66 protein-coding genes, 2 tRNA genes and 1 pseudogene (1 of these 69 running past the window's edge) are annotated in these 53035 nt (G+C 67.2%); 40 read left to right on the top strand and 29 right to left on the bottom strand.

What is annotated here, in order from left to right:
- Positions 1–229: 229 nt before the first annotated feature.
- The 4 genes from cpt to QSK36_RS11925 all read right to left on the bottom strand — a co-directional run bounded on the left by cpt (position 230) and on the right by QSK36_RS11925 (position 2812).
- Positions 230–766 carry a chloramphenicol phosphotransferase CPT gene (gene cpt, locus QSK36_RS11940; protein WP_285782432.1) on the bottom strand — a complete coding sequence of 179 codons (537 nt, stop codon included), beginning with the start codon at positions 764–766 and terminating at the stop codon, positions 230–232.
- 98 nt (positions 767–864) lie between these two features.
- On the bottom strand, positions 865–1323 hold the full coding sequence (locus QSK36_RS11935; protein ID WP_285782431.1) for a nuclear transport factor 2 family protein: 459 nt from the start codon (positions 1321–1323) through the stop codon (positions 865–867).
- Between the two features lie 296 nt (positions 1324–1619).
- Entirely contained in the window at positions 1620–2267 is a 648-nt protein-coding gene (locus tag QSK36_RS11930) for a hypothetical protein (protein WP_285782430.1), read from the bottom strand.
- Positions 2264–2812: an RNA polymerase sigma factor gene (locus QSK36_RS11925; protein ID WP_285782429.1), complete on the bottom strand. Its 549-nt coding sequence runs from the start codon at positions 2810–2812 to the stop codon at positions 2264–2266. Before QSK36_RS11925 ends, QSK36_RS11930 begins: the two co-directional genes overlap by 4 nt.
- 364 nt (positions 2813–3176) lie before the next feature.
- On the opposite strand from QSK36_RS11925, the gene QSK36_RS11920 reads away from it, so the two are divergent.
- Entirely contained in the window at positions 3177–4214 is a 1038-nt protein-coding gene (locus QSK36_RS11920; protein WP_285782725.1) for an NBR1-Ig-like domain-containing protein, read from the top strand.
- Positions 4215–4274: 60 nt separating this feature from the next.
- Here the strand turns inward: QSK36_RS11920 and QSK36_RS11915 are convergent, their stop codons facing one another.
- From QSK36_RS11915 to QSK36_RS11900, 4 genes are all read right to left on the bottom strand, one after another.
- A complete protein-coding gene (locus QSK36_RS11915; protein ID WP_285782428.1) occupies positions 4275–5225 on the bottom strand; it encodes a peptidase inhibitor family I36 protein in 951 nt (316 codons plus the stop codon).
- Between the two features lie 34 nt (positions 5226–5259).
- Positions 5260–6156, bottom strand: a complete 897-nt coding sequence (locus QSK36_RS11910; protein ID WP_183537841.1) for a peptidase inhibitor family I36 protein — start codon at positions 6154–6156, stop codon at positions 5260–5262.
- A gap of 46 nt (positions 6157–6202) precedes the next feature.
- Positions 6203–7048, bottom strand: coding sequence for a peptidoglycan-binding domain-containing protein (locus QSK36_RS11905; RefSeq protein WP_285782427.1), 846 nt, complete (start codon positions 7046–7048; stop codon positions 6203–6205).
- Between the two features lie 398 nt (positions 7049–7446).
- Positions 7447–7806 carry an SRPBCC family protein gene (locus QSK36_RS11900; protein WP_285782426.1) on the bottom strand — a complete coding sequence of 120 codons (360 nt, stop codon included), beginning with the start codon at positions 7804–7806 and terminating at the stop codon, positions 7447–7449.
- Positions 7807–7920: 114 nt separating this feature from the next.
- Here QSK36_RS11900 and QSK36_RS11895 point away from each other — a divergent pair, with 114 nt between their 5' ends.
- Entirely contained in the window at positions 7921–8568 is a 648-nt protein-coding gene (locus tag QSK36_RS11895) for a class I SAM-dependent methyltransferase (RefSeq protein WP_183537844.1), read from the top strand.
- Positions 8569–9068: 500 nt separating this feature from the next.
- Here the strand turns inward: QSK36_RS11895 and QSK36_RS43455 are convergent, their stop codons facing one another.
- Positions 9069–9398, bottom strand: coding sequence for a CPCC family cysteine-rich protein (locus QSK36_RS43455; protein WP_352240124.1), 330 nt, complete (start codon positions 9396–9398; stop codon positions 9069–9071).
- On the opposite strand from QSK36_RS43455, the gene QSK36_RS11890 reads away from it, so the two are divergent.
- Positions 9397–9891, top strand: coding sequence for a DinB family protein (locus QSK36_RS11890; RefSeq protein ID WP_285782425.1), 495 nt, complete (start codon positions 9397–9399; stop codon positions 9889–9891). The genes QSK36_RS43455 and QSK36_RS11890 overlap by 2 nt on opposite strands.
- A gap of 686 nt (positions 9892–10577) precedes the next feature.
- On the opposite strand, the gene QSK36_RS11885 is transcribed toward QSK36_RS11890, so the two are convergent.
- The 4 genes from QSK36_RS11885 to QSK36_RS11870 form a co-directional block, all read right to left on the bottom strand.
- A complete protein-coding gene (locus QSK36_RS11885) occupies positions 10578–11060 on the bottom strand; it encodes a nuclear transport factor 2 family protein (protein ID WP_225898216.1) in 483 nt (160 codons plus the stop codon).
- Positions 11061–11167: 107 nt separating this feature from the next.
- On the bottom strand, positions 11168–11332 hold the full coding sequence (locus QSK36_RS11880; protein ID WP_183537847.1) for a hypothetical protein: 165 nt from the start codon (positions 11330–11332) through the stop codon (positions 11168–11170).
- A gap of 44 nt (positions 11333–11376) precedes the next feature.
- Positions 11377–11449, bottom strand: a tRNA-Arg gene (locus QSK36_RS11875).
- A 152-nt stretch (positions 11450–11601) separates the two neighbouring features.
- Positions 11602–12060, bottom strand: a complete 459-nt coding sequence (locus QSK36_RS11870) for a MaoC family dehydratase (RefSeq protein ID WP_285782424.1) — start codon at positions 12058–12060, stop codon at positions 11602–11604.
- 209 nt (positions 12061–12269) lie between these two features.
- On the opposite strand from QSK36_RS11870, the gene QSK36_RS11865 reads away from it, so the two are divergent.
- Positions 12270–12392, top strand: a complete 123-nt coding sequence (locus QSK36_RS11865) for a hypothetical protein (protein ID WP_259404819.1) — start codon at positions 12270–12272, stop codon at positions 12390–12392.
- A 53-nt stretch (positions 12393–12445) separates the two neighbouring features.
- Here QSK36_RS11865 and QSK36_RS11860 read toward each other — a convergent pair whose 3' ends face one another.
- Together QSK36_RS11860 and QSK36_RS11855 are read right to left on the bottom strand one after the other, a co-directional pair.
- A complete protein-coding gene (locus tag QSK36_RS11860; RefSeq protein ID WP_183537849.1) occupies positions 12446–12961 on the bottom strand; it encodes a DUF4142 domain-containing protein in 516 nt (171 codons plus the stop codon).
- A 110-nt stretch (positions 12962–13071) separates the two neighbouring features.
- Complete coding sequence (locus QSK36_RS11855; RefSeq protein ID WP_285782423.1) at positions 13072–13893, bottom strand: glycoside hydrolase family 16 protein; 822 nt, start codon at positions 13891–13893, stop codon at positions 13072–13074.
- A 153-nt stretch (positions 13894–14046) separates the two neighbouring features.
- On the opposite strand from QSK36_RS11855, the gene QSK36_RS11850 reads away from it, so the two are divergent.
- Genes QSK36_RS11850 through QSK36_RS11840 form a run of 3 tightly spaced genes read left to right on the top strand, consistent with a single transcriptional unit; the run spans position 14047 to position 15317 of the window.
- Positions 14047–14460: a ribonuclease domain-containing protein gene (locus tag QSK36_RS11850; RefSeq protein ID WP_285782422.1), complete on the top strand. Its 414-nt coding sequence runs from the start codon at positions 14047–14049 to the stop codon at positions 14458–14460.
- A gap of 8 nt (positions 14461–14468) precedes the next feature.
- Positions 14469–14837 (top strand): barstar family protein, encoded by a 369-nt coding sequence (locus QSK36_RS11845; protein ID WP_285782421.1) that lies wholly within the window; start codon positions 14469–14471, stop codon positions 14835–14837.
- 39 nt (positions 14838–14876) lie between these two features.
- Entirely contained in the window at positions 14877–15317 is a 441-nt protein-coding gene (locus tag QSK36_RS11840; protein WP_285782420.1) for a hypothetical protein, read from the top strand.
- Positions 15318–15328: 11 nt separating this feature from the next.
- On the opposite strand, the gene QSK36_RS11835 is transcribed toward QSK36_RS11840, so the two are convergent.
- Positions 15329–15958, bottom strand: coding sequence for a GNAT family N-acetyltransferase (locus QSK36_RS11835; protein ID WP_183537853.1), 630 nt, complete (start codon positions 15956–15958; stop codon positions 15329–15331).
- 127 nt (positions 15959–16085) lie between these two features.
- Positions 16086–16781 carry an SDR family NAD(P)-dependent oxidoreductase gene (locus QSK36_RS11830; RefSeq protein ID WP_285782419.1) on the bottom strand — a complete coding sequence of 232 codons (696 nt, stop codon included), beginning with the start codon at positions 16779–16781 and terminating at the stop codon, positions 16086–16088.
- A 113-nt stretch (positions 16782–16894) separates the two neighbouring features.
- Between QSK36_RS11830 and QSK36_RS11825 the strand changes: the two genes are divergently transcribed.
- Positions 16895–17752, top strand: coding sequence for a helix-turn-helix domain-containing protein (locus QSK36_RS11825; protein WP_285782418.1), 858 nt, complete (start codon positions 16895–16897; stop codon positions 17750–17752).
- A gap of 12 nt (positions 17753–17764) precedes the next feature.
- Here QSK36_RS11825 and QSK36_RS11820 read toward each other — a convergent pair whose 3' ends face one another.
- A complete protein-coding gene (locus tag QSK36_RS11820) occupies positions 17765–18406 on the bottom strand; it encodes a hypothetical protein (RefSeq protein WP_285782417.1) in 642 nt (213 codons plus the stop codon).
- Between the two features lie 233 nt (positions 18407–18639).
- Between QSK36_RS11820 and QSK36_RS11815 the strand changes: the two genes are divergently transcribed.
- Both QSK36_RS11815 and QSK36_RS11810 read left to right on the top strand, forming a co-directional pair.
- Positions 18640–20712 carry a sensor histidine kinase gene (locus QSK36_RS11815; protein WP_285782416.1) on the top strand — a complete coding sequence of 691 codons (2073 nt, stop codon included), beginning with the start codon at positions 18640–18642 and terminating at the stop codon, positions 20710–20712.
- Positions 20702–21358, top strand: a complete 657-nt coding sequence (locus QSK36_RS11810) for a response regulator (protein WP_139573753.1) — start codon at positions 20702–20704, stop codon at positions 21356–21358. Before QSK36_RS11815 ends, QSK36_RS11810 begins: the two co-directional genes overlap by 11 nt.
- Before the next feature lie 22 nt (positions 21359–21380).
- Here the strand turns inward: QSK36_RS11810 and QSK36_RS11805 are convergent, their stop codons facing one another.
- Positions 21381–22154 (bottom strand): SDR family NAD(P)-dependent oxidoreductase, encoded by a 774-nt coding sequence (locus QSK36_RS11805; protein WP_285782415.1) that lies wholly within the window; start codon positions 22152–22154, stop codon positions 21381–21383.
- A 419-nt stretch (positions 22155–22573) separates the two neighbouring features.
- The gene (locus QSK36_RS11800; RefSeq protein WP_285782414.1) at positions 22574–23275 is read right to left on the bottom strand and encodes a GntR family transcriptional regulator; all 702 of its coding nucleotides are present in this window, start codon (positions 23273–23275) and stop codon (positions 22574–22576) included.
- Between the two features lie 150 nt (positions 23276–23425).
- Here QSK36_RS11800 and QSK36_RS11795 point away from each other — a divergent pair, with 150 nt between their 5' ends.
- On the top strand, positions 23426–23959 hold the full coding sequence (locus QSK36_RS11795; RefSeq protein ID WP_285782413.1) for a YbhB/YbcL family Raf kinase inhibitor-like protein: 534 nt from the start codon (positions 23426–23428) through the stop codon (positions 23957–23959).
- Between the two features lie 62 nt (positions 23960–24021).
- On the opposite strand, the gene QSK36_RS11790 is transcribed toward QSK36_RS11795, so the two are convergent.
- The gene (locus tag QSK36_RS11790) at positions 24022–24645 is read right to left on the bottom strand and encodes a TetR/AcrR family transcriptional regulator (RefSeq protein WP_183537861.1); all 624 of its coding nucleotides are present in this window, start codon (positions 24643–24645) and stop codon (positions 24022–24024) included.
- 122 nt (positions 24646–24767) lie between these two features.
- On the opposite strand from QSK36_RS11790, the gene QSK36_RS11785 reads away from it, so the two are divergent.
- On the top strand, positions 24768–25163 hold the full coding sequence (locus QSK36_RS11785) for an ester cyclase (RefSeq protein WP_139573749.1): 396 nt from the start codon (positions 24768–24770) through the stop codon (positions 25161–25163).
- Between the two features lie 99 nt (positions 25164–25262).
- Here the strand turns inward: QSK36_RS11785 and QSK36_RS11780 are convergent, their stop codons facing one another.
- Positions 25263–25964: a hypothetical protein gene (locus tag QSK36_RS11780; protein WP_285782412.1), complete on the bottom strand. Its 702-nt coding sequence runs from the start codon at positions 25962–25964 to the stop codon at positions 25263–25265.
- 312 nt (positions 25965–26276) lie between these two features.
- On the opposite strand from QSK36_RS11780, the gene QSK36_RS11775 reads away from it, so the two are divergent.
- From QSK36_RS11775 to QSK36_RS11755, 5 genes and pseudogenes are all read left to right on the top strand, one after another.
- On the top strand, positions 26277–26744 hold the full coding sequence (locus tag QSK36_RS11775) for an ATP-binding protein (protein WP_285782411.1): 468 nt from the start codon (positions 26277–26279) through the stop codon (positions 26742–26744).
- Positions 26745–26896: 152 nt separating this feature from the next.
- A complete protein-coding gene (locus QSK36_RS11770; protein WP_285782410.1) occupies positions 26897–27397 on the top strand; it encodes a hypothetical protein in 501 nt (166 codons plus the stop codon).
- Complete coding sequence (locus tag QSK36_RS11765; RefSeq protein ID WP_285782409.1) at positions 27397–28221, top strand: protein phosphatase 2C domain-containing protein; 825 nt, start codon at positions 27397–27399, stop codon at positions 28219–28221. Before QSK36_RS11770 ends, QSK36_RS11765 begins: the two co-directional genes overlap by 1 nt.
- 24 nt (positions 28222–28245) lie before the next feature.
- Positions 28246–28713: a hypothetical protein gene (locus tag QSK36_RS11760; protein WP_285782408.1), complete on the top strand. Its 468-nt coding sequence runs from the start codon at positions 28246–28248 to the stop codon at positions 28711–28713.
- Between the two features lie 134 nt (positions 28714–28847).
- Positions 28848–29411, top strand: a pseudogene (locus tag QSK36_RS11755) (cell division protein FtsK); the annotation flags it as partial.
- A 29-nt stretch (positions 29412–29440) separates the two neighbouring features.
- Here QSK36_RS11755 and QSK36_RS11750 read toward each other — a convergent pair.
- Complete coding sequence (locus QSK36_RS11750) at positions 29441–29938, bottom strand: Imm21 family immunity protein (RefSeq protein WP_285782407.1); 498 nt, start codon at positions 29936–29938, stop codon at positions 29441–29443.
- Positions 29939–30030: 92 nt separating this feature from the next.
- On the opposite strand from QSK36_RS11750, the gene QSK36_RS11745 reads away from it, so the two are divergent.
- From QSK36_RS11745 to QSK36_RS11735, 3 genes are read left to right on the top strand one after another with little or no spacing between them, the layout of a single operon-like run.
- Complete coding sequence (locus QSK36_RS11745) at positions 30031–30186, top strand: hypothetical protein (protein ID WP_285782406.1); 156 nt, start codon at positions 30031–30033, stop codon at positions 30184–30186.
- Positions 30183–30506: a replication initiator gene (locus tag QSK36_RS43450; protein ID WP_352240114.1), complete on the top strand. Its 324-nt coding sequence runs from the start codon at positions 30183–30185 to the stop codon at positions 30504–30506. The genes QSK36_RS11745 and QSK36_RS43450 overlap by 4 nt, the downstream gene beginning before the upstream one ends.
- The gene (locus QSK36_RS11735; protein WP_285782405.1) at positions 30500–30670 is read left to right on the top strand and encodes a hypothetical protein; all 171 of its coding nucleotides are present in this window, start codon (positions 30500–30502) and stop codon (positions 30668–30670) included. The genes QSK36_RS43450 and QSK36_RS11735 overlap by 7 nt, the downstream gene beginning before the upstream one ends.
- Before the next feature lie 1049 nt (positions 30671–31719).
- On the opposite strand, the gene QSK36_RS11730 is transcribed toward QSK36_RS11735, so the two are convergent.
- Positions 31720–32259, bottom strand: a complete 540-nt coding sequence (locus tag QSK36_RS11730; RefSeq protein WP_285782404.1) for a restriction endonuclease — start codon at positions 32257–32259, stop codon at positions 31720–31722.
- Positions 32246–33181: a hypothetical protein gene (locus tag QSK36_RS11725; RefSeq protein WP_285782403.1), complete on the bottom strand. Its 936-nt coding sequence runs from the start codon at positions 33179–33181 to the stop codon at positions 32246–32248. Before QSK36_RS11725 ends, QSK36_RS11730 begins: the two co-directional genes overlap by 14 nt.
- A 423-nt stretch (positions 33182–33604) precedes the next feature.
- Between QSK36_RS11725 and QSK36_RS43445 the strand changes: the two genes are divergently transcribed.
- The 16 genes from QSK36_RS43445 to QSK36_RS11650 all read left to right on the top strand — a co-directional run bounded on the left by QSK36_RS43445 (position 33605) and on the right by QSK36_RS11650 (position 47238).
- Positions 33605–34738 carry an AAA family ATPase gene (locus QSK36_RS43445; protein WP_352240111.1) on the top strand — a complete coding sequence of 378 codons (1134 nt, stop codon included), beginning with the start codon at positions 33605–33607 and terminating at the stop codon, positions 34736–34738.
- Positions 34735–37086, top strand: a complete 2352-nt coding sequence (locus QSK36_RS43440; RefSeq protein WP_352240109.1) for a S8 family peptidase — start codon at positions 34735–34737, stop codon at positions 37084–37086. The genes QSK36_RS43445 and QSK36_RS43440 overlap by 4 nt, the downstream gene beginning before the upstream one ends.
- Positions 37087–37177: 91 nt before the next feature.
- A complete protein-coding gene (locus QSK36_RS11715; protein ID WP_285782401.1) occupies positions 37178–38020 on the top strand; it encodes a helix-turn-helix domain-containing protein in 843 nt (280 codons plus the stop codon).
- Positions 38021–38116: 96 nt separating this feature from the next.
- Positions 38117–38533 (top strand): ATP-binding protein, encoded by a 417-nt coding sequence (locus QSK36_RS11710; protein ID WP_285782400.1) that lies wholly within the window; start codon positions 38117–38119, stop codon positions 38531–38533.
- Entirely contained in the window at positions 38530–38805 is a 276-nt protein-coding gene (locus tag QSK36_RS11705; RefSeq protein ID WP_285782399.1) for a hypothetical protein, read from the top strand. The genes QSK36_RS11710 and QSK36_RS11705 overlap by 4 nt, the downstream gene beginning before the upstream one ends.
- Before the next feature lie 146 nt (positions 38806–38951).
- A complete protein-coding gene (locus QSK36_RS11700) occupies positions 38952–39791 on the top strand; it encodes a sigma factor-like helix-turn-helix DNA-binding protein (RefSeq protein ID WP_285782398.1) in 840 nt (279 codons plus the stop codon).
- A gap of 18 nt (positions 39792–39809) precedes the next feature.
- Positions 39810–40628: a protein phosphatase 2C domain-containing protein gene (locus QSK36_RS11695; protein ID WP_285782397.1), complete on the top strand. Its 819-nt coding sequence runs from the start codon at positions 39810–39812 to the stop codon at positions 40626–40628.
- Positions 40629–40730: 102 nt separating this feature from the next.
- The gene (locus QSK36_RS11690; RefSeq protein WP_285782396.1) at positions 40731–41198 is read left to right on the top strand and encodes a hypothetical protein; all 468 of its coding nucleotides are present in this window, start codon (positions 40731–40733) and stop codon (positions 41196–41198) included.
- A gap of 172 nt (positions 41199–41370) precedes the next feature.
- Positions 41371–41784 (top strand): plasmid replication, integration and excision activator, encoded by a 414-nt coding sequence (locus QSK36_RS11685; protein WP_285782395.1) that lies wholly within the window; start codon positions 41371–41373, stop codon positions 41782–41784.
- Positions 41784–42053: a hypothetical protein gene (locus QSK36_RS11680; protein WP_285782394.1), complete on the top strand. Its 270-nt coding sequence runs from the start codon at positions 41784–41786 to the stop codon at positions 42051–42053. Before QSK36_RS11685 ends, QSK36_RS11680 begins: the two co-directional genes overlap by 1 nt.
- Positions 42053–42382, top strand: coding sequence for a hypothetical protein (locus QSK36_RS11675; RefSeq protein ID WP_285782393.1), 330 nt, complete (start codon positions 42053–42055; stop codon positions 42380–42382). Before QSK36_RS11680 ends, QSK36_RS11675 begins: the two co-directional genes overlap by 1 nt.
- An 87-nt stretch (positions 42383–42469) precedes the next feature.
- Positions 42470–43897, top strand: a complete 1428-nt coding sequence (locus QSK36_RS11670; protein WP_285782392.1) for an FtsK/SpoIIIE domain-containing protein — start codon at positions 42470–42472, stop codon at positions 43895–43897.
- The gene (locus QSK36_RS11665; protein ID WP_285782391.1) at positions 43894–44049 is read left to right on the top strand and encodes a hypothetical protein; all 156 of its coding nucleotides are present in this window, start codon (positions 43894–43896) and stop codon (positions 44047–44049) included. Before QSK36_RS11670 ends, QSK36_RS11665 begins: the two co-directional genes overlap by 4 nt.
- An 89-nt stretch (positions 44050–44138) precedes the next feature.
- Complete coding sequence (locus tag QSK36_RS11660; RefSeq protein ID WP_285782724.1) at positions 44139–45713, top strand: replication initiator; 1575 nt, start codon at positions 44139–44141, stop codon at positions 45711–45713.
- Positions 45710–45889, top strand: a complete 180-nt coding sequence (locus tag QSK36_RS11655; protein WP_285782390.1) for a helix-turn-helix domain-containing protein — start codon at positions 45710–45712, stop codon at positions 45887–45889. The genes QSK36_RS11660 and QSK36_RS11655 overlap by 4 nt, the downstream gene beginning before the upstream one ends.
- Positions 45889–47238: a tyrosine-type recombinase/integrase gene (locus QSK36_RS11650; protein WP_285782389.1), complete on the top strand. Its 1350-nt coding sequence runs from the start codon at positions 45889–45891 to the stop codon at positions 47236–47238. Before QSK36_RS11655 ends, QSK36_RS11650 begins: the two co-directional genes overlap by 1 nt.
- A gap of 88 nt (positions 47239–47326) precedes the next feature.
- Here the strand turns inward: QSK36_RS11650 and QSK36_RS11645 are convergent.
- A tRNA-Ser gene (locus QSK36_RS11645) sits at positions 47327–47416 on the bottom strand.
- Positions 47417–47625: 209 nt separating this feature from the next.
- Positions 47626–48189 (bottom strand): YceI family protein, encoded by a 564-nt coding sequence (locus QSK36_RS11640; RefSeq protein ID WP_183537868.1) that lies wholly within the window; start codon positions 48187–48189, stop codon positions 47626–47628.
- Between the two features lie 98 nt (positions 48190–48287).
- Here QSK36_RS11640 and QSK36_RS11635 point away from each other — a divergent pair, with 98 nt between their 5' ends.
- A complete protein-coding gene (locus QSK36_RS11635; protein ID WP_183537869.1) occupies positions 48288–48785 on the top strand; it encodes a MarR family winged helix-turn-helix transcriptional regulator in 498 nt (165 codons plus the stop codon).
- A gap of 137 nt (positions 48786–48922) precedes the next feature.
- On the top strand, positions 48923–49948 hold the full coding sequence (locus QSK36_RS11630; RefSeq protein ID WP_183537870.1) for a thermonuclease family protein: 1026 nt from the start codon (positions 48923–48925) through the stop codon (positions 49946–49948).
- A 3-nt stretch (positions 49949–49951) separates the two neighbouring features.
- Here QSK36_RS11630 and QSK36_RS11625 read toward each other — a convergent pair whose 3' ends face one another.
- Complete coding sequence (locus QSK36_RS11625) at positions 49952–50452, bottom strand: SigE family RNA polymerase sigma factor (RefSeq protein WP_285782723.1); 501 nt, start codon at positions 50450–50452, stop codon at positions 49952–49954.
- 260 nt (positions 50453–50712) lie between these two features.
- Between QSK36_RS11625 and QSK36_RS11620 the strand changes: the two genes are divergently transcribed.
- Both QSK36_RS11620 and QSK36_RS11615 read left to right on the top strand, forming a co-directional pair.
- The gene (locus QSK36_RS11620; protein WP_285782388.1) at positions 50713–51708 is read left to right on the top strand and encodes a hypothetical protein; all 996 of its coding nucleotides are present in this window, start codon (positions 50713–50715) and stop codon (positions 51706–51708) included.
- 3 nt (positions 51709–51711) lie between these two features.
- Positions 51712–52542: a MauE/DoxX family redox-associated membrane protein gene (locus QSK36_RS11615; RefSeq protein ID WP_285782387.1), complete on the top strand. Its 831-nt coding sequence runs from the start codon at positions 51712–51714 to the stop codon at positions 52540–52542.
- A 105-nt stretch (positions 52543–52647) separates the two neighbouring features.
- Here QSK36_RS11615 and QSK36_RS11610 read toward each other — a convergent pair whose 3' ends face one another.
- Positions 52648–53035, bottom strand: partial view of an ATP-binding protein gene (locus QSK36_RS11610; protein WP_142567879.1) — the end only. The gene runs 794 nt beyond the window's last position; the window shows 388 of its 1182 coding nt (coding positions 795–1182); its start codon lies off the right edge, out of view; it ends in the stop codon at positions 52648–52650.

Genomic DNA, 53035 nt, shown 5'->3' with positions numbered 1-53035 from the left:
GACGATGACGAATGGCCTGGGCCGGCGCCAACAGGTTCTTGCACTGACGGAGGCGAGCCAGTGGTTGATGGATCCGGAGTCGACCATGAGGTGAGTTTGCGCCGGGTTCGGCGGCCAGGGCGACATGGAGACGTCCTGAGCGTCGATCGCCGTGCCTGGCGAGTCGCCGATCACTGCTCGCGACGATTGGCGACAACGGCCGTCTGCCGAACTGCCAGAAATGCCGGCGTCAGCGGCGTACCCGGGCGGCGATGGTCTGCGCGCACGCCAGGGACTCCGTGTGCGTGGTGTCCACCACGAGGTCGTAGACCACGCCCTCGTGAACCACCTCCGCCTGCAACGCCGCCATCCCCCTGACACGGTCGCCCCGCGCGATCTCTCGCCCTGCGGCGACCGCGCTGTCGCACCTCACACCGACCCAGAGCACCTCCAGCCCGGCGAGGACTTTCTGCCAGCGTTGCTGGGATGCCGCTCCGCCGAGGAACACGTCGTCCACGATGACCCGAGCGCCCGCGATGGCCATCGCGGCGATCCCCGTCGTCCACGCCGCATCCAGCGTCATGAACGCCGGCCCGACATCGACCCGACCGTCCGATGCGAAAGTGATCCCCGCATCCGATGCCCGCATGGAGGCAGGCATCGCATCGACCATGGTGTCGACCGAGAGGGCGAGCCACGGATCCGGCAGGACCGCCTGCAGGCACCGGGAGATCCCCGACTTGCCCGAGCTGGAGCCGCCGTTGAGGACAATCACCTGTGTCGCCACCGCGCCACCCTAGAGGGCGGCCCTGCACGTCTCAAACGGTTTTCGCGTGGCACATCCGTGCCGTCCCCGACGCCAGGCCGGACCGGCAGAGCGGCTTCTCATGGCGCGGACTCGGCGTGCACCTGGTCGAAGAGCTGGGTCAGACGCCCGAGCCCCGCCGCGGTCCGCAGCACGTCCGAGTAGTCGCGCAGGTGGACGATACGGTCGTCGCGGGCGCGCAGGACGAGCACGAATCGAGAGGTGAAAGGCCGCCCGGTCGCATGGTTGACAGCGTCCATCTCACCCTCACAGATGATCACTTCGGCGTCGGCCGTCTCGTGAACGCACACCTCGCGGACTCCGGTCAGCGGTGGATCGGAGACCGATCCCCATGCCGCCCTGAAGCCGGCGCGGATCTCCTCGCGCCCGTCGTACCGCTGCGACGGGCCGCGATGCGGCGCCCAGAACACGAACTCATATATCGCCTCATCGGCGAACAGATCGGCCAGCACGTCGGGCGAGAAGTCCAGCATCGCCTGCTGGAAGCGGTCGAGCAGGTCGCGTGGAGTCGCGGGCATCCCGCCCCCTTCATCGGCGCAGTTCTGGCTCAACAAACGTAGACCGAAGGGCAACCATGGTCAACAAGCGTAGAGCAAGCGCATGGCCGAGGCATTCAGAAGCCCTGGGGTCCTCAGGCTTTCATCGGCCACCGCTGCTGCTGTCGGCAGAGGTGCCGGCACGAGCCTCAGCGATTCGAAACCACATGGGCCCGTTCCCAGGTGATCCCTGGTCACGGGCCTTCTTCCAGGTGGCTCCCGGGAACCGGGGCAGGTGAGCTCGCCAGAGGCCGGCTCCCTACGAGAAGCTCCTCTTCTTAACTTCCCGCCATCTCTCTGGCCTGCGCCGCGTCGGACCCTCCCTCATCCACGAGCGTGCAAGGCCACACAGTGCTGCCGGGCTTCGCCAGATAGGTTCCCAGGCTCCAGCCCACTCCCGGGGCGTTGCCAAGCCTGAACTCCAAGACCAAGGTCTCTCCAGGCTGCATGAACTTCGGTGAGATCATGAACTTGTCCCTGGTGATGGGACGGGTGACATCCCTGGAACGCCAGTGCTCCGGCCGGTTGAACTCCTCAAGCTGCTCTGCGGTCATGTTCTTGGGGTTGGGCGGGACATAGCCATAGTCCGCACCGATGAATCGTCCGGGCGCGCACTTCTTATCCCGCGGGGTGTAGGTGACATCGGCCCTGATGCCCTGGGCGTTCAGCTCAGCCTGGAGACCTTCGGGGTCCTGCAGCTCCTTGACCGTCACGATGAGTGTGCCGTCAGGGTTCTTCACCACCGCGTAGGCGGCCGCTCCTCCCCCCAGTGTCAGGGGAACCGCGACAGCGGCCGCCGTTATCCCCGCCACCGCGAGGATGCGTGCGCGGGTCATGATCCCTCGCGGCCAACGGACAGGTTCCTGCGTCGCTCGCGTAGCCATCTCGGCCTTGAGCTCCATGAGCAGCCTCTCCTCGAAGTTCATCGGAGTCCTTCCAAGACGGCGGGAGGCATTACGCCGGGAGCCTGGCGTAATGATTGACGGGCACGGTGTAACCGGACCCTGGCGGCCCCCTGTCTGATCCCGAGAGCCGCTGCCGCCTCTCCTACGGTGAGCTGGTCGATGGCCACCAACTCCAGGACGGCCCGCTCACTCTCGGGCAGCACAGCCATGGCAGCGAGCGCCCGTCGCGCAGGACTCTCCGCGTCCAGGCGCTCTTCAAGACGCGACAGATCGTCGGCGTCGAGCAGCCTGCGGCCACTGATCCGCTCAGTCAGCCGGAACTCACGCGCAGAGCGCTGCCGTTCAGCGGAGAGCATGTTGCGTGCGATGCCGTACAGCCAACCGACCTCACTGCCCAAACTGGGACGGTAGGTATGCGCCGAGTCGAGCACTGCCATGAAGACCTCTGCAACCAGATCGGCGACCGTGTGAGGATCATCGACCCGCCGGGCCATGAACCGCGTGACGGCTTCGACGTGCCTTCTGTAGAACGCTTCGAAAGCCACGGGATCGGTGGAGATCTTCACCGATCCCTTTCGGCTGAGGCGCACCGGCCAGCTCCCCTTCGTGGTCCTCCCGCGTTACACCCCTACTTGAAAGAAGCGGGACGAAGCGTTACATGGGGCCATCGCCGAAGCCTGGTACGCCGGCCGCTCTCTTCTCTGGCGCTACAGGTCATCCCGGCACGGGGCAGCGGTGCCGCCCCGGACTCCGAACGGACGAGGCCCGGACGCCGACGGTCGATGAGGCGCGCGCGCTCCTCTTCGTGCGGCCGAGAGGACTCGAACCCCTGATCGCCGCGGCGAGGCGCGGCGCGGGAGGACGTATGCGAGATGCTCCATAAGCTTGAGCGGTTACCGTGGGCGCTGTTAGCTTCACCCGGTGGACGACATGCCTGCACGGGCGGAGGCGATCGAGGACTTCGCGGCGGCACTGCGAGAACTTCGCAAATCGGTCGGCAACCCACCTTTCCGAGAAATGTCTGGCCGGTCGGGGGCGATCTCACACACGACGTTGCACGAAGCCACGAAGGGCAACCGGCTCCCGAGTTGGGAGACCACCGTCGAGTTCGTCAAGGCGTGCGGCGCAGACCCGGCCGCGTACCGCGAACGCTGGGAGAGGGCGAACTTAGCGGTCAGATCGGCCAGCGCCGGAGATCCTTCGAGCCGCGCGGGCACCTTGGGGGCCCGTCCGCCCGATGGATTCGAAGCCTCCGCCACGGACGTCGCGGAAGGTCGTACCGTGCACAGCACCACCGGGTCGCAAGCCCCACGGTGGGCTGGTGAGACCCCGGCATCTCTGCCCACGCCACAGCACGGCGAGTTCGCGGGCGACGTCCGGCCCGGCCCCTCCGCACCAGGGGGCCGAGGGCGATTCCGGCCGACCCGCCCGGCTGCGGCCGCGCTCGCAGTGACGGCCGCCGGCGTGGCGACAGTCCTCATCGCGGTCGCCGTCGATCGTGGTTCCGGGAGCGACGGGCACGGCTTGAACCCGTCCGGGAGCCCATCGAAGACCGGGCTGTCGGCAGCCGACTGCCCGGTGCGCGCCACCAACCCGCCGTGGAGCCCGCCCGCGCACGAGGGTGATTCTGCGAAGTTCATCGGGGACATCACGCTGCCCGACTGCACGCGCGTCGGCCCCCGCCAGACCGTGACCAAGGTATGGCGGCTCAAGAACGCCGGAACCGTGGCGTGGAAGGGATATTCGTTGCATCGCCTCGACCTCCCGCAGCAACCTGATCAATGCCAGACCGTCTCCGACGTACCGATCAAGGACACGCGACCCGGAGAGATGGTCGACATCCGGACCGCCATCACCACGCCAAGCAAGCCGGGCTTGTGCTACGTGCGGTTCAAGATGATGGACGGTTCGGGACGGGTCGCCTTCCCCGGCGGCCGGCCGCTCAACTTCCAGGTCATCGTCGGCTGACAGCGATTCCCCGCCGTGTGTCACACGGCGGGGAACCAGGAGCGGACGGTCTCCGCGGGTTCAGGATGTGAGAACGATCCCCTTGTAGTAGTACTTGAGGATTCTGGAGTAGCTCCAGCCCGCCTCGGCCTTGTCGCGAGAGCCGTTCTGCGACATCCAGTCGCCGGTGACCCAGTGGCGGCAGGCCGTCGTCGTGGAACAGTACTGCGCCTTGAAGATCTTCCCATTGCGCGTCATCCGGATGCCCCACGTCGCGTCCACCGCGGCGTTCGTCGCTGCCGTCGCGGAGCCCGGCTTGTACATCTGGCTGGACGTGTGGTCGGTGACGTCGTAGCACTGGCCGCTCGGCGTCTTGCTCGCCGACCTCAGCGCCCAGTACCAGCCGAAGTTCTTGACCGCGATCGCCCCGGCCCTGAGAGACTCCCTCGGCCAGTGCGACCGCCACTCGTTGGGCAGGACGTTCTTGATGTAGGTCTTGAACTCCACCCGGTCCACGCGATTGAGGGATTCCCGATAGACGAGGATCGTCGTGGGCAGTCTGCTGTCCGTGCCGTCGGTCTTGCACCCGGTCGGCGGCGCGGAGCTCAGGAACCGGTGGGAGGCGTTCTGGTTCTTGAGGCCGGGCTTGAGGTTGCCCCTGGCACCCGGTCCGAAGTCCTGGTAGACGCTGCCGCCGTAGTTGCTGTTGAAGTAGACCCGGACGGTCTTGCCGCTGCGGTTCCAGACCGAGGCGGCGGCATTCTTGACGCACTTGCCCTTGCCGGCGCCGGGTCCCTTGAAATCGAAGCAGGAGGGCTGCCGGGTGCCGTAGTCACCGACGGACCCGGTGAAGTCCGAGACCGATCCCTGGTTGTTGCTGTTGAAGTAGTAACAGAACTCGCCGGCCTCGCACACGCCGTTACGGGTGGCCGCCGAGGCGGGCGAAGCGGCGGCGAGCACCGCCCCGCCGACCACCAGCGCGGCGGCCGCCGCTGCGGGCCGCGAGATCAGCCGTGCAGTTCGTGGAGACACAGTTGCCTTCCTCTCCGTCAGGGGCCGCTCTGCGCTAGCGGACGTTGTAGCCCTGGGAGTTCCAGAACGAGTTCGGGTTCGGGTTGCTCAGATTCGGGTCGCCGACGCTCTTGGCGGCGAGCGTCTGCCGTCCAGGACGCATCTCGACGTGGGTGTGCGCGGCCTTCTTGGACGACACCCCGTGCCACGCCTCGTTCGCGATGATCTGGCCGCGCGAGATCTGCTGGCCCACACGCAGCGAGGACAGCGGAGCGGAGTGCAGGTAGATGATCGTCTTGTTCAGCGAGGCGTTGTAGACGGCGATCGTGGAGAGCCCGGAGCCGCCGTTGCGCCCGTACACGACGTTGATGATCTGACCGCTCACCAGGGCGTGGACAGTCGAACCCACGCTGCGCTTGATGTCGATGCCCTCATGCCGGCCGGAGGTGTGGACGTAACCGTCGAAACCGCAGCTGATGTAGCCGCCGCCGGTCTGGTACAGCGCGTACGTCATGTTGACGCGCGCTGATGACGACGGGCCGAACTGGTGGGAGGCGTTCTGGTTCTTGAGGCCGGGCTTGAGGTTGCCCCTGGCACCGGGCGCGAAGTCCTGATAGACGCTGCCGCCGTAGTTGCTGTTGAAGTAGACCCGGACGGTCTTGCCGCTGCGGTTCCAGACCGAGGCGGCGGCATTCTTGACGCACTTGCCCTTGCCGGCGCCGGGTCCCTTGAAATCGAAGCAGGAGGGCTGCCGGGTGCCGTAGTCGCCGACCGATCCGGTGAAGTCGGAGAGCGATCCCTGGTTGTTGCTGTTGAAGTAGTAACAGAACTCGCCGGCCTCGCACACGCCGTTGCGGGTGGCCGCCGAGGCGGGCGAAGCGGTGGCGAGCACCGCCCCGCCGAGCACCATCGCGGCGGCGGCAGTGGTGAGGATCTTGTTGAGCGTTCCCATGGTGTTCTCCTTCGTGTCTGTGCAGCCTGGGTTTCGGATGGTCACGTCAGCGGCGTTGGTACTCCTCCCAGGTGCGGATGGTCACCTTCGGGCCGTCGTCCGGGCCACGGCCGGCGAGCCCGTTCAGACCGAGGTAGTAGTCACCGATCTGATGCTGGGCCTGGCTGGAGAGGTCGGTGTCGTTGATGGCGGCGGCGTGGATGTGCCACGGCCAGTCGGCTTGGTCGGGGCTACGCACCCATGCCGCGAAGCCGACACGTCGCAACGCACGGACGGCGGCGACGCGGGTGGCGGAATTCATCCCCTTGACCGAGATGTCGACGACGCCGCCGCCGTCGTGGGTGCCCGCGGACGTGGGGTCGCCGCCGCGGTTGTACGACCCCTGCAACAGCACGAGGTCGCGGCCGAGCAGCCGCTTCGCCTCGACCAGCATGCTCCGCGTGCGGGTGTCGATGACGGCGCCGCCGGCGGACACCCGAGCACCCGGCCCGATGATGTGGGTGACCGTGAAACGGCCGGCTCCAAGCCGGGTGAGCGACGCCTTGCCCGGAAGGCCGTTGGCGGCGAGGCCGGTGAGGCCGAGCGACCTCTGGAACTTCGCGAAGGCGACGACCGTTGTGGTGCCGAAATAACCGTCCACCCACTTCGCGTCGAGCAGGTGCCGGTCGCGCAGCGCCTGCTCGACGAGGAGCACACTGGCCTTGGCGCCCGGGGTCAGCGTGTCGTCAGGCCGCCGCGGGTCGATCTGGGCCGCCTTGACAGTGGCTTCCATGTTCACGCTCGGAAGGGCGCCGGCGTCGGCTGCCTGTGCCGCCGACATCCCGGACGCTCCGGTCAAGCAAGCGAGCAGGGCGGCCGCCCCGAGGGCGGCGGCGCATGGCGGCAGCTTCATCGTTTCTCCTGGTGTCGAACGCCGGCAGGTGATTCCTGCGGCGGATCCACGGTTTCGGATCGCTCGCGCTGTCCACAACGAGATCGTGTTGTCAGCCTGTCCGACGGGCTTCCCGTACAGGCGTACGCGCCGCCTGACAGGCAATCCCACGGCGAGCGAGACGCACAGCCTGACGATCACCAAGAACGTCTACGGGCACCTGCTGGAGGGCGAAAAGCGAGCGGCGACGGAGGCCATTTCGAGCGCTCTACTGGGCCGGCCGAAACGGGTGGCCCCGAGGTGGCTTCCACAAACGCGGAAGAGACCGCGTGAAGCCCGAAAACACTAAGGCCCGTCACCAGGTTTTCCCTGGTCACGGGCCTTCCAGGAGGTGCGCGTTGCGTGTCCGCCCAGCGCCCTCACTGCCCGAAAGAGAACCTGAGCAGGGCATTGATCAGGAAGTTGAGCCGGTGACGCAGACGGCCGACGACAGACTGTTCCGGAGCTTCTGTAGGTGTCAGCAGCGTCCAGCGCAGTGAGCACCCGCCATCCGCGGTCGGCCGGATGTCGAACCGGATCTCGTCATCGGGCCTTTCCGGCCACAACGACGACCAGACCACGAGTTCCGGCTCCACCGCCCGGAGAATGCGCGGCTCGACTTCATCGGGGTGCAGGTCCAGCCATTGCCTCCCGCCAGGTCGCCGAGGCTCGGTCAGACTCTGCCACACGATGTGGGGCGGCGGCGGCTGCCTGCGCTCTCGCGAACCCAACTCGATCATTTCCGCAGTCTAGAAGGCGGCCGTCGCGCGGTCGTCGGTCCACCAGTTCGGAAGATCTCGGTACGCGACCCTCCGACCTGCTGAGCTCCGGTGCCAGGAACTATTGTCGCGGGCATGGTCGAAAACGATGCCCTCAGTGCCACCCGCGAGGCTTACGACGCTGCCGCCTCCACCTACGCGCAGCTGTTCCGCGACTCGCTGCGTGACAGCCCCCTGGACCGCGCGATCTTGGGTCTCTTCGCCGAGGTCGTAAGTGCGAGTGGGGACGGTCAGGTCGCGGACCTGGGGTGTGGGCCTGGCTACGTCACCGCTTATCTAGACGAGCTGGGGCTGGCGGCGTTTGGGGTTGACGCCTCTCCTGCGATGATCGAGTTGGCTCGACAGGCCTATCCGGGCCTGCGGTTCGACGTGGGCTCGATGACCGCGTTGAACATCGCTGACGGCGTGCTGGGCGGCGTACTCTCACGTTGGTCCATCATTCACACTCCGCCGCAGGACCTCCCCGTCGTCCTGGCGGAGTTCCATCGTGTGCTGGCACCCGGCGGCCACCTTCTGGTCGGCTTTTCGGCAAGCGACGATCCGTCTCACCCGACGCAGGTCTTCGATCACGCAGTCGCGCCGGCCTATCGGTGGTGGCCTGATCACCTCGCCGCGATGCTGCGCAAGTCCGGGTTGCCCGAGGTGGCCCGGATGGTTCGCGAGCCCCAGCCCACCGACCGACGGCAGTTCCATGAGATTCAACTGCTCGCCCGCAAAGCCTAGGCAGGGGCTGTCCGGCCGAACGCATGACCGCATCCGACCTGCCGCACGGGGAGCCGTCCGACTCCAGGCATCGGCTCATGATCAGGGCTCACCACCCGTTCAAGCTCTGATTCGGTCGAACGGGGGGACTTCGAGGAACACGCTCGATGACTTGGGCTCCTGGTGGGCATCGAGCTGGGCGATCTTCTCCTCTGCCCCAGCGAGGCTGACCCGTAGCCCTTCGACCTCGGCGAGCCAGGCATCGCGTTCGGCGGGACCCCGCTCCACGTCGACCTAAACACTAGGGCCCGTCACCAGGTTTTCCCTGGTCACGGGCCTTCTAGGAAGTGCGCGGCCGAGAGGACTCGAACCCTTGACCTTCTGATCCATAGCAAGATCGGTGATGTCCACCGGCGTCCACAGTCGACACGAGCACCTGTTCAGAAGGGGTGTCCGGGCTCAGCGATTCCACACTTGTCCACGGTCGTTCAGGGCTGTCGTTGGCAACGCCGTTAGCAAGCTCACTCGTCGGGATACTCCTCAGAGCGAGGAGGACGGACATGGGGAAGGTCCTGCCGACGACTCGCACCGAACTCAGCGAAGTTCCGCCGCCCCTGCGTAAGGCTCAACTCGTAGTTCGGGCCTCCGTGCGTTTCGTCGGCGTCATGGTCGTCCTGTCCATCGTCTTCCCAGAAACAGACTGGACAGATCTCGTACCCGCCTCGCACGTTGAGAGTGAGGAAACGGCAGCAAGGGCATGGATACGGCTTATCTCTCTTGGGGCAGGGAACGCTCACGAACTCCACCCGGACACCGTAATGGCACGGGCCGAGCCGTAAGGTTGCAACCATGCTCGAGTCGCAACGCGAACGTGTGCCACTCAACGACGGCGGCGAGCTGGACACGGCACTGGCGTTTCTGTCGTTCGCCCGGTCCTGTGTGCTGAAAAAGGTCGGCGGCTTGGACGAGGAGCAGTTGCGGCGGCGTCTGGTTGTGTCGGACACGACGCTGCTGGGGCTGGTTCAGCACCTGGCCGACGCCGAGCGGTACTGGTTCGGGTACACGCTGGCCGGTGATCCGCGGTACGCCGATGTCGACTTCGGCATGCTCGTCGCGCCGGACCGGTGCGCGGACCAGGTCATCGCCGACTACCGGGCGGCTATTGCCGAGAGCGACGCGCACATCCGTGCGGCGGACGGCCTCGACGTACGCACCTCACACCCAGTGGCCGACGAGCCCCTTACGCTTCGCTGGGTGCTCGCCCATATGACCAGCGAAACAGTCCGGCACGCCGGGCACGCCGACATCCTGCGGGAACTCATCGACGGCGTGACCGGCCGTTGATCTCGCCGGTCCTGGAGGTCCTCATGCGTGACCTGCTCTGCCGGTAGATGTGTCAGTGCGCTTTTGGATGTCGTCCAGAGCGGTGGTCGTTGAGTGCTTTGGCATAAAGCTGCCGGAGGCCGTCAGCCTTGGCGCTTTTCCTTCTCTTACGAATTCGGCTGCACGGGCACCACGGGCCGAGCAACATGGAAGGCGAAACGTATAGGAGGTCGGATGGCAGACGCCAGCGGATGGTTCGCGCTCGCTGGAGCGCTCGGAGGCGAGACCGTCACTGGGTGATCGGCTTCGCGCCTGCGGGACTCGCTCACCTGCGGCAGCCGCAAGAAGATCGGACTCATCCGACCCAGTTCGTGATCGTGCACTGAGGTGCGACTACGGAGTGAGGGCGGCGCTGCGCTCGGGCTCATGTGGAGCGGATTCGATCCGGACGCCGGTACTCTCCGCGTCACCCATGCCGTGACGCGAATCAAGAACCAGCCCCTGCTGCCTCCCCCTTCTCACTCTTGAGGGAACTACCCCATCACGCTTTCCAAGTCTGCGGACCGTCGTTCACCGCAGGTCGTCGGGGTCTCCAGCTATGGCGTCGGCTCTCATGCTGACCTCGGCGAACGCCTCCGTACGGGGTGAACTGAGACTGGAAACGAGACTGCAAGAGCCGGGGTCGTGCTGCTCGCTCCGCAGCCGGGCTAGACGTCGTCGTCCGGGCGTAGGGCGTGCAGGACCGCAGAAGTATCCAGGTAGAACGGGTGTATCTCGGTGATGCGATCATTCTTGATCGTCATCAGCTGCATCACCGAGGTCTCCAAGGCCCGGCCGGTGGCGCGGGCGCGCAGGATGCCGCGGTTCCAGACCACGACACTGCCGCCGTCGACCACATACTTCTGCTCCAGGAACTCCAGGGACTGCCATGCCTCGCTCATGGCGGCCATGAAGTGCTCGATGCCGCTCGGTCCGCGCCAGGTGCCCCCGTAGGGCAGGGAGTCCGCCTGGTACATCACGACCTCTGGGTCCAGGCACTCGGCAAGCTCGCCGAAGTCGGCCTTGCCGAGGCCCCCTGCGGCGATATAGGCAACTTCCGCCCGGTAGAACCTCTCCAGCACTGCCAGTGAGCTCCTGCCCTCGTCGCCCCCCGAAGCCGGACCGTCATTCGTCGTTGCTTCTGCCATCATGCGCTCATCATGTCCGCCCCGGACAGATGCACCCGGCGGAAATCGGACGATTGAGGACTGGACATGGCGAAGGGGCCGACTTGGATGGGGTCGGCGCCCCTTCGCGTTCACTGCCTCAACCAGGCGCGGAGGATTAGTGCCTTGTCGGCCATGACGAGATCGCCATGCGCCGGATTGCCGAGATCTTGCGGCCTTCCCCGCGGGAAGGCATTGGGAAGGATCAGCCGGATGCCGCCGGTCATGGCCGGACACCCGCCGCTGATCGCGGGCACGAAAAAGCCCAGCTCCCCGGTTGGTGAGCTGGGCTTTCGCCTTGCGCGGCCGAGAGGACTCGAACCCCTAACCTTCTGATCCGTAGTCAGATGCTCTATCCATTGAGCTACGGCCGCTTTGCTGTCTGTTCACCTGCGGTGCCCTGCAACGGGTGTAACTCTACCAGACCCGTCACCCCTGCTTGCGCCAATAAGTCGCTCCGCCCCCGGTCAGGCCGACTCCGTACGCACGGAGCGCGGCGAGCGGACGGACCGAGGGCGCGGCGGAGTCACTCCTGGGGAACGAAGAGCGTGAGCATGTCGGCGATGCACGCCGGCCTGTCGACTCCCTCGACCTCGATCGTGACGCGGAGGTTCGCGAGGGTGCCCGAAGGAGTGCCCTTGACGTCGGTGACCTCCGCCCCCGCCCGCACGCGGGACCCGACGGGAACCGGCCGGGGGAAGCGCACCTTGTTCAGCCCGTAGTTGATCGCCATGCGCAGGCCGTCCACGCGGTACAGCTCGCCGAGCAACGACGGCAGCAGCGAGAGCGTGAGGTATCCGTGGGCGATGGTGCCGCCGAACGGGCTGTCCTTCGCCCGGTCGGGGTCCACGTGGATCCACTGGTGGTCGTCCGTCGCGTCGGCGAAGGCGTTCACCCTCTCCTGACCGATCTCTCGCCAGTCGCTGTACCCGAGATGCTCGCCCTTGGCCGCCTTGAGTTCGGCGAGGTCCGTGAAGATCCGCATGACCGCACCCTATTCACGCGAACCCGGGACCGGCAGGAATCGGGGGACTCGGAGCGCGTTGCCGTCCACACTGGTTCCATCGGGGAGCGAGCGAGGGTCGCCACTTATGGCAACACACACATAACTGTCGGTGACGAACGGGTCCTGACCTGCGGGGTATCAGCACAAGGCGGGGTGCACGCCGGAACACACCCCGACGTGGAGGAGACGTGGACGAGCAACCCGGCTCACCCGGCAAGCGGTATCGGCTCCGCGGACTCATCGCGGTCGTGGTCGCGGGTCTCGTCTGCTGGGCGCTCATCATCCTGCTGCTGGTCAAGCTGTTCGGGTGAGCCTGCGGGAGGGGACGTGCCGGCCGGAGACCAGCCCCGGCCGGCACCGGTCGTCACTCACCGCTCTGAATGCTCTCGACCAGGTTGAGATGCTCCTGGACCACCGGCTTGGCGTCCCGGGCCAGATTCTTCACGTCCTGGGAAGAACCGGTCGAGATCTCCTTGTCCAGGAAGTCCAGGGTCTTGCGGTGGTCCTTGACCTGCGCGTCGATCCACGCTCGGTCGAACGCGGTGCCGCTGTTGGCGGCGAACCGCCGCAGTTCGGCCTGCTGCTCCTCGCTCGGCCGGCTCGGCAGGTCCACGCCCAACTGTTCGGCCACCCGCTTGAGCTGGCCGTCGAGAGAGGTGTGGTCCTCCACGAACTTCCTGCCGGCGTCCCTGACCGACTGCTTGCCGGCCTGCCGCTCGGCGAGCTGCCCGCCCTGGATCTCCGCGAGGTTGTCCTGGTGCGCACCGACCAGGAATGCCTTGTCCTGGTCGCTGACATCCGGCGGTGCCGCGTACCCTGCGGTGACCCCTGACAGCGCCGCGACCACGGCCGCCACCAGGACGATGAGCCATCTCAGCATCAGATCCCCCGATCCTTCACCGGACGGCCGAGCACCGGCTGATCGGCCTCGACCATCCGGGCATGACGCTTCAAATGCCTCATACCCATCAGCCGCGCCTCTCGTACGGCTCAATCCGTCACGGGCCGATAGCCCCTCACGTAGTCGACCACGAACTCCTTGGGGTAAGGCCCCATCCGCTCGGGCCCCTCCGCGTCGGGAAACTCGTAGATCCCGAGCATGAGCTGCATCGGATAGTCCGGCGACTGCCGGATGGTCTTGACGTGCCGGCCGTCCACGAAGAACGTCACCCGATCCGGGGTCCACTCGACCGCGTACACGTGGAACTCGCGCGCGTCGATGGGGAGGACCTCGGCGGCGAACTCGTCGGTGATCGTGGGATCGCCGAACGGGTGGACCCCCATGCCGACCGCCGCCGCGTCCGGCCGCACGTCACGCCCGAAGATCTCGCAGACGCAGATCTCCGCGGACCGCTCGGGCGCGTCCTCGAAGCCGATCATCCAGAGCGCGACCATGGCGCGCGGATCGTCGGTGGCCCGGGCACGCATCTCGATCAGGCCGAAGTGCGGGGTGTAGAGCCGCGCCTCGTCCTGCGCCTCGCGGACGACGGCCCGGCCGCCCCGCCCGTGCTGGCCGACGACGCTGCCCACCGGCCCGGAGAACACGCCTGTCTGCAGTGAGGACACGCGCATCCGGCCCTCCGTCTCCGGCGACCACGGCGGCTGATCCTCCTCGATCAGCAGGCGCAGGCGACCGTCGCCTACGCGATATCGGGCCGCCGAGGCGGCGCGTGTGGTCCATTGGGGCAGATAGCGCGGGATCCAGCGATTCTCGTCGAGCCCGTCCCCGTCAAAGGTGTCCTCGAACTCCAGCACGTAGCCGGCCTTCGTCGTCGAGTCCGGCGCGTACGTACCGTTTGCGGCTTCGCTCATGCGTCAATCCTGGATCGATCTATAGAGGAACGAAGCACACCCCGGGGCATACGGAAAAAGACGACGGGAGTTCACCAATCTCTACCTTGGTTCGTCCCGGTTTCGAGGTGATGCTGGCGAATGTCTGTCCCCTCGCCCCCACAAGGAGGTCTCGTGCAGACTCCGCGACGCTCCCGGCCGTCCTGGCCGGGACGGCTCACCATTGTGATCGCCGCCATCGTGTCCCTCACCGGAGTGACCGGCACCGTCCCCGCCCACGCATCGGTCTACAGCTCCTGCACCATCTCCCGCTGCGCCGACGCCCGCTCGGCGAACACGATCTGGGCCGGGAAGGGCTATCCCACCAGCAGCGGCTGGTACTCCTGGCCGGACGGCAAGTACAACTACACCGGCGGGCGCTTCTACAACCGCGAGGGCCAGCTTCCCAGCGGCGCCACCTACTACGAGTACGACGTCTACTCCCGCGCCTACGGCGCCTCGCGTGACGCGTACCGGATCGTCGTCAACCGCAGCACCGGCGTGACCTGGTTCTCGCCCAACCACTACACCGACTTCTACAGGCTCTAGGACTTCTCATGGCCTCCGCCGCGCGTCCGCTGCCTCCGTGGCTCACGGTGACCACCGATCCGGCCCCGGCGGTCGTCGACGGGCGGGCCTGCCAGACCCGTGCCGCCTTCTTCGACGAGGTGGCACGGGCCCTGCGCCTCCCGGCGTACTTCGGCCGCAACTGGGACGCCCTCACCGACTCCCTGCGTGACATCGGGCCGGTCCACCTGGCCGTGGAGCACGCCGAGGAACTGCTCGACGCCGAACCTCCCGGGCAGTTCGCCACCCTGCTGGCCGTCCTCGCCGGCGCCGCCGAGGCCGGGCTGACCCTGACCCTCCACACGGACCCCGCCCACGCGCCCCGTCTCCGCCACCGGCTGATCGACGCCCTGCCCTGATCGCCCGTACGATCCCCAAGCCGGGAGGAGAACGGGGCCATGCTGGATCCGATCATCAACTTCGCCGTGAGGGGAGCCCTCGACCCCCTGAGGCTGGGCATGCATCGATCGGAACTCCTCGCCGCACTCGGTCCGCCCCAGGGCACCACGGGACAGCCGGAGGGGAAGCCGGTCATGTGGTGCTATGACGACCTGCAGATCGGGCTCTCGGGGCACCACATGGTGTGGTACATCGCGCTCGAACCATCCGGCTCCCGCATCACGCTGCCTGCGCCGATGCGTCCCGGGCCGATCGAGGCCCCCGCGAAGGACGCCCTGCTCCGCGATCTGGCGTCGCGAGGCGAAGCCGCAGAGGAGTGCGCGCCGTACGCACCGGGCGAGCTCTGGTGGCGAGTCCCCGCGTCAGGAGTCCTGATGTCCTTCTGCGCGGACGGACCACTGGACAACATTCATATATCCGACAGATCCCTCCTCCTCTGATCCGTGGATCGTCATGTGGAAGGCGGGACGAGGAGTGCCTCGGCGCCGATGGGAACGTAGCCCGCGGCGAGGAACGCCCGTACGCTCGCGGCGTTGCCCGGAGCGATCTGCGCCCAGAGCGGGTGCGCGGTGAGATGCCGGGCCGCACGGGCGAGGGTGCGGCCCAGGCCACGCCCACGGCCTTCCGGCTCGACCTCGAGCGCGACCTCCCACCGCCCGCCCACTCCCCGTCCGATGAGTACGAGCCCTCCCGGGCACGTCCAGACGCGTACGTCGTCGCGGTAGCGATGGGCGCGCTCGACGCGTGGATGGGCCGCGTCCGTGACTTCGACCAACTCGATGGGCGGGGGACCTTCGGCGGGGGCGGCCAGGGCGAGCATGTCGACGTTGTTGACCCGGCGTCCCGTGCGTTCTTCCAGGTCTCCCAGGAAAGGCGGGTTGAGCGGCGCCGACAGATCGTCGTCGGGCAGCCGGGACCTGATCCAGTCCTCGCCGACATCGGCGAAGATCACGTTGTGCGCGGTGAAGGCGATGACTCCCGCATGACGTGCGGACGGCTGCGGAACGATGGTCGGCCCGGCACCCGGCTCGGGCAGGTGCCCGCCGGCCGCACGAGCGAGGACGTCAGCCAAGGTGATCACCGGGACACGGTAGCCACCACCCGCAACGCCGCTCAAGACGATCTCGTCCAGCCGGCGGCACGCCGACCGGTCGGCCGGCGCCGCCACCGGACACCGCTCGACCGCTCAGCCGGCTCCGGCCCTGCCGTCACCAGGGCACGGGCCCGAAGCGGTCGATGAACCGGCCCGTTCCGCCGTCGGCTCCCTCGGTCGCGAGCGTCACGATCGCGTCGGTCCCCTCGGTCACGGTCTGGGGGCCGCTGTGCCCGTTGAGGTCGGTCGCGGTGTAGCCGGGGTCGGCGGCGTTGACCCGGATGCCGGGCAGCGCCTTCGCGTACTGCGTCGTGAGCATCGTCACCGCGGCCTTCGACGACGTGTACAGCGGTCCCACGACCGTCGATTCCACCCGCTGCGGGTCGTGGGTCAGCGCGAACGACCCCGTGCCGCTGCTCACGTTGACGATCGCCGGGTGCTCCGACTCACGGAGCAGAGGCAGGAAGGCACTCGTCACGCGGACGATGCCCACGACGTTCGTCTGGAAGACCTCGAGGGCGTGGTCCGCGGTCAGCTCGTCGGCGGGCACGTGCGGGCCGAGGATCCCGGCATTGTTGATCAGGATGTCGACGCGGCCCTCGTGCGCGGCGACGTCGGCCGCCGCGGCGGCGACGGACGCGTCGTCGGTGACGTCGATCCGCACGAAGCGTACGCCGAGCTTGTCGGCCGCCGTCTGGCCGCGTTCGGTGTCCCGGGCGCCGAGGACGACGGTGTGGCCGAGGTCGACGAGGCGGCGGGCGGTCTCGAACCCGAGGCCCTTGTTGGCCCCGGTGATGAAGGTGATGGTCATGTGCCGAGCGTCGGCTCTCGGGGCGCGGGCAACCAGGGAGAGCTCGCCGGTAGGAAAGGCAGTACCACCCTGGCGTCTCACCGCCGGTCTCACCGCCGACGCAGAATGAGCGCATGACGACAGACGAGACGAGCCTCGGCGCGACGATCCGCGCCTGGCGCGACCGGCTCTCCCCCGCGGCTGTCGGCCTGCCCGCCGGGCGTGTACGCCGTGCCGCCGGGCTGCGCCGCGAGGAACTGGCCGACCTCGCGGGCGTCTCGGTGGACTACGTCGTACGGCTGGAGCAGGGCCGGGCGACCACACCGTCGGCGCAGGTCGCCGCCGCGCTGGCGCGGGCGCTGCAGCTCGACCGCGCCGAGCGCGATCACCTCTACCGGCTCGCCGGGCTGCAGCCGCCCCCGGACGGCGTGATCAGTGATCACATCCCGCCCGGGATGCAGCGTGTGCTCACCCGGCTGGGCGACGCGCCGGTCGCCGTGTTCGCCGCCGACTGGCGGCTGCTGTGGTGGAACCGCAGCTGGGCGGCGCTCCTCGGCGACCCCTCCGTGCTCGCGCCGGAGGAGCGGAATCTGGTGCGCTCGCGTTTTCCTGTTCCGTCCGATCGGGGGCGCCTCGCGGCATGGCCCGTCGTCTCGGAGAACGCGGAGGCGACCGACCGGGCCATCGTCGCCGACCTGCGCCGCGCCTCCGGCCGTTACCCACAGGACGCGCGCCTCAGCGGGCTGATCCGCCGGACGCTGGACAACCCGCGGTTCGCCCGGTTGTGGCACTCCGGCGCGGTCGGCAGGCACGCCGAGGACCGCAAGACGATCCGGCACCCGGCGGTCGGGGAGATCACCGTCGACTGCGACGTGCTCTCCGACTCGGACACCGACCTGAAGATCGTCGTCTACACGGTCGTCCCCGGCAGCGAAGACGAGACCAAGCTCGACCTCACCCGCGTCGCCGGTGTCTTGGCCCCGCGATTGTGACGGCTCCGTCGTTCAGTCCTCGCGGCGTACGAGCTCGGGGCGGAACGCGATGATGAGGCCGAGCGTCGTGTAGCCCACGAGCAGGTGGGCCGCACCGACGACGTCCGACACGGAGGTGCCGAGGATCGCCATGGTCGGGAGGGTCACGACCACCCAGCTTTCGGCGACGAGCGGCCAGAAGCGGGCCGCTCCGCGCCACCGTCCGCTGACGGCGACCTTGACGCCGATCACGAACATGCCCAGCATCGACAGCGGCCAGAACGCGTCGAGGATCCCCATCCACACGCTGTCACGCTCGGAGGGCAGGAACGCGTGGGTAACGCTCCACGCCATGGCCAGGGCCAGCAGCACCCGCTCGACCTGCAGCATGGTGCGCGCCACGCGGCTCACTCCGGTCGCGCGGGTACGGACCATGATCGCAAGGAGGCACCAGGCGCCGAGCTGGAACGCCAGAGCGCCCAGGTCTGTGATCTTGGTTCCGATTTCGGTCGCCGGGTTGAAGCCGTAGACGAAGCTGACGGCCGACCAGGCCAGCGCCCCGGTGGAAAGGCCCAGGGCCAGCCGGCGTACGGCCGTCTCGGCGAGCGGCGTGGACGGGGACGCTCCGGCGGTGTCGGCACTGCGCTGGGCGTGCATGGACGAGGTCTCGGTCATCGTTGTTCCTTGGCTGAGAGGCTCGGAGGCGGCGGCGGTCGCCGCGGCAACGAGGACGATCCTCATGAACGACCGACCCAGACGGTCAGGGCATCGTGTCCCGATTCCCGGCATCTCTCGTGTCCCAGGGCAGGTGGGACCCCCGTCCTAGGGACATCGGCCACCTGCTGGGGCACACTTTCCTGGTGCAGATTGTGACGGTTCGTCGGCCTTCGCGCCTGAGCCTCGGGCCTGTGCTCTTCGCGATCGCCGTGACCGCCACACCGGTGGCAGCACTGATCGATCTGCGGGTGCCGCAGGCCCACCGTGCCGTGCTCGAACTACAGCCGGGCGGGTTCGACGCGATAGCGGGTGTCGCACTGGCCGCGGCCGGCATGGTGGTGCTCCGCCGTTGTCCGCGCCATCCCCTCGGCCGCCTGATGTCGGCCTTCGGCGCCTGGTGGGCGCTGGACGGCGTGACATCGTCGTGGCTCGCCTACGCCACCGCGCACGATCCCGCTCTCCCCGGCGCGTCCGCGGCCTTCATCGTCTACGAGCGGCTCGGCGCGGGCCTGGTGCTGCTGCTCCCCCTGGTGCTGCTGCTGTTCCCGGACGGGAAGCTGCCCTCCGGGTGGTGGCGGGTCGCCTCGCTGCTCAGTCTCGGGCTGACGAGCCTGCTCCCGCTGGCCCTGCTCGCGGCGCCGTCCCGCATCGCCCAGGCGACCGCGGCATCCACCCCGCTGCCCGCGCCCCTGCGCAGGCTGAACCTCGAGGCCCTCTATCTCCCGCTGCCGGACGCCGTCTGGACCGGTGTGCTGCTGGTGGCACAGCTGTGCCTCCCGCTGAGCCTGGTCGCTCCGTTCGTCGTGGTGGTGCGGCGCTACCGTACGGTCACCGGCGTCGACCGCGCCCGGATGCGCTGGCTGCTGTGGGCGGCTGTGGTCGACCTCCCGGTCATGCTGACGTTCCGGCTGCTGCCCGGCTGGTTCGGCGCCGTCGGCCTGACCGTCGCCGTGGTGCTCACCGCCGCATCGGTCGCGATCGGAATCGTGCGGCCTGACCTCGTCGACGTCGACCGGCTGCTCGGCGGGACGCTGGTGTACGGCCTCCTGCTCACCCTGACGTTCGTCCTCGACCTGCTGGTCCTGGGCAGCGCCGGTCGACTGCTCGGGCCACGCCTGAACGAGGGGGAACGGCTGGTCATCGCCGTTTTCGCGGTCGCCATCCTGTACGCGCAACTCCGGCACCGGCTGTGGCGTCTGGTGCGACGCTGGATCGTCGGCGATCGGGACGATCCCTATCACGTGATGTCGGGGCTCGCCGAGCGGCTGGAGCGGACCGACGACTCGGAGGCGCAACTCGTCACGCTGGCCAAATCGGTGGCCCGGGCCTTCCGCACGCCCTACGTGGGCGTGGAGATCACCCAGGTCAGCGGCGAGGTGCTGCTCGTCGAGGACGGCGAGCGTCCCGCCGAGACGCAGGCGCTTCCCATCACCTATCGGGGCGAGATAATCGGGCGGCTGTTGCTGCCGCGCCGGGCCGCCCGCCGCCGGCTCACGTCCAATGACGAACGGCTGCTGGCCGACCTGATCCGCCAGGCCGCCGCGGCGTCCCGTGCCGTACGGCTCGCGGAGGAACTGCAGCGCAGCCGTGAGGGCATCGTGTCGGCCGTGGAGGACGAGCGCCGCCGCCTGCGTCGCGAACTCCACGACGGTCTGGGACCGGCCCTCGCGGCGGTCGCGTCCCGGATCGACACCGCCCGGATCACCGCCCGCAGGTCGAACGAGGACGCCGACCGCATCCTCGGCCTGGCTCGTCAGGAGCTCACCGGGATGCTCGCCGAGGTGAGGCGGCTGGTGCACGGCCTGCGCCCGCCCGCGCTCGACGACGTCGGCCTGGTCGGGGCGATCCGCCAGCAGGCGGAGCGGCTGCGCGCCCCCGGGCTGACCGTCCGGGTCGAGGAGCGGGGTGACCTCACCGGCCTGCCGGCCGCCGTGGAGGTCGCCGCCTACCGGATCGCGTCGGAGGCGATCACCAACGTGGTCCGGCACGCGCAGGCCGGCGAGTGCGTGGTGTCGCTCACCCGCGACGTCGAACGCGGGCACCTCGACGTGGAGATCGTCGACGACGGCGTCGGCCTCGCCGCCGAGGCGGTGGCCGGTGTGGGACTGGTGTCGTTGCGCGAACGGGCCGCCGAACTCGGCGGGTCGTGCACCGTCACCTCCACGGAGCCGGCCGGTACGCGGGTGTGGGCGCGGCTGCCCGTCACATCGTCCGGGCAGACGCCCGTGCTCACGGCCACAGGAAAGGTGGGAGATGACTGGTAAGCGGCCGGTGAGGGTCCTCGTGGTGGACGACCATCCGGTGTTCCGTGAAGGCTTCGCGGCACTGCTGAGCAGCATCGACGAGGTCGAGGTCGCCGGGACGGCCTCCACCGGCGTCGAGGCCATGCGGCAGGCCGCCGAGCGAGAGCCGGACGTGGTGGTCATGGACGTGCAGATGCCCGACATGGACGGCATCGAGGCCACCCGTCGCATCCTCGAGAAGCACCCGGAGATCGGCGTCGTGGTGCTCACGATGTCCGAGGAGGACGGCACCATCTTCGACGCGCTCCGCGCCGGTGCCCGCGGCTATCTGCTCAAAGGCGCCGAGCCGGACGAGGTCGTCCGCGCGATCACCACGGTGGCCGGCGGCGGCGTCGTGTTCGGTGCGGTCCTCGCCTCGCGCATCGCCGACTTCCTGGCCCCGAGACCGCAGGCCGGCAGCGTCTCGCCGTTCCCGACCCTGACCGCCCGGGAACACGAGGTGCTCGACCTGGTGGCCGCCGGCCTGTCGAACAGCCAGATCGCCGCGCGGCTGTTCCTGTCCCAGAAGACCGTACGCAACCACGTGCACGCGGTGCTCACCAAGCTCCAGGCCGCCGACCGGGCGGAGGCGATCATCCGCGCCCGCGACGCCGGCCTCGGCCGCTGATCGCCGCGGATGAGCCGGGTCTTCAGGCTTCTTCGGGGTCGCGTCCGAGTATCGACCGGCCTCCGTCGACCGGAACGGTCGCGCCGTTGATGAAGCTCGCCTCATCGGACAGCAGGTAGGCGACGGTGGCGGCCACTTCCTCCGGGCGTCCCACCCTGCCGACCGGGTGCAGCAGGCTCATCTCGTTCTCGACGCGTGCGGCCGCCATGGGCTCCTGACTGCGGAGGAACGCCTCATAGCGTTCGGTGCTGATCGAGCCGAGGGCGACGGCGTTGACCCGCACGCCGCGTGGTCCGTAGTCGACGGCGAGTGCCCGGGTGAGTCCTTCGACGGCGGCCTTGGCCGTCGCGTACGGCAAGGAGCCGCGCACCGGGCGCTGCGCCTGGTGGGAGGAGACGTTGACGATCGCCCCGCCCGCACCCGCGCTCAGGAAGCGGCGGATCGCGGTCATGCATCCGACGACCGCCGGGTTGAAGTTCGCCCCGATGAGATCCAGGACGTCGCGCGCCGACGGGGAGTCCAGTGACGCCTCGCGGAACACGGCGGCGTTGTTGACCCAGCCGGCGAGCGGGCCCGCTGCCTGCGCCAGGTCGGCGGCCCGCTCCGCGACGGCCTCGTCGGCGGCATCACCGGCCACCGCGATGACCCGGGAACCGGCCGGGTGGGTGCGGGTCCACTCGAGCGCCGACGGGTCGAATTCGATCACGACGACGGTGCCGGTGTCTTGAAGGAGTCGTTCGACGAGCGCACGTCCGACGCCGCGGCCACCCCCGGTGACAACGTACGAAGAGCCCACATCCGCCCCTTCCGTGGATCGAGATCTACGTGGCCGGCGAACGACATACCCTGATGACCCACATATAGATCATCATTGCTATTTGCGCGCCTCCGCCTCCTCCACCACGTCCCTGCGGCTGTCCGGCGGGCTGACCCTGGCGATGAGAATCCGCGGCACCTGGGCTCGAAGTAGTGACCCTTGGGCTTGGCGCAGGCGCCGGTCACCACGTGCACCTGATCGGCGCTCCGGTAGACCCGCCAGGTGTGGGGGATTCCGGAGGAGAGGCTCCTGATCGTCGACCAGTGGGCCTCGCCATGGCGCTGCAGAACGCCACCTGGAAGAGCTGGCTCAAGGTCTTTTCAGCCCCTCGACTGGGCTCGATCACGGGCGCCGCCTGTGGCTCGCGCGGGCGACCGGTGTGCGACGGCCCGAGAGGCCTACAAGACTTCCTTCGCCTGCCGGGAACAGCCGGTCAGCGCGGCCGCGGTCAGGGTGAGGTGCCGGGCCAGCACCTCGGCCGCGGTGTCGGCGTCGCGGGCCAGCGCCGCCTCCTCCAGCCGGCGGTGCTCGCCGACGGCGTCCCGATCGGGATTGCGCTGCGCCGCCCAGCGGCGAGCCAACTCGCTCGCGGTCCACATCCGGTCGAAGGTCTCCAGCAGGACCGGGTTGCCGCAGCCCTCCAGCAGGGTGCGGTGGAAGACCCGGTGGGCCTCGGACCATGCGCTGCTGTAGTACTCGCCATCCTCCGGCACGAACGCCGGGGTGCGGGCCAGACGGTGGTGGGCGGCTCGTACGCGGGCCTCCCAGTCGACGTCACCACGCTCGATGGACATGCGCAGCACGACCGGTTCGATGGTCCGGCGGGCCTCCGCGATCTCCTGCCAGCGGCGATCGGAGAAGGCCGGGACGGCGAAGCCGCGGTTGGGCAGCCGGTCGGCGAGGCCCTCGCCGACGAGCCGTACGAGCGCCTCGCGCACGACGGCCAGACTCACGCCCTGCTCCTTGGCGATGTCCTGCGGTTTGAGAGCGTCACCGGGGGCGTGGTCCCCGCGCATGATCGCGTCCCGCAGGTGTGCGTAGACCTGTTCGGAGAGCATCTGCTTGCCCGGGGAGGTCAGGGGGTGGGCCGTCCGAGTCATGCGGTCAGCATAGACGATTCGACAAATAATCGATTATCCGTGTTATGGTCGATTGCGACGAAAGACGCCGGCATGCCTCTTCGCGGACCGCGGGCTCTCCGTCGGCCGCATCACCGTCACCCCGCAGCACGACCGGAAAGGAACGACGCGATGAGCGCCAACAACCCCTTCGCCCGCCTCCCCGAGGCGGCTTCCTTCACCGTCACCAGCACCACCGTCACCGACGGCGCCGCCTGGCCGCCCGAGCAGTTCTCCTCCGGCGTCCCCGGCGGGAAGGACATCTCCCCGCAGTTGTCCTGGAGCGGCGCCCCCGAAGGCACCAAGAGCTACGCCGTCACCGTCTACGACCCCGATGCCCCAACCGGGTCCGGCTTCTGGCACTGGGCGGTCGCCGACATCCCCGCCGCCGTCACCGAGCTGCCCGAGGGCGCCGGCGACGACACGGGCTCGGGCCTGCCCGAGGGCGCCTTCCAACTGCCCAACGACGTCCGCGCGGCCCGCTTCATCGGCGCCGCGCCGCCGGCGGGGCACGGCCCGCACCGCTACTTCGTCGTGGTGCACGCCCTCGATGTCGAGTCCATCGGCGTCCCGGCCGACGCCACCCCGGCCCTCCTCGGCTTCACCATGGCCGGCCACACCCTCGGCCGCGCGGTCCTGACCGCGACCGCCGAAACCCCCGCCTGACGGACAGCACGTCCGGACTCATCGATACCACGGAATGGCAGAACCACTCCCTTCGGTGCTGCTCACCGGGGTTGGGGCCGTAGCCCGTCGAGAATGAGCTGGGCGATGTGCGCGGAGCGCTCGCGGCTGGTTTCCGCGCCGGCGTGGCGGATCGCGGCGAAGGCGCCGGCGACCAGTGCCATCACCTCGTCGACGGTGAGGTCGGGGCGCACGGCGCCGGCCGCGTGTGCGCGATCCAGCAGGTCCGCGACATGGCGCGTGAGATCTGCCGCGACGTCCGGGGCGGCGGTGCGCAGGTCGAACTCGGCCGCCACCAGCGCGCTCTTCACCGCTACGTTCTCGGCGCCGCTGGCCATCATCGCGGACAGCAGCGTGAACAGGGCCGCGGGATCGCCGGTGGCGGCAAGTGCTTGTGCTTCCGCCACCAGTTGCCTGAGCTGGTCGGTCGCGACGGCGAGATAGAGCGCTTCCTTCGTCGGGAAGTGTCTGTGAACGGTGCCGGGGCCAACGCCCGCGCGGCGGGCGATCTCGTCGAGCGAGACACCGAGACCCTCCGTCGCGAACAACTGCTGGGCGGTTCGCAGGACACGCTCGCGATTGCGGCGCGCGTCGGCCCGCAGCTCCCGGTCGCTCCCGTGAGCTGCCGCCGGGTTCGCCGGGGCTGGCTGAGGCGGCTGGCTGGACATGTCGATATCAGCATAACCGGGGCGCCGCACCGAATAGTATGGCCACAACCGGGGCGGCGCACCGGTTAGAGCTCGCGCCGCTCATCATGACCCGATCCGCCGGCCACGAGGAGACCACGCCGATGACCACACGCGAGGACGCGACCGCCCTGGTGCGGCGGATGCAGGAGTGCTTCAACAGCCGGCAATTCGACCAGGCCGCCGACCTGCACACCCCCGGATTCTTCAGCCATCCGCTCGGCACACCGGGGTTCGAAGCGGGCAAAGACGCCTGGCGCGCGCTCGTCGCCCGGTTTCCCGGCGTACGTGTCGTCGCCCAGGACATCCTGGTCGACGGCGACAAGGCCGCCGTCCGCTCGACCGTCGAGGGGATCACGGCCCCGGACGGCGACGCGCAGCCCATGCTGTTCGAGATCTTCCGCATCGACGACGGCCGGTTCGCGGAGATGTGGGGGGCCAGCACGGGATTCCCGCCCGCAGCCAGCCCCGAGGATGTGACCGCTAGAGCGGGCTCTTGATCTGATCGGGCTCCTCCCTCAGCCACTCACGGCCCGCGCTCCCCAGCTCTGCGCCGTCCCGGAGCCGGAGCCCCCGCCGGAGGCGCTGAGGATTGCGGTTCAGTGTCGGCTCCAGATGCGGTGGGTCTCGAGTGCGTCGGAGAGTTCCTGGGCCACTTCCGGCGAGCCGGCGGAGAAGAATGCGCGCTCCAGGATCGCCGCGGGTGCCGTTCCCCTGATCCAGTTGTCGAGGAGCACGTACCACTCGGCGTTGTGGGCGACGCTGACGGTGAAGTCGTGCATGAGCCACGCCATGTGACGGGCCGCCGCCTCGGTGGTGTTCGACTCCCACTCGGACAGGCAGGGACCCAGATCCAACTTCAGGACATCGGCGATGATCTCGATCAAATCCATGCCGTCGACGTCACGCGGATAGTGGTTCAGGGTGTGCCGCCACCAAGCGCCGACTGTGCCGATGACGGCTTCCCGCTCGATCTTTCTCCAGCTTTGCCATCTGACGCCGACGCGCAGCATCAAGGAGCGGGCGTGAAGGCCGTCGAGCTCTTCGAGGATGAGCAGCTCCAGTAACCGGGGCAGATAGTGCTTGAACTCTTCGACGTCTCCCCATGTGTACAGGGCATTCCAAGCGTAGGGCTCCAGTGCGGATGCGGTGAGCATGCGGAGGGGTGCGGCACGCACCGCGCGAACCCGCTCAGCTGACACGCAGTGGTCACACACGTCGGCCTTGGCTGGAAGCGGATACCGAGAGAAGGCCGCATAGAGAGCCTCCAACGCGCGGTCGAGATCAGACGGCGTGTCCATGCTCGGATGCTATTGCGCGGCCGCTGGGGCGCCGGAAGCTGTTTCCGCTCATCAAGTGGAGTGGTAGGCATCGCCGTAGACAGGGAGAGCCCTGCCCCAGCTCGCCCCTGAGCGTCCGGCGCATGCGGGCCGCCCGCTGAGGCGAACTGCCCGGGCTCCTACCTCAGCCGTAAGCCCGCACTCCCCAACTCGGCGCAATCCCGGAGCCGGAGCGCCCCTGTCGGAGACATATCTTGAGGGAACTTCAGCGCCAAGGGAACTCCGAAACTTCAGGCCACAAGAACGGCAGTCGATCTCACTTAGGGTGATGCCATGCCCAAGATCTTGATTACCGGAATGTCGGGCACCGGCAAATCGACCGCTCTACAGATCTTGGGCTTGCGAGGGCACCAGGTTGTGGACACGGACTACGGCCATTGGAGCCGCTGGATCAATCTGCCGGACGGCTCGTCGGACTGGGTATGGCGCGAGGAGGCGATCGCTGATCTGCTCGCCGGCCACAAGCAGGGTGGCTTGTTCGTGGCCGGCTGTAAGAGCAACCAGGGAAAGTTCTATCCACAGTTCGACCACGTCGTGTTGCTGAGCGCACCCGCAGAGGTGCTGTTGGCCCGAGTCACCGCGCGGACCAACAATCCGTACGGCAAGCGGCCAGAGGAACGAGACGCGATCCTGGAGAACCTTCGCGTTGTCGAGCCGTTGCTGAGGGCTACCGCGACCATGGAAATCGACACGCGCGCTCCGATGGCGCAGGTCGTCGAGCAGCTTGAAGGGCTTGTCTAGCTGCAGTCCCGCAATGAGGGGCCTTGGTACGTTCTGGGCAGACTCGAATGCCCGCGGCCCGAGTGGCGGACGCGCGCGAGAACGGCCCTCAGGCCACACGCGCAGCGTGCAGCCCGCAAGCTCGGGCCGAGAGGTGGCGCGGAGTGCCACCCTTGATCATTCCGCTCCTCGGCACCTTCGGCCTGACCGTGGCCATCGACAACGTCACCGTCGACGGGCAGATCGACCTCAACAGGCCCGGCCTGCGCGTCATCTGCGGCCCCCGCATGTCCGAGGCCATGCGCCAGGCGTACGACGCCGACCCGGTCATCCACTGGGACCGCGACGATATCGGCTGGAAGCTCGTCGACACGCGCACCGGCCGCGAGTACCGGTCCGGCTCCCGACTCGACCCTCAGCAGCCGACCGACTCGGCCTTCCTCGGTCGGCTGCCCCACCCGGACGGCAACGGCTCATTCCTGGCCATCGCCGGTATCCACCCCAACGGCTCCCTCGGCGTCATCCACCTACTCGCCAACGAGATCGCCACCTTGTGGGGGCAGGTCGGCGACCGCCGCTTCTCCTGCGTGGTCGGCGTCGAATACGACCCGCAAACCGGGGAACCAGTGCGGGCGGAACTGGCCAGCCCGCTCAACCGGCACGAGGACACCTGATGCGCGTCGCCTTCGCCAGCGAACCCGCCTACCCCGACCGGCCCAACGAAGACTTCATCGGCGCCACCGCCGACGCCGTCGTCCTGCTCGACGGCGCCAGCATCCCCCCAGGTGTCACCTCGGCCTGCTCGCACAGCGTGCGGTGGTACTCCCACACCCTCGGCTCCACCCTGCTCGCCGAGATGACCCAAAGCGCCGGCCCCCTGCCCGAACTCCTCGCCCAAGGCATCAAGCACGTCACCTCACTGCACGACTTCACCTGCGACCTGACCCACGGCGGCTCCCCCTCCGCCACCGTCATCATGCTCCGCCAGGTCGCCAGCCAGTTGGACTGGCTCGTCCTCGGCGACTCCACCCTCATCCTCGACACCGGCGCAGCCGAGCCGGAAGTGATCTGCGACGACCGGCTAGAACAGGTCGCCGCACCCCACCGCACCCGACTCGACAGCCTGCGCGGCGGCACCCCCGAACACGCCGAAGCCCGCCGCGAGTACGTCGAAACCCTCGGCCAATACCGCAACCGCGACGGCGGCTTCTGGGTCGCCTCCACCGACCCCCTCGCCGCCGACCAGGCTCTTATCGGCACCATCCCCGCCGACCAGGTACGCGCCGCGGCCCTACTAACTGACGGGGCCGCCGACGCCGTCAGCCGCTACCGGCTCATCACCTGGCGGCAACTCCTCGACGTCCTTACGCAGGACGGTCCGGCTGCACTAATCCGCAGAGTCCGCGAAGCCGAGCGTTCCGACCCCCACGGCGAACGCTGGCCGCGCAGCAAGACCCACGACGACGCAACAGCGGCTAACGTCATGGCCCATGAATAAGGTAGGGGCGAATCGAGTAAGTCTGTGAGCGACGACATCCTGTCGATCATTCCGACCGATCCGCACTGGCAACCCGCACGGGACGCGGCCGAACGCACTGCGGCACTAATGGCGGACCTGGCCCCGGGCGAGCCAGACGGCGTGGATGCCGAAGTAGACGTGGAGTGGCACGATAACATCGCCGTCATCGCCTGTGGCGCGAACCTGGAAAGGATCGGCTGCCCGCACTGCGGCACCTCGATCGACACCGAATGGTGGCACGATCTCCTGGAAGCCCACTCCGACGAGGGCTTTGCGAACCTCGCCGTCAAGGCCCCTTGCTGTGGTGCCGACTCATCGCTCGATGCTCTGGAATACGACTGGCCATGCGGCTTCGCCCGCTTCGAGATTGCCGTCTGGAATCCCCAACGCGCCTGGTTCAGCGACGAGGAACTAGCTGTCCTCGGTGCCGCGCTCGGACATCCCGTGCGACAGATTCGCGCCCATATCTGACGTTCTCATCTCACCCCGCTTCCCTGCTCTACAAACCTCCCCCACGGCTTTCGTTTACCCCCTAGACAGTTCTCATCGCGAATGGCGAGGTCCGCAACCTCGTGTCCACCACTTCCGACACGGCGGTGGTGTTGCGGATGGAGCTGTCCTTCGGGCGGGCGCTCTTCGGCACGAGGTACGCCGCCGACCCGAAGGAGTGCGCCGACCTCCTCGACGAGGCGGTCTCCGTCATGCAGGAGCGGGCTGACCGGTTCGCCGGCCTCCAGCGCTCGCACACCCCCACGGTCGATGACCCGTTCGTCCTGGTGCTCGTCGACGAGGTGGCGTTCCTGACCGCCTACCAGTCGGACAAGGGCCTGCGCCAGCGCATCACGGCGGCCCTGGCCACCCTGACGACACAGGGCCGGGCGGTTGGTGTCGGCGTGATGGCCGCGCTTCAGGACCCGCGCAAGGAGGTCATGAACATCCGCAACCTGTTCCCCGACAAGATCGCACTCCGTCTCGACGAGTCCGAACAGGTGGACATGGTCCTCGGCGACGGCGCACGCGACCGGGGTGCACTGGCCGACCGCATCTCACCCGTCCCCGAACTCGGCGCAGGTATCGGCTATGTCCGGCTGGAGACCTCCTCCGATCCCGTACGGATCCGGGCGGCCCACGTCTCCGATGCCGACATTCGGCAGATGGTCACCGAGTAAGGCAGCGAGGGAGACCGCTGATGCTTCCTTCACTCACCCTCGTTGACGAACCGGTGCAGACGGAAGCACGTGTGTTCGTCAGGCTGCACATCGGCCGACTCGACCCGATAGCGGCCCGGGGCGATGTCGATGCTGAGCGCCTCCGCTCCGAAGCCGTCTTGCCTGGGTTGATCGAGAGTTACATCGGCTCCCGGCAGGGCTGCATCCAGGAGAACCAGTGGACCGGAGATCTCAAAGATCGACCCCGTTTCCCATCGGGCATCCGTCACCGTCGCCAGCGCCCGAATGACATCGACTCCGGGATCGGCGTACATCCACTGCACGAACGTGTCCATATCAGGCAGGAAAGCAGTTGCAGCCGGCTCGTCTCCGAACATGAGCGCGTGGGAGTCTCGGCCGAACGGAATCACGTCGACAAAGTCGACGGCGCAGGCGCGTTCGTAATCCCCCTCGTAGCCGGTCCACCCTCCCACCGAACTCGTCTCTATGAGGGCCAAGGGCCCTCCCACCGACTCCGCCCAGATCATCCTTGTGAATCTCCCCGGCCGACCAGATCGCCTGTGAGTGCGCAGATGAGATCACACGCCAGCCAGGGCGGCAAGTGCAGCAGGTGGTCGGCATGAACGGCCTGGCGCACTTCCTCGACGGTCTGCGCTGCTCGGTCTGCGGCGCGCTCAACGTCCTGTGGCTCGACCCCCTGCGCGGCCTGGTCGAGTGCCACGAATGCGGCCAGACCGCCCTCACCATCCCCGAGGCCGCAGAGGAGGACAGTTGATCGACCTCACCGACGCCCAGCAGGCTGGGGGAGACCATCCGATCTCCCCCGCTCGGCTCAACGACCGGTCCACCCCCCGCACCGTCCGCATGGCTCAACCGCTGGCGCGGGACGTGGTCGAAGAGATCGCCAAGCAATACGGGGTGTGCATCCGCCCGGTTCCGCTCCGGCGGCAGGACATCCTCACCGGGCAGGTTGAGGTCATCGACGTTCCCTGCGGGGCCACCTTGGAGAGCAAGTGCCCGCCGTGTGCCAGGCACGGCTGGGTCACCGTCGGCATCAAGCCGGACGCTCCCCTGATCGCCGTCACCGGATGGTGAAGACGGAGGCGGAGGTCACACGCAAGGTCCGCGAACTGGAGGGCAAGCGCGAGACCGGGCAGGTGGCCAAGCCGGGCAAGGTCCCGACCGTCGCGGAGTGGATGCCGGAATACCTCGACGTGATCTGTTCACGGGTCTGGAGATCAAAAAGCCCCTCTCGCTGAAGCCAGCGAGAGGGGCTTTGAACTGCGGAGGCTCGGGGATTTGAACCCCGGATGGGCTTAAGACCCAAACCGCATTAGCAGCTCGGCTCTCGGCCGTCCCGCTCCGTTCCACCTGGACCAACACCGCTCGGCGGTCCTCCTGGAACGGCCTTGGACGGTGGGGAACTGCAACTAAAACTGCAACTAGAGCGGGCTTGTGACCTTCGCGGACGCGCACACCTCGCCCTCCGCGCATCCCGTATGCCGTCGACCCACCGCGAAGCGGCAGCGGGCCGGCGACGGAGGGGCAAGCCCGTCTTTGCGTGTACCTTAGCCGCTCGCCGTTCCTCGGCCATTGGACGCCAAGGGTCACAGACGGGCTTGAGCCGGAGGAGCCGGTCTGCTGGGCTATGCCTGGGTCGATGGCAGAAGGGATGCGCGGGCACCTACCTCAGCCACTTACGGCCGCCCTCTCCAGCTCGGGCGGCATCCCGGAGCCGGAGTGCCCCTGCCGGAGGCGAAAGAGAAGGGGTGGAAGATGCGAAGACGGCCGAGGGGACTGCTCCAAGCGGCCCTCAACAGCATCCTGGGGTCGCTCTGCGCAGGCTTCCTGTTGAGCCCCTTGGCCATGTGGCTGTTTCACGATAGGCGATGGCCATTCGAGTATGACTTCGGGTGGGACCACGTCCTCGCCTTCACGCTGATGAGCGGCATGCTTGGAGTGCTGCACGAGATTCGCGACAAGTGGGCCCGCAGAAAATCGGCAGGGCGTGAGCTCGGCGTCGATGGAGATCAGGGAAAGCGGGGCACGTCCGACGGAGTGTTGTAGCGCGTCGGGGGCGGCAGAGTGGACTGGCGGCGGTGCGGCCAGCCTGGTCGGCGGGCGCGTTTGGTACGGAGTGGCGGGCGTGCGGCGGGCGGCCCGAGCCGCTGCCGGCCGGGACCGGCCCCCAGGCCGCATGCCCGGACGGCGGGCGGGCGCGGGGCCGCGGTGCGGCGGCGCGCCGCGCCGCCGCCTTGACTCTCAAAAGGGCAATTCGGCAGTATCGGCGATCAAGTTTCCTAGCATTCTAGGCAAGAGTAAAGGTCCCAGCTGCATGCAAATCAAGAAATCTACGATGGAGAGTGCCTACAATGTCTTCGACTGTCCGAAAGTTATGCAGGTCCTCACTGGTTAGGACAAGCATCTTGATGCCTTCAGCCAGAAGCAGAGCCCCTTGCTGCATCGCCGCAGTCTTGTCGATAGGGTCACCTGTGACTCCGTTGGCGGCTACTAGAACACCAAGCGAGCAACCTCGATGACGAATTTTCATGCCGAAAAATGCCACCGCGCTGGAGTCAACTTTCTGACTCCAGTTCTTACATTCGATGAGAAAAATATCGGGCAGCATCCGCAGCCCATTCTCTAGGCGGAAGTTACCTACAGATAAGTCAACTTCCTCCGACTGAAACGTGTTCAAGGAGTTTCGCTGCACCTGGCAGCCAGGAACGTGAGTGAACAAATAATCAATGACGTCCTCATAGGCGCGGCCTCGGACCTGAGCACTTCTTGTTGAATCTTCTGCGACAGAAAGGAGACCTGACAGCTTTGCCGCATCAAACGCTTCCATGCGCCCTCGGCCTGTGAATAAGCTCGTTTCTGAGATTTACGATGACATCTTTAAGGGGTACTTCCGCCAGGCGCTCAATAAGCTCATAAGCAGATAGCGTCACAACGGGAAAGCCACGGCTAATCGCTTTCCTCGCGAGCGGCTCTGCGAGGTCGCAATAAATAATAATGGCAAAGTTGAGGGCTCTACGAGCCATCGCCACAGCCAGATGTTCAGTCGCCACTTCCAGGGCGTTACTGCTGATATGCCTATCGAACTTAGCTTGCAATAGAACTGGCCCGCCTACTACCTGGCTGGCCCCATCCACCCATGCCGCTAAATCGTATCCTTCGTCTCCAGCGGATACGGTTGAGACTTGCGCTCCCTCAGTTACAAAGAGATCTCTTAGAAAGATCTCATACTGACGGAGCAGTCCTCTCCAGCGCTCACCGGAGAAGTCTGACCCCTGGGAGATGAGATCGTCGAGCCTCTGGCGCATATCCTCAAGATTTCGGCCACCAAGAGATTGCTCTTCAAAATTGCGGCTCGACCCCGGATGCTGAAACGTCATCCGGCGAGGAGCGACCCGCCTAAGCCTTCTCGCGAACTGCCTCATGTGCAGTGAGATTGCGTCCGCATTATCGAGGTCCACCTCGACTCGATGCAACCCTGCAATAGCAAGCGGAATTGGCCTAGCGGGCTGGGAAAATAGAATTAGCGGAAGTTTCCGCCCAAGCGCCACTCCGATCTCTACATAGATTGCCGGCGGTTCCTCATGCTCTGCACCCTCAAGCACAGCGCATACAAAGTCAATTCCGGGAACTTCTTCCGTCAGCCAGTCAACACTCAGATCTCGGCTTGAGATGAAGTCGATACCAAGAGAAGCGAGGACCTCCGGAATTGCTGTAGAGGTCGGATCGCTAGCGGTCAACAGACATCGCACAGTGGACACGTTACCTCAAAAAGGAGCAGGTTGAGTCTTGCAAGCTAGGGTCCCAAATGCGGCAAGAAGGACGGTGAGACCCATAACCGGCTGATGGTCAGACGAAGCGGGCTGGCGCCAACAGGCTTGGAAGGGGGGAGGCCGTCCCATATGTCACTCATCTCCAGCTTCGTCAGAGTCGTCCCCTAAGCGCTCAGGGTTCCGCGTCATTGCCCTACTGGACCTGAGAGCTGTCCGTTGCTGCACAAGAGCATGACGATTCGCCAACCAGGCGGCAGCGAGTGCAAGCGACATGATCATACGATCCGAGAGGCAGCGCCCGGGCACGACCGACCTTCTCGGCGGTAAGATCACGCAAAACCTGCACTGATTATTCCACTAAAGACCTGGTCAGGCCAGCACTCGAAGGCTATTCTGGTAAGCATGGGGCACAGATACAGAGAATCTTACCACTTCGAGGCAGGATTGGAGCAGGCAGTAGTTGATCTGGTTCGAGTGGGCGCGAGTGGGTTCGGCTCGGGTGTCCGTCAGCTAGCCACTCGCCTGGTTAGGACAGTTCCTCCAGAGGTTAAAGATCCACAAGCCTTCCGCTCAGCACTCCATCAGGCCCTCTCTGAGTCAAGCAGGCCACCCGGCTTGCGCTTCGCCTCAGGCCAGATCCCTGCAGATGAAGGGGCCCACCCGCTCGTCACCGTAGACCCCACACCCGACGGAGATGGGTTGGTCTTGACGCAAGCTGCGATGACTGAACTTAGCGAGGTCGTGGAGGAGCGTCGGCGTGCTGACGAATTGGCTCATGCCGGTGTAGGGCTCACCAGAACCATCTTGCTTAGCGGGCCTCCGGGGGTCGGCAAGACGATGGCCGCTAGATGGCTGGCCGGCCGCATGGAGCTACCGCTGGTGACGATGGACCTCGCAGGGGTGGTCTCGAGCCTACTGGGTAACTCTGGACGAAATATCAAGTCGGTGCTTGACTATGCGAAGTCTGGCACATGCGTACTTCTCCTAGATGAGTTCGATGCCATAGCTAAGCGTCGGGACGACGAGACAGACATCGGCGAGTTGAAGCGGGTGGTCAACGTGATCCTGGTCGAACTTGACCGATGGCCCGATACCAGCTTGTTGGTGGCTGCTACTAACCATTCGCAACTGCTAGATCCGGCGGTAGGCCGTCGATTCGATAGGGTCGTCGAGGTTCCTCTGCCAGGGCGGCAAGAACGCGAGTCAATAATGGCCCACCTGGCATCAGGACTAGAGCTGAAAGACCCCCGCATCATACGCGTAGTAGCGGAATGCACAGGGAGTTTCACTGGGTCCGACCTAACACGGCTTTGGAATTCAGCTCGCCGCCGGTCGATCCTCAATGGTACGACCATGGAAGAAGAGATTCTTGCAGAGCTTTCCAGGAGTACCCAACCGGATCGGTCTGCACGGGACAAACTTTGGCTGATGCTAGCGGACTACTTGGGCATGTCCAACCGACAAATAGCAGCCTGCGCAGGAGTCAGTCATCCCACCGTTAGTGCTGCTCTTAAGCGTGCGAAGGGTGCGTTATGACAGATGGCCTGAATGCGGGCCCCCAGAGGAGGCTCCTGACCAATGGCGAAGCGTTAAGAGTAGAAGTTACCGCTCCGCGAACAGCAGGGGGAGATAAGTACGAGCCCCAGACACCCGAGCAGGCGAGAACGCTACTTCTGCCTCAAATTCAGACTGTCGTAGCTTCGGTTCGCGGCCTCCCAGCAACTCATCGCGCAGACAGCCACGTCTACGTTGAAGCCCGTTTGTTGCCGAACTACATAGCTGCAAGCCATTTTCCAACAGACCTGCTCAATCATTTCGGGGCAATCCCCGTGGGATCGCGCGCCGACTCTGCTGTCCATAGGACGAAGTCCCGTACCATCAAGACCGGAACGCGGCGCCTTGTGCTTGCAGTACAGGACACGGGGTTAGACGCTTTAGAGAGACTCGTCCTACATCGCGGCAGTAACAGAAGTGAAAGGCAAGCATTCTCGGAGATACGCAAACTAGATGAGTTCGCCCTCGCCGACGCAAGCTCGATTATTCGTGGCCACCCCGAAGAGCCTGGAGCGGACATTACCTGGGAAGCCGTTCTGCACCCAGCGCCCTCCTTTTCGGCAGAGCCAGTGCCACTGGACGATGGAACGCTTGATAAGTGGCTCACACTCATTGAGAATCTCGGGGGGCGCGCGTATCCCGACTACATTCGCAGGACCGGCGGTTTAACTTTCACTCCCGTAACTATTCCTGAGGACGTCGTCGGAGCTATAGTACAATTCAACCCACTCCGGGCGCTGCGTCCCATGCCGACTATCAGGCCACGCCCTCGCTTTGGTACGCGCAATCTGGGTCGCCTTGTGCCGCCCACAGACTCCACACCAGCCATGCCCGCTCCACGTGTGGCTGTTTTCGACGGAGGAATAGACAGCCGAGCGTCTTTACCTAGTCTCTTCCCAGAGGCTTGTGTTGACTTGACGCCGGAACCCCCCACGCCCGACGAGATCGATCACGGGACTGGCGTAACCGGCGCCGTAATGTATGGGCTTTCCCGCCCGGGAACGCAGGCTCCTCAACCGCCTTTGCCTGTTACCAGCTACCGAGTGTTACCTGCGCCCGACGTTCCCGGGGACCTTGATGGGTACTGGGTTTTGGATCAAATCAAGAAGGCAGTTGTTGACGGCGATTACAAAATCGTGAATCTTAGCCTGGGTCCCACCCTCGCGGTCGAAGACACGATGGAGCCAAACCGATGGACCAGCGAACTCGACCAGTTGGCCTGGGAGAACGACGTTCTTTTCGTGATCGCTGCTGGTAATGATGGGGAGCAGGATCGAGCCACTGGTTTACATCGTATCCAAGTCCCAGGGGATATGGTCAACGGACTGACCGTTGGCGCCTGCGATGCAGCTCCGCCAAATAAGCCGTGGAGTCGTGCGCCATATTCCTCGATGGGACCTGGGCGACAGGGGAGTCGCATCCAGCCTATCGGCGTTCAATTCGGCGGCGTCGATGCCGATATGTATCCCGTGATTAGGGCTGACGGGACGTTCCTGCAATCTCTTGGAACTAGCTTCGCAGCACCTCTCACCACTCACGCGTTAGCAGATTTGGCGACGAGGCTTCCAAATCCCACCCCAAGCGTATTGCGCGCATTTGCTGCCCACTTCACGGATCGCCCCCGAAACCACAGGGTCCTTCAAGACGAGATCGGGTTCGGCCGCATCCCCTTAAATTTCGCCGATTTGCTCGATTGCGAGCCAAACGAAGTGCATATCTTATACGCCGATGAAATCGAGCGCGGCGAGTTGATCGGTTACAGGGTGCCAATTCCATCCGAGTCGCAGTCTCACCTTGCCGTTCGGATCACTCTCGCATACGCATCACCAATAGAGCCTACCCAACCCACCGAATACACCTGCGCTGCTCTTGAATTGGCATTTCGACCCCACCATCACATCTATCGATTTCGACCACCGAAAGAGAGCGGCGGGAGGGACGTGGAGTTGGACATGACGTCACCTGAAGCTCTCGCCTTAATTCAAGCCGGCTGGCAAATGGGCCAAGAGCCCGTAACTAAGGGCTTAGGTAGTTCAAATCGCCTCCCCGAGCATCAGCTACGCGATGGAGGAAAGTGGGAAACGTTGCGCCATGCACGTATCACGTTGAATAGCGAGGACTACGAGGAACCGCGACTTGAGATTTCCTATGTAGCACGCCGGGGGGGAGGTCTCGACAGAGCGCCGACCAAGGTCCCTTTTGCCCTACTCATATCGGTAATGGATAAGTCTCCCGAGAGCGATTTATACGATCAGACCATCGCACAGTACCCGGCACTACAACCCTTGCAGCCTATTACGACCCGCGTCCGCCTGCACACACAGCAGTGAGCTCTAATTTATAAATGCGGAACTGCAACAACCATTCGCCATATACACCGTTATCCGGCGAAGGGCTACTCCAATGTGCTAGAAAGCTGCAATGGAGGATAGGCGCGACCGGTTACGAGAGCTTGGGGAACTGCTGCGGCGGCTTCGTAAGGATGCAGGGCTCACAGGCAAGGAGCTGGCGCAGGTGGCCGGGGTAGCGCAACCGACGATCTCCCGGATAGAGACTGGGCGGCTTCTGCCTACGCCGGAGACGGTTGAGCGGGTGGCCGCGGCTCTCCAGCTCGACCGGGACGCGCGTCGGGAGTTGGACGCGCTGCTCGTGCGGCTGCGTGATGAGGTGTCCCGGCTTAAGGGTGGGCTTGCTGGCCGGGAGGCGGCGAACGCGGCGCGGGTGCGTTCGTCGAAGTGGATGGCGGTCTTTGCCTCGGCGATGGTTCCGGCTCTGTTGCAGACGGCGGAGTATGCGCGGCTGGCGGTGGCGATCGGCCGGGATATGGATGAGGACGATGCGGCCAAGGCCGCAGCCGTACGGGTTGATGCTCAGGCGGTGCTGTTTGAGGAGGGCCGGCGGTTCGCGTTCGTGCTGACTGAGGGCGCGGTGCGTACGTGGCCGGGGTCGCCGTCGTTGATGCTGGCGCAGCTCGACCGGTTAGCTCAGGTGTCGACGTTGCCGCATGTCCGGCTCGGCGTCGTGCCGTGGAAGACAGAGGCACCGGCCTTCCCGCTGCACGGGTTCACCATCTACGACGGGTCCGTGAGCGTGGTCGAGAGCCTGACCGGTGACATCACGCTGACCGAGGCAGGGGAACTCAGCACGCATGAGGAAGCGTTCGGGGCGTTCGCGGATGCGGCCGTGTACGGGGATGGCCTGCGGGCGCTGCTGGGTGAAATCGGGGCGGACTTCCGGAAGCTCGCCAACCAGCTCGACGACTGACGCATTTATGCGTCGCATTCCTTGAGATGCTTCTAGCGTTGGTCATACGCTCCTGTGTGTAGGCATGTCTAGTCCCCTATACGACGGAGCGTGTCCATGCCCGCATGGCGCCTGTCCCGGCACTTCCTCGGCCGTCCCGCCTCGGTCACCGAGGCCCGCCGCTTCATCACCTCAACCCTCGGCACCTGGCCGGTTGCCGAGGCGGCCGAACTCATCGTGAGCGAACTGGCGACCAACGCCGTCCGCCACACCGCCTCGGCCCGGTTCGGCGGCAAGTTCACCGTCAGCATCCAGGCCGAACCTGATCAGGTCTGGCTCGGTGTCGTCGACGAGGGCGGCGCCGAAGTTCCCCGGCTCGTCCGACCCAGTGACGACGAAGGCGGCCGGGGCCTGCTGCTGGTCGCCAACCTGGCCGACAACTGGGGTGTGTACGGCAACCACGCCGGCCGTACCGTTTGGGCCCTGCTCAAGGTCGACCCCATCGCAGCCGCGCAGGCGGCCTGCCGGTCATGAGCTGCCTAAGCCCGCACGTTCCCGACCGCCGGCAGCCCGGGTGCAAGAAGCTGGCGTGGTTCGAACCCTGGGGCGGGGCGCGGGTGCGGGTCGTCGCCTGGACCTGCGACTGCCTCGCCATCGTTTACGAGCTGTGCCAGGCGGGCGGGCAAGGGTTCATCCGGCGCACCCTCCAGAACGAGACCGCACCCGAGACCCGGGAGACCCACCGCTGGCCCATCCCGCAGGCACGTGACGTCTGGGCCGCGTTGCTGACAGGAATGGCGCGGTGAGCCCGCGCGGTGTCCCCAACCGGCGCTCAGCGATCCGGGCCGTGGACCCAACAACCGGCAAACCAGCCAAAACCGTACTGTCAAGAGGGATAGACGACATTTCGTCTAGGGCCCTAGACTCGGATGCGCGCCACCAAGGAGGAACCGTGCCACCGAGTGACCTGGACAAGATCGCCGCGATCGACGATCCCTATCTGCTGCTCCGGGTCGCCACCGAACGACTCAACGCCGCCCAGCAAGAAGTCACCGAACTGGCCCGGCTCCGCCGTCGCGTCATTCAGGAGCTTCACGCCCAAGGCATGTCGTACGCGCAGATCGCCGAGAAGGCCGGCCTGTCGCGCGGGCGTATCCACCAGATCCGCCACACCGGCCCTGCTCCCGAGGGCGCCTTCCTGGGCACAGGGAGAATCACGGTAGCCACGCCTCTCAAGCAAGAGGCCGACAACGCTCGCCCTGTGGTCGCGATGGAAGACGTCGCCGCCTCCAAGCGACTGGAGGACCTGGCGCGCGGCTTCGGCCTCACCGTCGAGTTGGAACACGTCCCCCTGACCGGCCAGATCGATCTCAACCGGCCGGGGCTGATCGTGATCTGTGGCCCGCGGCTGTCGCCGGTCATGGGCGCACTGTATGAGTCCGATCCCGTTCTGGAGTGGGTGAAGGACGGCGCGTGGACGCTGCGCGACAGCCGTACGGGCAACGTCTACCGGTCGGGCACCGACTCGGCCCCGTCCCGGCCGGTTGACTACGCCTATCTCGGTCGCCTCGCTCGGCCGGACGGGCAGGGCAACGTCCTGGTGTTCACCGGCATCCACCCGCAAGGCACCCTCGGCGTCGTCCATCTGATCAGTACCGAGATCAACACGCTGTGGGGGCAGGTGGCCGATCGCCGGTTCTCCTGTGTCGTCGGCGTTGAATACGACCCCCGCACTGGGGAACCGGTGAGAGCGGAACTGGCAAGCCCGCTGTATCGGCACGACGAGGACTGAACGACAGGAGGACACACCGTGCGCGTCGCCCTCGCCACCGAACCCGCCGCCCCCGGCCGCGAGAACGAAGACTTCGTCGCCGCGACGCCTGAGGCGGTGGTTCTCCTCGATGGTTCGGGCACCCCGGCGGGGTCGGAGTCGGGGTGCACACATGGTGTGGCCTGGTACGCGCGCACGCTCGGTTCGACCCTCCTCGCCTCGATGACCCAAAGCGCCGGCTCGTTGAGCGAGCTACTTGCCGAGGGCATCAAGGCCACGACATCCCTGCACGACTTCACTTGCGACGTCAGCCATCCCGGGTCCCCCTCGGCCACCGTGGTCATGCTGCGCCGTAGCGGCGACTTCCTCGACTGGCTCGTCCTGGCCGACTCCGTGCTCATCCTCGACACCGGCGAGCCAGAACCAACCGTGATCTCTGATGACCGCGAAGCCCAGGTCGGCGCCGCCTACCGGGAACGGATGGACTCCCTCGACTCCACCAGCCCCGAACACGTCGCCGCACACCGCGAGTACGTCGAGACCCTGCGCAACCATAGAAACCGCGACGGCGGCTTCTGGGTCGCCTCCGTCGATCCCCTCGCCGCCGAACAAGCCCTCACCGGCAGCATGCCGGTTCACGAGGTCCGGGCAGCGGCGCTCCTCAGCGACGGAGCATCCCGCCTCGTCGACCGCTTCCGCCTCGCCACCTGGCGCGACCTCCTCGACCTCCTCGATAAGGCCGGACCCGACGAACTGATCCGCCAGGTCCGAGCCGCCGAGCAGTCCGACCCCCACGGGCAACGGTGGCCGCGAGGCAAGACCTACGACGATGCGGCTGCTGCCTACTGCCGCTCTTGAGAGAACTTGCCTAACGCGTCATCGGTGATCCCGTGCGAAACTTTGGCGCATGACAAGGTCCCTGCCATTCGGCGGTTCGGCTCGGACGATTCGAGTACGCCCGTGAGTGATGACGTCCTGTCGATCATCCCGACCGATCCACACTGGCAGCCCGCACGGGACGCGGCCGAACGTGCTGCGGCAATCATGGCGGATCTGGCTCCGGGCGAGCCAGGGGGCATGGATGCGGAAGTAGACGCGACGTGGCACGACAACGTCGCGGTCGTCGCCTGTGGCGCGAACCTGGAAAGGATTGGCTGCCCGCACTGCGGCGCCTCGATTGACATCGAATGGTGGCAAGATCTCCTAGACGCCTACTTCGACGAGGGCTTTGCGAACCTCGCCGTCAAGACCCCTTGCTGTGGTGCCGACTCATCGCTCAATGCCCTGGAATACGACTGGCCATGCGGCTTCGCCCGCTTCGAGATTGCCGTCTGGAATCCCCAACGCGCCTGGTTCAGTGACGAGGAACTAGCCGTCCTTGGTGCCGCGCTCGGACATCCCGTGCGACAGATTCGCGCCCATATCTGACGTTCTTATCGCACCCTACTTCCCTGGTATACAACCTCTCCCACGACTTTCGTTTACCCCCCTAGACACTTGGGGTAGATGGAAGCTATCGTCTTCCGCATAGCCCCCTAGACAGTTCCCAAGGTGGACCGGCCACCAGTGTCTAGGGGGGTCGACAAGGAGGTGGTGAACGATGGCACTGCAAGGACCCATCCCGATCAGCTTCGAGCTGCTGTTCCCGCACGGCTGCTACGTCGTGGGCGAGGTGACCGCGGCGAAGGACTTCGACGCCAAGCGGGACACCCAGGCCAAGGACAAGCTGACCGGACTCCCGGTCTGGCAGGTCCCGGTGATGGACGCCGACCCCTCGCTCAAGGCCGCGCAGAAGACGGTGACCGTGAAGATCCTCGCCGAGGTTCAGCCGGTCGTCCCGCCGTCGCTGCCCGGGGTGCCGCTGGCCCCGGCCGAGTTCGAAGGGCTGGAGGTCAAGCCGTACGTCCATCAGGCGACGGGGCGGCTGGCCTACTCGATCTCGGCTCGGGCGATGCGGGCCCCGCGCACGGGCACCGCCGGCAAGACCGGCAACGCTGCGAAGGACGCGGCGTGATGGGGCGTCGGACGGTGCGGCCCTCTGCCGTGATCAGCCTCAACACCGGGGGCGGCGCCTCGGCCAAGACCATGCCGTACCCGGCCCGTACCCCGGTGCTGGCGCTGGACTTCGGCGCGACCTCGGTCCTGGTGACCACCTCCGACAGTGACCAGGTCAGCCCGGCCGATGTCGAGTTCGCCCGGCAGCTCGCCCGTGAGGCGGCCTCGTTCGCCCGGTCGGTCGAGCGGCGGTTTCACGGCCTGGCCAACGGTCGCGGGGTGGCCTGATGGCACACAGTCCCTACACCCACGTGTCGATGTCGATCGACCCCGGACGCCGTCCGCGCATCGGTGTCTCGTTCTACACGCCGGTCCTGCGGGCGGGTGCTCGGGTGCTGGAGTCCGGGCGGCCGTTCCTGTCGCTGGAGTCAGGCGAGGCGGACGTGACGGTCTCGACCACCGGGGCCGGACCGGTCACCGCCGGAGACGTGGAGGTCGCGCGGCAGATCTTCAACGCCGCCGCGCGGTACCTGGCCGACTGCGAGCGCATGCACGCCGACCAGTCGGCCGACTCCGAGCAGCTCACCACGTCCGTCGTCGGCGAGACGGCGGCCTGAGATGCAAGCGGGGCCGCAGGAAGCGGCAACTTCCGGCGGCCCCTCAACTCTCCCTGACTGCGAAATCACGAGAGGACACGAAGTCTAATGTTCCGAAAACTGCCTGGCGACGAGACGCGTACCCTCGTCTCCACCACCCCGGACACGGCCGTGGTCTTCCGCCCGGCCGTCGTCAAGACGCCCGCCATCGTCACCATCGTGGTCTGGCTGTCCCGCCTGTTCGCGGGCCTGGTCCGCCTGGTCGTCCGGCATCCGGTCGCGGTAGCCGTCCCGGTCGCCTTCGGTGTCGTGTGGACCCTGTACGGCTGGCGCCAAGCTCTCGTCCTGGCCGGGTTCCTGCCCTCGGCCGGGCTGTCGTGGCTGCTGCTGGATCGGGCCTCGTTCCTGCGCCTGGTCGGCTGGCCATTGTTGGCCTGGTGGCGGCTCGTCACCGTCTACCGGCGGCACTGGCAACCGGTCATGGTCGTGTCCGGGCTCGGGCGGCACATCCGGGGCCGCGACTACCTGCCCCGCCTGGTGCGGGTGGAGTGCGACGGCTGGGCCGACCGCGTCACCGTGCGCATGTTGTCCGGGCAGGCCGTCAAGGACTGGGCCGACCGCACCGACCACCTCGCCCACGGCTTCGGCGCCCCCTCCTGCCGCGTCGCCGTCGCCAAGGCCGGGCGGCTCGTCCTCACCTTCCCCCGCCGCGACTCACTCGCCGAACCCCTGCCCGCCGTGCCCATCCCCGAGGTGGCAGATGTCGGGCCGGTGGAGATCGGCCGGTGCGAGGACGGCACGCCGTACCGGCTCAAGGTCCATGGCACGCATGTCCTGATCGCTGGGGCGACCGGGGCCGGTAAGGGCTCGTGGCTGTGGTCGACAATCCGCGGCCTGCTTCCCGCGATGCGGGCTGGGCTGGTGCAGGTCTGGGCGCTCGACCCCAAGCGGATGGAACTGTCCTTCGGCCGTCCCCTGTTCGGCGCCCGGTACGCCGCTGATCCGAAGGAGTGCGCCGACCTGCTCGATGACGCCGTGTGCGTGATGCAGGAGCGGGCCGACCGGTTCGCCGGCCTCCAGCGCTCCCACACACCAACCGTCGCGGACCCGTTCGTCCTGGTGCTCGTCGACGAGGTGGCGTTCCTCACCGCCTACCAGTCAGACAAGCACCTGAGGCAGCGCATCACGGCGGCCCTCGCCACGCTCACCACGCAGGGCCGGGCGGTCGGCGTCGGAGTCATGGCCGCGCTCCAGGACCCCCGCAAAGAGGTCATGAACATCCGCAACCTGTTCCCCGACAAGATCGCCCTCCGGCTGGACGAGTCGGAACAGGTGGACATGGTCCTCGGCGACGGGGCACGCGACCGGGGCGCACTCGCCGACCACATCTCACCCGTCCCCGAACGCGGCGCGGGCGTCGGCTACATCCGGCTGGAAACCTCCCCCGACCCCGTGCGCGTCCGGGCCGCATACGTCTCCGACCTCGACATTCGCGAGATGGTCGCCGAGTACAGCGGTCGAAGCGAGGCCGCATGAACAGCCTGGCGCACTTCCTCGACGGGCTGCGCTGCTCGGTCTGTGGCGCGCTCAACGCCCTGTGGCTCGACCCCATCCGTGGCCTGGTCGAGTGCCACGAATGCGGCCAGACCGCCCTCACCATCCCCGAGCCCGGAAGGGAGGACAGTTGACCGACCTCACCGACGCCCACCAGGCCAGGGGAGAGCAGTCGATCTCCCCCGCTCGGCCCAACGACCGGTCCACACCTCGGGCCGTCCGGATGGCTCAACCGCTGGCGCGGGACGTGGTCGAAGAGATCGCCAAGCAGTACGGGGTGTGCATCCGGCCGGTTCCGCTGCGGCGGCAGGACATCCTCACCGGACAGACCGAGGTCATCGACGTCCCCTGCGGGGCGACGCTGGAGGACAAGTGCCCGCCGTGTGCCAAGCGCAACCGGCAGCTTCGGCGGGCGCAGTGCCGGGAGGGCTGGCACCTCGACCACGAACCGGTCAACCTCCCCGATAACGCCGACGAGTATCAGCGGCACCTCGTGGAGCTGCGGGCCGACGTCCAAGCCTGGCGGGACGAGACGGAAAAGGCCGGCGGGGATACCGCTGACCTAGACGCCGCGATCGTCGAGCTGGACGAGGAGATCAACGCCACCGGGATGCGCGGCAACGTCCTCGGCCGGACCAGCGGGAAGCGGTCCCGTTCCACGAAGCGGCGGCAGGACGCCCCGGACCTGCCCAAGCGGCAGATGACCAAGACCACCCTCGGACGGACCTTCACCGGCTCCGACGGCAAGGTCTACCGGCCCTCGATGTTCGTCACCCTCACCCTCCCCTCCTACGGGCGGGTGCTGGAGGGTGCGCCGATCAATCCGGACGCCTACGACTACTCGCGGGCGGCCCGCGACGCGCTGCACTTCTCCAAGCTCGTCGACCGCTTCGTGCAGAACCTCCGCCGGGTCGCCGGATACGACGTGCAGTACTTCGCCACCGTCGAGCCACAGAAGCGGCTCGCACCCCACCTGCACATGGCGATCCGCGGCACCCTTCCGCGTGCGGAGCTGCGGCAGATCATCGCGGCCACCTACCACCAGGTGTGGTGGCCCCCTGCCGACGACGTCCGGTTCGAGGGGGAGCACCTGCCGGTCTGGGAGGACGGGGCCGGCTACCTCGACCCCACCACGGGCGAGGTCCTGCCAACCTGGGAACAGGCACTCGACGCCCTCGACCAGGATGACGAGGCCGAATCCCTGCACGTGCTCCGCTTCGGCGACCAGATGGACGTCAAAGGCGTGCTCGCCGGGACCCCGGACGCCGACCAGCTCATCGGCTACCTGTCCAAGTACCTCACCAAGAGCCTCGGCGACGCCCTCGGCACCGACGACCCTCGCCGCAAGGCACACGCCGAACGGTTGCTCGACGCCCTGCGGTTCGAACCGTGCTCGCCGACCTGCCCGAACTGGCTGCGGTACGGGGTGCAGCCCAAGGGCGCCAAAGCGGGGATGGCTCCCGGCCGGTGCAAGGGCAAGGCGCACAAGCCCGATCACCTCGGCTACGCGGGCCGCCGCGTCCTGGTCTCCCGGAAGTGGTCCAACAAGACCCTGACCGAGCACAAGCAGGACCGCCGTACCTGGGTCCTGGAAGCCCTCGGCGTCGAAGACGCGCCGGTTGACCCCCACCGCTACCTCTGGCGACCCGTCAAGCCCGGTGATCCCGAGTTGGCCCCCATCGGCGTGCGGCTCCTGCGGTCGGTCCACGAACGCCAGCGCTGGCGCAATCACCTCGACCGGCTCCAGGCCGAGGCAGACGGACGAGTTCTTTCGGCAACTGAAGGGAGGGCAGCATGATGGACAGACTCTTCTACCGGCCCAAGGACGCGGCGGTCATCCTCGGCATGAGCCGTACGGCGGTCTTCCGGCTGATCAAGAGCGGTGAGCTTCGCTCGATCAAGTACGACGGGTACCGCCTCGTCCCGGCTGACGCCCTCCAGGAGTTCGCCCGGCGTCTGAACGAGGCGGCGTGATGGCCGACCGCAAACCGAACGGGCGCTCGTCCATCTACCTGGGCCAGGATGGTTACTGGCATGGCTGGGTGACCGTGGGCATCAAGCCGGATGGCTCCCCTGATCGACGTCACCGGATGGGGAAGTCGGAGGCGGAGGTCACGCGCAAGGTCCAAGAGCTGGAGGGCAAGCGCGGGACCGGACAGGTAGCTAAGCCGGGCAAGGTCCCGACCGTCGCCGAGTGGATGACCGAATACCTCGACGTGATCTGCGAACGGCTCGTGGCCTCGGGCAAGATGGCGCCTCGGACCCTCGACGACTACCGGTCCAAGACCCGTCACTGGATCATTCCGCTGCTCGGCCGTCACCGCCTCGACCGGCTCGCCCCTGAGCACCTCGACAAGGCGTACGCGACGATGCTGGAGCAGGGCCGCTCGTCGAGCACCGTCCTCAAAGTGCATCGCATCCTGTCCCGCGCTCTGAAGATCGCCGTACGGCGAAGCAAGGTCACCAGGAACATCGCCACGCTCGTGGACGCGCCGGTCGCCGCTGACCCTGATCTGGAGCCGCTGACGCGGAACGAGGCGCGTAAGATCCTGGAGGCGGCCAAGTCGCGGCGGAACGCGGCTCGCTGGTCGGTGGCACTGTCCCTCGGCATTCGCCAGGGCGAAGCGCTCGGCCTCCGCTGGTCGTTCGTTGACCTGCAGACCGGCGTGATCAAAGCCTGGTACCAGGCACAGCGGGCACCGTGGAAGCACGGCTGCGACGACCCTCACGAGTGCGGCAAGGAGTGGCACCGCTGGCCGTGCAAGCCGCGGTGCAGAATCCACAAGCACGACCCCGACTGTCCACAGAGCTGCACGAGACGCGGCCACGTCTGCCCGTCGAGGACATGCGCGAAGGACTGCACCGGCCACGCCGACCGATGCCCGAAGCGTACGGGCGGCGGCATCGTCTTTCGGCAACGCAAGGGCCGCAGCAGACTGACTCTCCAGTGCCCGCCCGAACTGCTTCCGATCCTCCGTGAGCACAAGAAGCGCCAGGACGCCGAACGGGCGGAGGCGGGCGAACTCTGGGAGGATCACGACCTGCTCTTCCCGACTCGCCGGGGCCGGCCGATGGAGCGCAGCGAGGACTACAAGATGTGGAAGGCGCTCCTACGCCAGGCCGGGGTCAGGGAAGCCCGCCTCCACGACGCCCGCCACACCGCCGGGACGCTCCTCGTCGAGCAGGGCGTCCACATCCGGGTCGTTCAAGAGATCCTCGGCCACGCGCGAGTGACGACCACTGAGCGTTACACCCACATCGCCAGCCCCCAGGTGAAGGACGCCAGCGAGCGCATGGGGGCGGCCCTGTGGGGCGAGGACTGAGGGCAACTGCAACTAGAACTGCAACTAGAGGCCCTTTGGAGATCAAAAAGCCCCTCTCGTCGGTGAGGACGAGAGGGGCTCTGAACTGCGGAGGCTCGGGGATTTGAACCCCGGATGGGCTTAAGACCCAAACCGCATTAGCAGTGCGGCGCCATAGACCTGACTAGGCGAAGCCTCCTGGTAGCGCGTTGCTCAGCACAGCGTACCGGCGATCGTCCAAGGCGGCAAAGCGGATTGCCGAGTGCCGCACTGGATCACTCCGAGGATCCACGCTGCGGGGCGTTTGGATCGATGCACAGCCCTTGATCGATGCACAGCCCTTGTCCACAGGATGTGGACAAGGGCTGTGCACACAGTGTGGATAACCCGCCTCAGCGTCGGCACAGGCTACGCCTGGCGGACGGCCTCGCCCTCGATCTCGATCTTGACCTTCTTGCCGACGAGGACGCCGCCGGTCTCCAGGGCCTGGTTCCAGGTCAGACCGTACTCCTCGCGGTCGATCTCGGTCTCCGCGCCGAACCCGAAGATCTCCTGACCCCACGGGTTGTTGGCTGCGCCGTTGAACTCGACCTTGAGCTTGACCTCCTTGGTCACGTCACGGACCGTGAGGTCGCCGACGAGCGTGAACTCGTTGCCCGACAGGTCGCTCACCCGCTTGCTGCGGAAGGTGATCTCGGGGAACTTGTCGGCGCTCAGGAAGTCGTCGCTCCGCAGGTGGCCGTCGCGGTCGGCCGCACCGGTCTCGATCGTGCCCGCCTTGATGACGACGTCCACGCTGGACTCGAGCGGGTTCTCGGCGATGACGATCTTGCCCTCGTAGTCGGCGAAGTGGCCGCGGACCTTGCTGACCATCATGTGCTTGACGACGAAACCGACGCGCGTGTGGGCCTTGTCCAGCGCGAACTCGCCGGCCGTCGGGACCTTCAGGCCCTCCCACTCACGGATGCTCATGGCTGCTCCCCAGATTGTTGCTGTGCGGATGTCTCACTAAGCAAATGTCTACCCGAGAAATATTCCTCGCGTCAACTATCGTGCCGTAGACTTGGGTCATGGACCCATTCGACGACCCCCGGCTCACGGCGATGGGCCTGTTCGCGGAGGTCTACACCGGGCTGTCGGACAAGACCAGCCCGACGCTGGCCGCCGCCGGACTCTCCGAGGTCGACTTCGAGACCCTGATCCGCCTTGCCCGTTCGCCCGAACGACGGCTGCGGATGAGCGACCTCGCCGCCCAGACGTCGCTGTCCACGAGTGGGATCACCCGCGTGGTCGACCGTCTGGAACGCGACGGGCTCGTCGAGCGGCACGCCTGCGCCAGCGACCGCCGCGCCTCCTACGCGGTGCTGAGTGAGGCAGGGGCGGAACGGTTGCGGGCGGTGCTCCCCCGGCACGTCGAGGACATCGAGACCTGGTTCACCGGGCTGCTGACCGAAAACCAGCTCGCCGATTTCCTGCAGGCGCTGCGCGTGATCCGCGACGTCGTACGGCCCTGCGCGACCGCAGGCGTACGGGAGGCGAGCAGGGCACCTCGGGCCAAGACGGGCTGAGCCCGCCGGAATCGGGATTAGAGGGAACTGACCGGACGGACTGGCGTAAACGATCGATTTCTGGTGGACTCCGTAATTCAGGAAACGGCTCCACGACAGCCGACGCAGTCCCCCGTACCCGAGCCCATGGAGCGCCCGTGCGTTTCCCCTCACACGCACTCGCCGTCCTCGCCACCGCGGCCCTCGCGGTTCCCGTCGCCGCTTCCACCTCCGCGTTCGCCGCGGCCGCGGCCTCTCCGAGCCCGAGCCCGAGCCCGACGCCCACACAGACGCAGACGCAGACGCCCGCCGCGACGAGCCCGAGCCCGCAGCCGGTGGTCACCGTCACCAAGACGATCACCCCCAAGGCGACCCCCAAGACGACGAAGACCACGACGGCCAAGACGCCGCGACCGAAATCCGTGCCGAAGGACGCCGTCCAGGTGACCGTCAAGAAGGTCGTGGACGGCGACACCGCCGATGTCGTCACCGAGAGCGGCAGGACCGTTCGGATCGGCCTGCTGGAGGCGGACGCCCCCGCCAAGGGCGTCTGCTGGTCCGAGGAGGCGTTCGCCCGGTTGATGACCCTGCTCCCGCCGGGCAAGCCGGCCTACGTCCGGGCCGCCGAGCAGGTGCCCGAGCAGGGGCGCATCCTGATCTACCTGTGGTCGTCCACGGGCGTCTACGTCAACGGCGACATGGTCAGGAGCGGCCTGGCCCAGACCGTTAACTCCTTCCCCGAGCGCAGCTACACCGATTGGCAGTACTGGGAGCAGGTGCGCGCGCAGACCGACAAGCTGGGATTGTGGTCGGGCTGCTGGGCGGCCGACACGTATGACAAGCGTGAGAGCGTCAAGGTCCCGTCCGGGACCGGCGCCGCGACCCCGGCGCCGATCGAGCCGGCGGACGCGTCCCCGGCCCCGCCCGGCACGACGTACTCCCTCGAGCCCATTCCGCAGGGGGCCACTCCCGGCTCGGTCGCCACGGTGCGGCCCTCCCCGACCCCCACGCCCAGCCCCTCGCCGAGCCCCAGCCCCAGTGCTTCGAACGGGTCGCTCGACCCCAAGTACGACACCTGTGAGGACGCGAACGCCAACGGATACGGCCCGTACTACCGCGGGACCGACCCCGAGTACGTGTGGTACGAGGACCGCGACAACGACGGCGTGGTCTGCGAGAGGTGACAGTCAGTTGACCCTCTTGCGGGCGTCGGGCACGACCAGGTCGCCGCGCAGCTTGGCCATGCCGCGCGAGACCGAGCTCTTGACCGTGCCCACGCTGATCCCGAGGGTCCTGGCGATCTCGGGCTCGGTCATGTCCTCGTAGTAGCGCAGCACGATCGCCGTACGCTGCCGGGCGGGGAGACGGTCGAGCGCCCGCTCCAGCTCGTCGTACCGGTGCCGCGCGTCCTGCTGCACCGGTACGTCGGGAAGCTCCTCGGAGGGGTATTCCTCCAGCTTGCGCCGCCGCCACCAGGAGATGTTGATGTTCACCATCGCCCTCCGCACGTAGCCGTCGAGCGACGACCGGTCGCGGATGCGGTCCCACGCGAGGTACGTACGCGCGAGGGCGGTCTGCAGGAGGTCCTCGGCGTCGCTGGGGTTGCCGGTCAACTGGTTGGCCACGCGGAGCAGGGCCGCCCCGCGAGACTGGACGTACGTGCGGAACTCCTCATGGTTCACGATCAGGGATCACCAACCCGGCCAGAGAGGCATCTCGTGCCAGAATCGCAGCCGCGCCCCTGGATCCGGCTGAACCGAAATCCAGGTTTCGCACCCGCCTGGGCAAAGAGCGGGCAAGCCGGGTGGCGGCCCGTCACGCGTGCCGTACGTCCTGTCGGGCAGTGGTTTGCCCGAAACAGGTGGCAACGCCTTGCACCGGGAGGAGGAATATTGATCCCGGACGCCACCATCGCCCGGAAAACCGCCTCTCCATCCCCGTCCGGCATGTGAGGCTGGAGAGCGTGGAAGGGGCGATGCCGTACCGGGCCGGAGAGCGCAGGCGGAAGCTGGCGGCGGCGGTTCTCGGCCGCGACCCCGCGCCCGCGCCGCGGTCGCGGGAGGAGACGGAGCCGTTCGACGTGGTCAGCGGCGACCTCCTCGACGTGAGCCCGCACCTGATCATCCTCGAGACCGCCGACGGCGAGCAGCGGCGCCTGGTGATCGCGCCGTGGGCGACCGCGTGGCGCGGGGGCACGGTGGCGCCCGCCGATCTGCCGGCCGGAGCCCGGGTCGTCGTCCGGGCGCTGCGCGGCGGCACGGTCGCCGAGCGCATCTGGGCCGACATCACCCGGATCACCGGCGTCATCCGGGAGGTCAGCGGGCGGCGCGACCTCACCGTCGAGCTCGACTGCGGTCCCCATCGCCGGGAACGCTCCATCGTCGTGCCCTACCGCTCCTCCGGGCGAATCCGGGTGCGGCATCCCAAGCTTGAGCCGGGCTACCTGTTCGACGCGATCGGGCTGCTCGACCAGGGCACGTCGTTCGCGCATCTGCCCGCGACCTCGCAGCCGCCCTACCGGGCCACGGCCGTGCCCCCGCCCACGGTGACGTACGGAGGAAGCGAGGCGGGCATCTCGGGCACGGCGGTGTGGGCGGACTTCACGGACCTCGCGGACCTCGCCGGGGAAGGCATCACGGAGGGCGTCGCCTATCCCATGCTCGAACGCGAGGACACCGGCTGCGACGACGCCGGCGTCTCCTGCGCCGGCCTGCCATACCTCGCGCTGGGCTCGCTGCTGCGCGTACGCAACGTGTGCGACGGCCGGGCGGACGCGCTGCCGATCGTCGCGTGCGGGTGCCTCGCGGGGCGGTTCTGCGACCGATGCCTGGAATGCGGCACGTCCCCGCGCGGCAGGATCGTGGAACTGGCCGCGTGCTCGTACGTCGCGCTCGGTGGAGACTTGACCAAGGGCTGCTTCAATGCCCGCGTCGGATTGGGGTGACCGGTGCTTTCGATCATCGCGGCTGCCGCGCTGCCGATCCTCGTGGTGACGCTGGCGCTGGGCGGCGTCGCCAAGCTGGCCACGGTCGGGCGCGAGGCGTCGCCGGGCGCGCTGGCCCGGCTCGGCCCGGCGGTGCTCATGCCCGAGCGCTTCGCCAGACCGGCCATGATCGCCTGCGCCCTGGTCGAGTTCGTGCTGGCGGCCGATCTGCTGGTCGTGGATCACCCGGTCGCCCGGTGGCTGCCGGTCGCGTTCTTCGCCATGGCGACGTACGTCCTGTGGGACCTGCGCAGGCGGCGGCCGGACGCGGGGTGCGGCTGCTTCGGAGACGTGAGCGACACCCCGGTCGGGCTGCGGTCGATCGGCCGGGCCGCGGCGCTGACCGCGATGGCGGCCCTCGTCGCGTCCGCGGGCGTCATGGGACTGCCTGATGTCACCGCGGAGACGGCGCCCTGGATCGGCGGAGGGGTCGCCCTGCTGCTCGCCTGCTCACCCGAGATCGACGGGGTCGTCTCCCGCCTGCGTCACCGGGCGCCGTGCGAGCAGCGGCCCACGCCGCCCGGACGGGCACTGTCGCGCCTGCGGACCAGCGCGGAGTGGCGGGCTCACGCGGGGACACTGCTGGCGGACGAGCCGTCCGACATGTGGCGTGAACTGTGCTGGCGCTTCTTCGTCTTCCCCGCTCAGGGCGACGCGGAGGTCGTGTTCGCCGTGCATCTCGGCGGCCGGCGGCCCGCCGTACGCGCCGTCGTGGTCGGCGCCGACGGCCAGGTGGCCGCGCCCGGCGATCGCGACGATGCCTCTCTGCGGGAATCTACGCCTGTATCGGCCTGACGCTATACAAGCGTAGATTCCCGCATCGAGGACTTTCACTTCAACTCTCTACGGCTCTCTAGCTTCCCCTCTAGAAAGCCGTAGAGAGGTCGATGGGCGCGCCGCTCACAGCGGCTGCGCGCGGAGGAACCTCCCGAAATGCGGAACGGTGAACCCGATCACGCCGCGCTCGGCGCTGTAGATCAGGCCCTTCTTGATCAGGCTGTCGCGGGCCGGGGACAGGCTCGACGGCTTGCGGCCCAGCGTCTCGGCCACCTCGGCGGTCGGCACCGGGTCGTCGCCGAGCTGGGCCATGGCGTGCATGTAGTCCCGCTCGGCGGGGGTGGCCCGCTCGTATCGGCTGCCGAAGAAGCCCACCGCGAGCTCCTCCTCGGCCTCCGGGGCGGACACCTTGATGTCCTCGGCCGTGATCGGACTGCGCGGGGCGAGATCCCAGGCGACCTTGCCGTACGCCTGGACGAAGTAGGGGTAGCCGTCGGCCGCCTCGTACAAC

The sequence above is a fragment of the Microbispora sp. NBRC 16548 genome (assembly GCF_030268985.1).
GTDB lineage: Bacteria > Actinomycetota > Actinomycetes > Streptosporangiales > Streptosporangiaceae > Microbispora > Microbispora catharanthi.
This window is presented reverse-complemented; position numbering and strand designations above follow the sequence as displayed.

What these genes read in the sequence shown, in the direction of transcription:
- QSK36_RS11855 (WP_285782423.1), bottom strand. Translation starts at nt 13,893, where the DNA reads ATGAGCGAAGCCGCAAACGGTACGTACGCGCCGGACTCGACGACGAAG.
- QSK36_RS11640 (WP_183537868.1), bottom strand. Translation starts at nt 48,189, where the DNA reads ATGAGCATCCGTGAGTGGGAGGGCCTGAAGGTCCCGACGGCCGGCGAG.
- QSK36_RS11685 (WP_285782395.1), top strand. Translation starts at nt 41,371, where the DNA reads ATGGCACTGCAAGGACCCATCCCGATCAGCTTCGAGCTGCTGTTCCCG.
- QSK36_RS11705 (WP_285782399.1), top strand. Translation starts at nt 38,530, where the DNA reads ATGAGCTGCCTAAGCCCGCACGTTCCCGACCGCCGGCAGCCCGGGTGC.
- QSK36_RS11895 (WP_183537844.1), top strand. Translation starts at nt 7,921, where the DNA reads ATGGTCGAAAACGATGCCCTCAGTGCCACCCGCGAGGCTTACGACGCT.
- QSK36_RS11885 (WP_225898216.1), bottom strand. Translation starts at nt 11,060, where the DNA reads ATGATGGCAGAAGCAACGACGAATGACGGTCCGGCTTCGGGGGGCGAC.
- QSK36_RS11790 (WP_183537861.1), bottom strand. Translation starts at nt 24,645, where the DNA reads ATGTCCAGCCAGCCGCCTCAGCCAGCCCCGGCGAACCCGGCGGCAGCT.
- QSK36_RS11750 (WP_285782407.1), bottom strand. Translation starts at nt 29,938, where the DNA reads ATGATCTGGGCGGAGTCGGTGGGAGGGCCCTTGGCCCTCATAGAGACG.
- QSK36_RS11920 (WP_285782725.1), top strand. Translation starts at nt 3,177, where the DNA reads ATGCCTGCACGGGCGGAGGCGATCGAGGACTTCGCGGCGGCACTGCGA.
- QSK36_RS11655 (WP_285782390.1), top strand. Translation starts at nt 45,710, where the DNA reads ATGATGGACAGACTCTTCTACCGGCCCAAGGACGCGGCGGTCATCCTC.
- QSK36_RS11910 (WP_183537841.1), bottom strand. Translation starts at nt 6,156, where the DNA reads ATGGGAACGCTCAACAAGATCCTCACCACTGCCGCCGCCGCGATGGTG.
- QSK36_RS11735 (WP_285782405.1), top strand. Translation starts at nt 30,500, where the DNA reads ATGGTGAAGACGGAGGCGGAGGTCACACGCAAGGTCCGCGAACTGGAG.
- QSK36_RS43440 (WP_352240109.1), top strand. Translation starts at nt 34,735, where the DNA reads ATGACAGATGGCCTGAATGCGGGCCCCCAGAGGAGGCTCCTGACCAAT.
- QSK36_RS11780 (WP_285782412.1), bottom strand. Translation starts at nt 25,964, where the DNA reads ATGGACACGCCGTCTGATCTCGACCGCGCGTTGGAGGCTCTCTATGCG.
- QSK36_RS11935 (WP_285782431.1), bottom strand. Translation starts at nt 1,323, where the DNA reads ATGCCCGCGACTCCACGCGACCTGCTCGACCGCTTCCAGCAGGCGATG.
- QSK36_RS11830 (WP_285782419.1), bottom strand. Translation starts at nt 16,781, where the DNA reads ATGACCATCACCTTCATCACCGGGGCCAACAAGGGCCTCGGGTTCGAG.
- QSK36_RS11730 (WP_285782404.1), bottom strand. Translation starts at nt 32,259, where the DNA reads ATGGAAGCGTTTGATGCGGCAAAGCTGTCAGGTCTCCTTTCTGTCGCA.
- QSK36_RS11775 (WP_285782411.1), top strand. Translation starts at nt 26,277, where the DNA reads ATGCCCAAGATCTTGATTACCGGAATGTCGGGCACCGGCAAATCGACC.
- QSK36_RS11870 (WP_285782424.1), bottom strand. Translation starts at nt 12,060, where the DNA reads ATGCGGATCTTCACGGACCTCGCCGAACTCAAGGCGGCCAAGGGCGAG.
- QSK36_RS43455 (WP_352240124.1), bottom strand. Translation starts at nt 9,398, where the DNA reads ATGGTTGCAACCTTACGGCTCGGCCCGTGCCATTACGGTGTCCGGGTG.
- QSK36_RS11660 (WP_285782724.1), top strand. Translation starts at nt 44,139, where the DNA reads ATGGCTCAACCGCTGGCGCGGGACGTGGTCGAAGAGATCGCCAAGCAG.
- QSK36_RS11820 (WP_285782417.1), bottom strand. Translation starts at nt 18,406, where the DNA reads ATGACCGAGACCTCGTCCATGCACGCCCAGCGCAGTGCCGACACCGCC.
- QSK36_RS11825 (WP_285782418.1), top strand. Translation starts at nt 16,895, where the DNA reads ATGACGACAGACGAGACGAGCCTCGGCGCGACGATCCGCGCCTGGCGC.
- QSK36_RS11905 (WP_285782427.1), bottom strand. Translation starts at nt 7,048, where the DNA reads ATGAAGCTGCCGCCATGCGCCGCCGCCCTCGGGGCGGCCGCCCTGCTC.
- QSK36_RS11810 (WP_139573753.1), top strand. Translation starts at nt 20,702, where the DNA reads ATGACTGGTAAGCGGCCGGTGAGGGTCCTCGTGGTGGACGACCATCCG.
- QSK36_RS11765 (WP_285782409.1), top strand. Translation starts at nt 27,397, where the DNA reads ATGCGCGTCGCCTTCGCCAGCGAACCCGCCTACCCCGACCGGCCCAAC.
- QSK36_RS11930 (WP_285782430.1), bottom strand. Translation starts at nt 2,267, where the DNA reads ATGAACTTCGAGGAGAGGCTGCTCATGGAGCTCAAGGCCGAGATGGCT.
- QSK36_RS11675 (WP_285782393.1), top strand. Translation starts at nt 42,053, where the DNA reads ATGGCACACAGTCCCTACACCCACGTGTCGATGTCGATCGACCCCGGA.
- QSK36_RS11670 (WP_285782392.1), top strand. Translation starts at nt 42,470, where the DNA reads ATGTTCCGAAAACTGCCTGGCGACGAGACGCGTACCCTCGTCTCCACC.
- QSK36_RS11715 (WP_285782401.1), top strand. Translation starts at nt 37,178, where the DNA reads ATGGAGGATAGGCGCGACCGGTTACGAGAGCTTGGGGAACTGCTGCGG.
- QSK36_RS11795 (WP_285782413.1), top strand. Translation starts at nt 23,426, where the DNA reads ATGAGCGCCAACAACCCCTTCGCCCGCCTCCCCGAGGCGGCTTCCTTC.
- QSK36_RS11680 (WP_285782394.1), top strand. Translation starts at nt 41,784, where the DNA reads ATGGGGCGTCGGACGGTGCGGCCCTCTGCCGTGATCAGCCTCAACACC.
- QSK36_RS11860 (WP_183537849.1), bottom strand. Translation starts at nt 12,961, where the DNA reads ATGCTGAGATGGCTCATCGTCCTGGTGGCGGCCGTGGTCGCGGCGCTG.
- QSK36_RS11845 (WP_285782421.1), top strand. Translation starts at nt 14,469, where the DNA reads ATGGCCTCCGCCGCGCGTCCGCTGCCTCCGTGGCTCACGGTGACCACC.
- QSK36_RS11745 (WP_285782406.1), top strand. Translation starts at nt 30,031, where the DNA reads ATGAACGGCCTGGCGCACTTCCTCGACGGTCTGCGCTGCTCGGTCTGC.
- QSK36_RS11710 (WP_285782400.1), top strand. Translation starts at nt 38,117, where the DNA reads ATGCCCGCATGGCGCCTGTCCCGGCACTTCCTCGGCCGTCCCGCCTCG.
- QSK36_RS11635 (WP_183537869.1), top strand. Translation starts at nt 48,288, where the DNA reads ATGGACCCATTCGACGACCCCCGGCTCACGGCGATGGGCCTGTTCGCG.
- QSK36_RS11650 (WP_285782389.1), top strand. Translation starts at nt 45,889, where the DNA reads ATGGCCGACCGCAAACCGAACGGGCGCTCGTCCATCTACCTGGGCCAG.
- QSK36_RS43445 (WP_352240111.1), top strand. Translation starts at nt 33,605, where the DNA reads ATGGGGCACAGATACAGAGAATCTTACCACTTCGAGGCAGGATTGGAG.
- QSK36_RS11900 (WP_285782426.1), bottom strand. Translation starts at nt 7,806, where the DNA reads ATGATCGAGTTGGGTTCGCGAGAGCGCAGGCAGCCGCCGCCGCCCCAC.
- QSK36_RS11800 (WP_285782414.1), bottom strand. Translation starts at nt 23,275, where the DNA reads ATGACTCGGACGGCCCACCCCCTGACCTCCCCGGGCAAGCAGATGCTC.
- QSK36_RS11785 (WP_139573749.1), top strand. Translation starts at nt 24,768, where the DNA reads ATGACCACACGCGAGGACGCGACCGCCCTGGTGCGGCGGATGCAGGAG.
- QSK36_RS11890 (WP_285782425.1), top strand. Translation starts at nt 9,397, where the DNA reads ATGCTCGAGTCGCAACGCGAACGTGTGCCACTCAACGACGGCGGCGAG.
- QSK36_RS11665 (WP_285782391.1), top strand. Translation starts at nt 43,894, where the DNA reads ATGAACAGCCTGGCGCACTTCCTCGACGGGCTGCGCTGCTCGGTCTGT.
- QSK36_RS11840 (WP_285782420.1), top strand. Translation starts at nt 14,877, where the DNA reads ATGCTGGATCCGATCATCAACTTCGCCGTGAGGGGAGCCCTCGACCCC.